General features: G+C 64.5%; 34 protein-coding genes and 2 pseudogenes. 14 read left to right on the top strand and 22 right to left on the bottom strand.

Translation table 11 applies throughout. The annotated features are described in order from the left end of the window. Positions 1-1,134 (bottom strand): beta-N-acetylglucosaminidase domain-containing protein (locus LPN03_RS11905; protein ID WP_262454362.1); only part of this gene is annotated, 1,134 nt, incomplete at its 3' end. Between the two features lie 326 nt (positions 1,135-1,460). Here LPN03_RS11905 and LPN03_RS11900 point away from each other — a divergent pair. Continuing rightward, complete coding sequence (locus LPN03_RS11900) at positions 1,461-2,444, top strand: LssY C-terminal domain-containing protein (protein ID WP_205678015.1); 984 nt, start codon at positions 1,461-1,463, stop codon at positions 2,442-2,444. On the opposite strand, the gene LPN03_RS11895 is transcribed toward LPN03_RS11900, so the two are convergent. From LPN03_RS11895 to LPN03_RS11885, 3 genes are all read right to left on the bottom strand, one after another. Further along, entirely contained in the window at positions 2,428-4,455 is a 2,028-nt protein-coding gene (locus tag LPN03_RS11895; RefSeq protein WP_262454361.1) for a hypothetical protein, read from the bottom strand. The two genes, LPN03_RS11900 and LPN03_RS11895, sit on opposite strands and share 17 nt — an antisense overlap. 101 nt (positions 4,456-4,556) lie before the next feature. Further along, positions 4,557-6,143 carry an ABC-F family ATP-binding cassette domain-containing protein gene (locus LPN03_RS11890; protein ID WP_262454360.1) on the bottom strand — a complete coding sequence of 529 codons (1,587 nt, stop codon included), beginning with the start codon at positions 6,141-6,143 and terminating at the stop codon, positions 4,557-4,559. 146 nt (positions 6,144-6,289) lie between these two features. Beyond that, positions 6,290-6,667 (bottom strand): VOC family protein, encoded by a 378-nt coding sequence (locus tag LPN03_RS11885; RefSeq protein WP_165181027.1) that lies wholly within the window; start codon positions 6,665-6,667, stop codon positions 6,290-6,292. A 125-nt stretch (positions 6,668-6,792) separates the two neighbouring features. Between LPN03_RS11885 and LPN03_RS11880 the strand changes: the two genes are divergently transcribed. Beyond that, entirely contained in the window at positions 6,793-7,449 is a 657-nt protein-coding gene (locus LPN03_RS11880; protein ID WP_262454359.1) for an IclR family transcriptional regulator, read from the top strand. Between the two features lie 15 nt (positions 7,450-7,464). On the opposite strand, the gene LPN03_RS11875 is transcribed toward LPN03_RS11880, so the two are convergent. The 9 genes and pseudogenes from LPN03_RS11875 to LPN03_RS11835 form a co-directional block, all read right to left on the bottom strand. Further along, a complete protein-coding gene (locus LPN03_RS11875; protein WP_262454363.1) occupies positions 7,465-8,565 on the bottom strand; it encodes an MFS transporter in 1,101 nt (366 codons plus the stop codon). A gap of 137 nt (positions 8,566-8,702) precedes the next feature. Beyond that, positions 8,703-9,281, bottom strand: a complete 579-nt coding sequence (locus tag LPN03_RS11870) for an aromatic amino acid ammonia-lyase (RefSeq protein WP_262454358.1) — start codon at positions 9,279-9,281, stop codon at positions 8,703-8,705. Then, positions 9,271-9,747 (bottom strand): annotated as a pseudogene (locus LPN03_RS20950) (aromatic amino acid lyase); the annotation flags it as partial. The gene LPN03_RS11870 and the pseudogene LPN03_RS20950, both read right to left, overlap by 11 nt. Further along, positions 9,681-10,139 (bottom strand): aromatic amino acid lyase, encoded by a 459-nt coding sequence (locus LPN03_RS11860; protein WP_205678019.1) that lies wholly within the window; start codon positions 10,137-10,139, stop codon positions 9,681-9,683. The pseudogene LPN03_RS20950 and the gene LPN03_RS11860, both read right to left, overlap by 67 nt. 133 nt (positions 10,140-10,272) lie before the next feature. After that, positions 10,273-11,736 (bottom strand): aminopeptidase P family protein, encoded by a 1,464-nt coding sequence (locus tag LPN03_RS11855; RefSeq protein ID WP_240901703.1) that lies wholly within the window; start codon positions 11,734-11,736, stop codon positions 10,273-10,275. Beyond that, positions 11,733-13,034: an alpha/beta fold hydrolase gene (locus LPN03_RS11850; protein ID WP_370875208.1), complete on the bottom strand. Its 1,302-nt coding sequence runs from the start codon at positions 13,032-13,034 to the stop codon at positions 11,733-11,735. Before LPN03_RS11850 ends, LPN03_RS11855 begins: the two co-directional genes overlap by 4 nt. Positions 13,035-13,232: 198 nt before the next feature. After that, positions 13,233-14,945 carry an ABC1 kinase family protein gene (locus tag LPN03_RS11845; RefSeq protein WP_165181029.1) on the bottom strand — a complete coding sequence of 571 codons (1,713 nt, stop codon included), beginning with the start codon at positions 14,943-14,945 and terminating at the stop codon, positions 13,233-13,235. Between the two features lie 5 nt (positions 14,946-14,950). After that, positions 14,951-15,490 (bottom strand): PadR family transcriptional regulator, encoded by a 540-nt coding sequence (locus LPN03_RS11840; RefSeq protein ID WP_165181030.1) that lies wholly within the window; start codon positions 15,488-15,490, stop codon positions 14,951-14,953. A gap of 103 nt (positions 15,491-15,593) precedes the next feature. Then, positions 15,594-16,097 carry a MarR family winged helix-turn-helix transcriptional regulator gene (locus tag LPN03_RS11835; protein WP_205678020.1) on the bottom strand — a complete coding sequence of 168 codons (504 nt, stop codon included), beginning with the start codon at positions 16,095-16,097 and terminating at the stop codon, positions 15,594-15,596. 46 nt (positions 16,098-16,143) lie between these two features. On the opposite strand from LPN03_RS11835, the gene LPN03_RS11830 reads away from it, so the two are divergent. From LPN03_RS11830 to LPN03_RS11810, 5 genes are all read left to right on the top strand, one after another. Then, the gene (locus LPN03_RS11830) at positions 16,144-17,610 is read left to right on the top strand and encodes an MFS transporter (RefSeq protein WP_262454357.1); all 1,467 of its coding nucleotides are present in this window, start codon (positions 16,144-16,146) and stop codon (positions 17,608-17,610) included. 40 nt (positions 17,611-17,650) lie between these two features. Continuing rightward, entirely contained in the window at positions 17,651-18,496 is an 846-nt protein-coding gene (gene lgt, locus LPN03_RS11825; protein WP_165181032.1) for a prolipoprotein diacylglyceryl transferase, read from the top strand. A 134-nt stretch (positions 18,497-18,630) separates the two neighbouring features. Continuing rightward, positions 18,631-19,566, top strand: a complete 936-nt coding sequence (locus LPN03_RS11820; protein WP_262454356.1) for a diacylglycerol/lipid kinase family protein — start codon at positions 18,631-18,633, stop codon at positions 19,564-19,566. Between the two features lie 182 nt (positions 19,567-19,748). Next, a complete protein-coding gene (locus LPN03_RS11815; protein ID WP_240901705.1) occupies positions 19,749-20,471 on the top strand; it encodes a phosphatase PAP2 family protein in 723 nt (240 codons plus the stop codon). Continuing rightward, positions 20,468-21,277 carry a DUF1206 domain-containing protein gene (locus LPN03_RS11810; protein ID WP_262454355.1) on the top strand — a complete coding sequence of 270 codons (810 nt, stop codon included), beginning with the start codon at positions 20,468-20,470 and terminating at the stop codon, positions 21,275-21,277. The genes LPN03_RS11815 and LPN03_RS11810 overlap by 4 nt, the downstream gene beginning before the upstream one ends. A 1,128-nt stretch (positions 21,278-22,405) precedes the next feature. Here LPN03_RS11810 and LPN03_RS11800 read toward each other — a convergent pair. From LPN03_RS11800 to glyA, 8 genes and pseudogenes are all read right to left on the bottom strand, one after another. Continuing rightward, positions 22,406-22,741, bottom strand: a pseudogene (locus LPN03_RS11800) (DNA polymerase V subunit UmuC); the annotation flags it as partial. A gap of 479 nt (positions 22,742-23,220) precedes the next feature. Continuing rightward, positions 23,221-24,132 (bottom strand): formyltetrahydrofolate deformylase, encoded by a 912-nt coding sequence (gene purU / locus LPN03_RS11795; protein ID WP_165181036.1) that lies wholly within the window; start codon positions 24,130-24,132, stop codon positions 23,221-23,223. A 1-nt stretch (position 24,133) separates the two neighbouring features. Further along, positions 24,134-25,507 carry an L-serine ammonia-lyase gene (locus LPN03_RS11790; RefSeq protein WP_165181037.1) on the bottom strand — a complete coding sequence of 458 codons (1,374 nt, stop codon included), beginning with the start codon at positions 25,505-25,507 and terminating at the stop codon, positions 24,134-24,136. Next, positions 25,498-26,139 carry a sarcosine oxidase subunit gamma gene (locus tag LPN03_RS11785; protein ID WP_165181038.1) on the bottom strand — a complete coding sequence of 214 codons (642 nt, stop codon included), beginning with the start codon at positions 26,137-26,139 and terminating at the stop codon, positions 25,498-25,500. The genes LPN03_RS11790 and LPN03_RS11785 overlap by 10 nt, the downstream gene beginning before the upstream one ends. Further along, positions 26,132-29,092 (bottom strand): sarcosine oxidase subunit alpha family protein, encoded by a 2,961-nt coding sequence (locus LPN03_RS11780; protein ID WP_165181039.1) that lies wholly within the window; start codon positions 29,090-29,092, stop codon positions 26,132-26,134. Before LPN03_RS11780 ends, LPN03_RS11785 begins: the two co-directional genes overlap by 8 nt. Continuing rightward, positions 29,089-29,427, bottom strand: coding sequence for a sarcosine oxidase subunit delta (locus LPN03_RS11775; RefSeq protein ID WP_165181040.1), 339 nt, complete (start codon positions 29,425-29,427; stop codon positions 29,089-29,091). The genes LPN03_RS11780 and LPN03_RS11775 overlap by 4 nt, the downstream gene beginning before the upstream one ends. A 31-nt stretch (positions 29,428-29,458) precedes the next feature. Further along, positions 29,459-30,679, bottom strand: a complete 1,221-nt coding sequence (locus LPN03_RS11770; RefSeq protein ID WP_165181041.1) for a sarcosine oxidase subunit beta family protein — start codon at positions 30,677-30,679, stop codon at positions 29,459-29,461. Further along, positions 30,676-31,980, bottom strand: coding sequence for a serine hydroxymethyltransferase (gene glyA, locus LPN03_RS11765; protein ID WP_165181042.1), 1,305 nt, complete (start codon positions 31,978-31,980; stop codon positions 30,676-30,678). The genes LPN03_RS11770 and glyA overlap by 4 nt, the downstream gene beginning before the upstream one ends. 178 nt (positions 31,981-32,158) lie before the next feature. Here glyA and LPN03_RS11760 point away from each other — a divergent pair, with 178 nt between their 5' ends. After that, positions 32,159-32,830 carry a GntR family transcriptional regulator gene (locus LPN03_RS11760; RefSeq protein ID WP_165181043.1) on the top strand — a complete coding sequence of 224 codons (672 nt, stop codon included), beginning with the start codon at positions 32,159-32,161 and terminating at the stop codon, positions 32,828-32,830. Here the strand turns inward: LPN03_RS11760 and LPN03_RS11755 are convergent. Then, complete coding sequence (locus LPN03_RS11755) at positions 32,827-34,326, bottom strand: PucR family transcriptional regulator (protein WP_262454354.1); 1,500 nt, start codon at positions 34,324-34,326, stop codon at positions 32,827-32,829. The two genes, LPN03_RS11760 and LPN03_RS11755, sit on opposite strands and share 4 nt — an antisense overlap. Positions 34,327-34,469: 143 nt before the next feature. Here LPN03_RS11755 and LPN03_RS11750 point away from each other — a divergent pair, with 143 nt between their 5' ends. The 6 genes from LPN03_RS11750 to LPN03_RS11725 all read left to right on the top strand — a co-directional run bounded on the left by LPN03_RS11750 (position 34,470) and on the right by LPN03_RS11725 (position 42,011). After that, positions 34,470-36,008, top strand: a complete 1,539-nt coding sequence (locus tag LPN03_RS11750) for a purine-cytosine permease family protein (protein WP_165181045.1) — start codon at positions 34,470-34,472, stop codon at positions 36,006-36,008. Between the two features lie 47 nt (positions 36,009-36,055). Then, positions 36,056-37,312, top strand: a complete 1,257-nt coding sequence (locus LPN03_RS11745) for an aminopeptidase P family protein (protein ID WP_165181046.1) — start codon at positions 36,056-36,058, stop codon at positions 37,310-37,312. Positions 37,313-37,403: 91 nt separating this feature from the next. Continuing rightward, the gene (locus LPN03_RS11740) at positions 37,404-38,201 is read left to right on the top strand and encodes a creatininase (RefSeq protein WP_262454353.1); all 798 of its coding nucleotides are present in this window, start codon (positions 37,404-37,406) and stop codon (positions 38,199-38,201) included. 257 nt (positions 38,202-38,458) lie between these two features. Continuing rightward, positions 38,459-39,769: an MFS transporter gene (locus LPN03_RS11735; RefSeq protein WP_240901718.1), complete on the top strand. Its 1,311-nt coding sequence runs from the start codon at positions 38,459-38,461 to the stop codon at positions 39,767-39,769. Between the two features lie 60 nt (positions 39,770-39,829). Continuing rightward, positions 39,830-41,086, top strand: coding sequence for an aminopeptidase P family protein (locus LPN03_RS11730; protein ID WP_165181049.1), 1,257 nt, complete (start codon positions 39,830-39,832; stop codon positions 41,084-41,086). A 127-nt stretch (positions 41,087-41,213) separates the two neighbouring features. Continuing rightward, entirely contained in the window at positions 41,214-42,011 is a 798-nt protein-coding gene (locus LPN03_RS11725; RefSeq protein WP_370875261.1) for an IclR family transcriptional regulator, read from the top strand. Positions 42,012-42,513: the final 502 nt, after the last annotated feature.

Here is a 42,513-nt window from a genome sequence, read left to right as displayed (position 1 = left end):
GGAGCCGGCATAGTTGGTGGGGACCATCTGCAGGGCGCCGGCGTCGGGGTGTGTCTTGATGAACTGGGCATTGACAGCGTTAAGGTAGTAGGCCTGGGCATCGGCGAGTCCCTTGAAGTTCGTCTTGGGGAACATGGCCTTGTCAGCGGCGCACTGCAGGTACGGGGCAATGTCGTCCAGGGCGATGTAGAAGTCGCGGACGCCCAGCGAGTAGAGGGAGTCAAACTTGGCAACTGTCGAGTCCAGGTCCGCCTTGTTCGAGTAGCAGATGTCGTTGCCCGGTGAGAGCGCATACGTGAATTTCACGTGGTTTGCGGCGGCAGTGTCGATGAGTTCCTTCAGCTGCTGCTGTTCGGTCCCGGTGTACAGCTCACGCCACTGGGCACGGAGGAGGGGATCGTCTTTGGGCGAGTAGATGTAGGTGTTCATCTTCTGCTGGCCGTAAAAGGCGAACTGGTCCAGCCGGGCCTGGTGAGACCACGGGGTGCCGTAAAAGCCTTCCACCGTCCCGCGCACGCTCATGAGCGGCCAGTCCAGGACCCGGACCGGCGCGATCGCCTTTTTGTTGATGACCTGGCGGAGCGTTTGAACGGCGTAGAAGGTGCCGTTGTTGTCCGCACCGGCCAGCACCGCCGTGTCCAGGCCGTCGATGGAGCCGGTGGCCAGGACATAGCCTTCGGCGTGCGCCAGCGTCGGAGCGGCGTCGATGCCAAGCTTGCCCAGTGCGTCCTTCACGGTGGGGTTGTCCTGGGGCGTACCGAGGTAGATGACGCTGCCGTTCTTGATGTCCTGCGCGCCGGTCACGACATTGACGTTGTTGCCCTCGCCGCTTAGCAGCGTGGTTGCGGCCGTCACGGCCGCCTTGTCGGTGGTGCGCCCGACCACCAGAGTGACCCTGCCGTTCAGGGGTACTTCCCGGCCCTGTGCCGCCACGGATTGCGGCACCGGGTAGATGGCCGGCACCGCGGATGAGCCCGCGCTGCCCGCAGCCGTGGTGCCCGCAGCCTGGCCGTCCTCGGCCTGCCCGCCGGCCAGGGCCCCCGGAGCGGCGGTGAGGATGAGGGCGCCGGCCACCAGGGCCGCAGCCCCGGCCCCGGCAATGCGTTTGATGATTGGTGAATTCTCGAGTGTCATTGGATGTCCTTGGCTTTTGATTTCGCGCCAGTCGCGTGACCCGCGCCACTCAACCCAACCATGAGACATCGGATGAATCCAGCTCTATTCTCCGTTACTTGACAGATGTGACAACGCACGGCGCTGCCTGCCATGACTCATTTTCAGGCCCGGACATACCACCGGTGGCAGGTTGCCTTTAAAACGCGTGGCGCGCGGCTGACATCTTTTCACCTTCGTCGCTGCACCGCGCCGGAGACCCGTGCAGAAGTGTGTCACGGCCGGCAGCCGATATTACGCGCGGCTGGAGGGAGGACGAACAGCCGCCACGCGGCCATACTGGAGTGATGGATGCCAATTCCACCAGTGAACCCGACCGCAGAACTGGTGCCCGGGCCGGCGACAACACCGCACCGGTTGGCAGGGGCGCGCCGGGCGTCGGAGGTCCGGGGGCAGGCGCGCCGGGGGCCGGAGTGTCAGCCCCGGTTGTCCGCCGCCGTCGCCTGGAGAGCACGGCCCGTCTCTGGTTTCAAAGGGCCGTGTTCCTGCTCATCATTGTGGGAGCCGGCTGGCTGATCTACTTTCTCGTTGCCACGGAGGTTCGCGACCGGTTGCGCCAGCCGTGGCTTTTCATTGTCGTGTGGGTGTTGGCCGCCTATGTACTCCTGCCGCGCCTGAACCGCGTCCTGTCCGGACTGTATGTCCCCGACTATTTCATTGGCCGCACGCGCACCGTTGACGGCCTGCTCGGCGACCCGGTCAACCTGGCAGTGGTTGGCAGCACCGGGGAGCTTCGCCGGGCCATGCTGGCCGCCGGCTGGACCGAGCCGGATCCCGTCACGCTGCGCAGCAGCTGGCGGATCGCCAGGGATTCCGTGATGCGCCGCAGCTACCCCGCGGCGCCCGTGAGCCCGCTCTTTGTCTTCAGCCGCAAGCAAACCCTCGCCTTCGAGCTGGAAGTCGACGGCAGCCCGGCGCAGCGGCACCATGTCAGGTTCTGGTCCTGCCCCGAGGGCTGGAAGCTGCCCGGCGGCTTCGACGTCGACCTGGTGGGTGCAGCCACCTTTGACCGCCGGGTGGGCCTGTCTCTGTTTACCTTTCAAATCACTCACAAGATTGCCGAAAACACTGACCAGGAACGTGACCTGGTGGTGGCCGCCCTGGCCCGCGGCGGGGCTTCCGTCCACACCATCCGGCACTTCTCCACCGGCTACCACAGCCGCAACGGCGGCGGCGACGCCATTGAGACGGACGGGGACCTGCCCGTTGTCGTCGTCAGCCCCGCTCGCCAGGCTGGTGCGGCCGGCGCGGACGTCAATCTGCCAGGGTGAGTTTCTGCCAATTGCCTGACAAGGCAATGCGCGGACCCCAGTACCCCGTGTACACCGGGTAGTAATAGCGCGTACCGGTCGAGATGTTACGGGCGACCAAGCCCCTGCTGCCGGGTCTTGCGAATCCGAAAACCGGGCTCAGTGCGTCATACCCCTGCCACCCTGAGCCAATCACCCGGCGGGTCTCATAGACGATCTGCCCGGTGCCGTTGCCGCGATAGAGGAGCATCGCGCCGCTCGTTTGACGGACCAGGAGGTCGGGGCGGCCGTCGGCATCAAAGTCGAGCTGCGTGATCTTCAGGCCCGTCCAGCCATTTCCGATCTTCACGGCGGTCTGCACCGTTGTCCCGTGGGGGTTGGCCCAGTAATACAATCCCCCTGCACTGTTGGTGCCCACAAGCCACGGATAGGGTGCTTTCGTGGACCACTTGCCCACGGTGAGTGTTACGCCCTGCCACCCCTGGGAAGCGATGACCGGTCCGTATGCCAGTCCCCCGCCGGCTCCCAGGTAAACGTTCACCCTGCCGCTGTTCCACTGGACAAGCAGGTCGAGGACACCGTCGCTGTTCCAGTCCGTGACGTGCATGTCGCGGATGTTGGTGAAGCCATGGCCGATCTGTCGGGCAGGGCCGGACTTTTCGGCTCCGGCGGCTGGCACGTCAAAGAGCAGGCCGGACGGATTAGCGTAGACGGTGTCCGCAAGCGAGGTAATGGCGTGGACAGGCGGAGACGGCACTGGCGTCGGGGTTGGCGACGGCGTCGGGGTTGGGGTTGGCGTGGGTTGGGCCGCGCCGCCGGCAAACGCCGACACCCCTGCCGGAGTCCCCAGCCCGGTGGGCCCGTCGTATCCGACGGTGCTGGAGCACAGGTAGGCGCCGGAGCAGCTGCCGTTGCTTCCTGTCACAACGTCGTTGAGCTGCCCGGCATGGAGGTACGGGAATTGCGCCGGATTGCTGCCCGACGGCGGCACCCCGGCCATGGCGTACACGGCGGCTATCAAGGGTGCGGATGCACTGGTTCCCCCAACGACAGTCCAACCCGTGGCGGCGCTGTAAACGGCCAGCCCGGTTCCCGGGTCTGCCACGGCCGAAACGTCGGTGACGGTGCGGGTGGTGCAGCCGGCGTCAGCCTGCCACGCCGGCTTGGTGGAAGCATAGGAACAGCCACTGCCGGAGCCGGACCAGGCGCTTTCCGCCCACCCCCGGGCACTCGCATCCCGGCTCAGGCTGGTCCCGCCCACGGCCGTTACGTACGCGGACGCTGCTGGATATTCGGCGCCATAGCCAGTGTCGCCGGCGCTCGCGGTCACGGCGACGCCGGGGTGGTTGTAATAACCGTCAAAAGAGGAATCGAGGCTGCTGGACGGGGTCCCGTAGCTGTTGGAAACGGCCACTGCGCCCTTGGCGACTGCCATGTTCACGGCGGCGCCCAGGTCGGCAATCGAGGTGGTGTCGGCCTCCACCAGCAGGATGTTGCACAGCGGACACGCAGCAGAAACCATGTCCAGGTCCAGGCTGATTTCAGTGGACCAGCCCGCGTCGGCGTGCGGATAGGCCGCGCCGCCGCGCTGGTCAACCTTCGCAAAGCATCCGTTGGATGCCGTGCAACCAGGGAGTCCGAACTTGGCCCGGTAGGCGGCAAGGTCCGATTCCGCCGTTGGGTCATCGTAGGCGTCCACCACCGCCACCGTCACTCCGGCTCCAGCCGTTGCGGCCGGGAGTTTGTAGGCGGCCTGCAGGTCCGAGGGCGCATAGCCGTACGGCACGGTGGAAGCTGATGCGAGGGGGCCTCCGACATCCAGGTCCTTGACGGCGTCGCAGCTGGCATGGCCCCGCGTGGCGGGCGCACATACCGCCTGGTGCCGGTGGCCGGCCAGGGAGCGTGTGACGTTGCGGTGGCTGTCCGGGTGGACTGCCACCGACGGCGCGGAGGGGCCCGGCGGGGCGGGCGTTTGGGCACCGGCTGCAGTCCAGGCATACCCGGACAACACGATGGCAACAAGGGCGGCCATTGCCCTGGTCCGGGGTTTCCAGCGACGCGTTCCCCAGATAGTCACTAATTTGTCCTCTCAACGGGTCGGCAAGGCGGCACTCCTTGGGGCCGAGCTCCAGATTACCCCTGCCGGACCTCAATTTCGCCCTGGGAGTCGGGATTGAACACCAGCCGGCGGTTGGCAATCTTGTCAGTGAAGAAGCGGTCGTGGCTGACCACCACCACGGCCCCGGGGAAGTGCAGCAAGGCGCGCTCCATGACCTGCGTGCTGGACATGTCCAGGTGGTTGGTGGGTTCGTCAAGCACCAGCACCGAGGCGCCCGAGAGCAGGCACTGCGCCATGGCAACACGGGCCCGCTGCCCGCCGGAAAGCGCCCCGATGCGCTGCTTGAGGTCCGCCTCGGAGAACTGGAACATGGCCAGGAAGCGGTTCACGGACTTCTTCGTGGCGGTCAGGGCCAGGCTGTCCGGCATCGCGTTGACGGCGTGCGTGACGGTGTCCTCGGGATCCAGCTCATCCAAAACCTGGTTGTAGGAGACCAGCCCGCCGCCCTTGGCCCACGTGACGTGGCCTGAATCGGCAGGCTCCTCCCCCGTGAGGGCCCGCAAAAGTGTTGACTTGCCGGAACCGTTGGCGCCCAGGACCACAATCCTGTTGCCGCGGCGGATCTCAAAGCTGAGGTCGCTGAACAAGGTCCGGCCGGCATACGCCTTCGACAGCGACTCCACCCGGCAGAGCACATCCTTGACGTGCAGCCCGCCGTAGATCTCGGTGATGATCTTGTCCACGGGCCGCGGCGCACGAGATTTCTTGATCTTGGAGAGCTTGGAATCCAGCCCCTTGGACGCTGCCTTCGCCGCAGCCCGGCGGTCCGAAATCCCTTCCGCCTCAAACGCCAGCAGCTCGGATTCATGCACAAACTGGCTCTCCAGAGTCTTGAGCCGGAACTGCTTGGCCACCACGTACTCGCCAAAATTGCCGGGGTATTCGTGGAGGTGGAAGTTCTCCAGCTCGATGATCCGCGTGACCACCGAGTCCAGGAACCGCCGGTCGTGGGAGACGATGACGGCCGCCCCCTTGAAATTCTTGAACCAGCCTTCCAGCCATTCCACGCCGGCCACGTCCAGGTAGTTGGTGGGCTCGTCCAGCAGCAGCACATCCGGCGCCTCAAGCAGGATTTTCGCGAGGGCGGCCCGGTTGCGCCAGCCGCCGGAGAGCTCGTCGATGGCACAGGAACGGTGGGCCTCAGCGAAGCCCAGCGTGGTGAGGACCTTGTCGGTGGTGCGCTGGTAGTCCCAGCCGTCCAGCCGGTCCATGTCGGCAAACAGCTCCGCCTGGCGGTGGATGAGCCGGTCCAGCTCATCGGCGGGCTGGTCGGCCGCGAGCGCGGCGTCAATGCCGGCCAGCTCAGCTTCGACCTCCACCACGTGGGCAAAGACGTCCTGGAGCACCTCAAGGATGGTGGAGGCGCCGTTGAGCTCGGAGAACTGCGAAAAGTAGCCAATCTTTGTGCCCAGTTCCACAGCCACGGTGCCGGAATCCGGTTCCACCTGGTCCATGACCAGCTTGAGCAGCGTGGACTTTCCCGAGCCGTTGCGGCCGATCAGGCCCACCCGGTCTCCGCCGTCGAGCTTGAAAAACGCTTCCCGCAGCACCTGCATGTTGTCAAAGCGGACGGAGACATCGTTGAGGCGGATCAAGCTCATGGGTGTGGTCCTTGCGAGTGGGTTGGTGGCGGGCCCGGGAAGTTCACCCGCCCCCACTTTACCGGCAGGCAGCGCTGCCCAACGCACGACGGCGGCAGGCGCGTTGGGCGCCCAACCCGCCTGCCGCCGTCGTGCTTGAGGCGGATTTAGCCGTTGGGACGGCTGGGGATGTACTGCAGCGCCCACTTGTTGCCGTCGGGATCGGCAAAGTAGACAAAGTGGCCCCAGGCCTGGACGTCGATGTCGCTGACGTCCACACCGTTTGCCTTGAGTTGGCTGTGGGCGGCCTGGATGTCGCTGACAACGATCTGCATGTTCGGGGCTGTCCCGGCGGGCGCATCAGTGAGACCCTCGCCGATGCAGATGGAACACGCCGAGCCCGGCGGGGTCAGCTGCACAAAGCGGATGCCCTCGGTGGGGCGTTCGTCAAAGTCGGCGTTGAAGCCCACCTTGTTCACGTAGAAATCCTTGGCCCGGTCCACGTCGGAGACAGGCACAAACACCAATTCAAGTTTCCAGTCCATGGGTTTACGTTATTCCAGCTGCGGTCCGCTGGATAGGGCTGGGAACGGATTGCTGGAGGTGCCCGGCATTCGGAACTTCCCATTTACGTCTGTGATCACAGACGATAGGTGGCTAGCATGGTGGAGTGAACTCGCCTTCAGTGCCGCCACAGGTCCCCGCCGCAAAGAACGTGCTGTCCGTGCTGCGCTATGTGGCGTCACAGGGCGGTCCGGTGGGAGCCACGGCCATTTTACGGGACACAGGGCTGCCGCGCTCCACCACCTACCACCTGCTCACGGCCGTGATTGACGACGGCTTTGTAGTGCACCTGCCCGAGGAGCGCAAGTATGCGCTCGGCGTCACGGCCCATGAACTGGGGACCGGATACTCACGCCAGGCGCCCCTGCAACGCATTGCCCGATTCCCGATGGCGCAGCTGGTGGCACGCACCAAGCGCACCGCCCACCTGGCGGTCATGCACCGTCGGGAGGTCATCTACGTCATTGAAGAACAGGCCAAGCGGCAGACCGACCTCGTGACGGACGCCGGTGTCCGCCTGCCTGCGCACCTGACGGCAAGCGGGCGGGCCATGCTGGCGGCCATGTCCGCAGCCCAGCTGGCGGCGCTCTACCCCGGGCCGGAGGCGTTTCCAACACGGTATGAAAACGGCGTGCACTCTGTCGAGGCCCTGAATGAGCTGCTGGCGCGCACCGTGCAGCTGGAGGAACTCGCCGAACGGTGGCTGCCGGAGGTCAGGCGCTGCGCCGATGAAATATCCCGGCGCCTACGCCCCAGCAGCTGAACCGGATGTCCAGGGTCAGAACAGCTGTTCGCGCTGGGTTTCCGGGGCCCACATGACCGTCACAACCAGTCCGAGCAGCAGCACACCGCCCAGCCAGAACATGGTGCCGGGGATGCCCCAGCTGTCGAGGCTGAGAGGCAGCACAAACGTTCCGATGGCCGCCGCGATGCGGCTCAAGGCATTGAGAAGCCCGACGCCGGAGGCACGCAGCTGTGTGGGGAAGAGTTCCGGCGGGTACACCTGGGTGATGTTGGATCCTCCCGACATGACGAAGGTGTAGATGACGAACGGGATCATGACCACCAGGGCGGGGAGATTGCTGACCAGGCCCAGGACCAGCAGGGAGGTGGCAAGGATGCCAAAGGTCCAGATGGTGAACGAGCGCCGGCGCATCTTTTGCAAAAACCACAGCCCGACCACGCCGCCACCCAGCAGGAAAAGGTTGAGGAGCAGGTTCTGGAGGTTGTAGTCGGAGACGTTCAGGCCGGCGAGAATCGTGGGAACGCAGGTGTAGATGGCGAAGTACGGGAGAACCAGCGCACTGTAAAAAATGGCGCCGAATGCTGTCCGCTTCCACATGTTCCTGCTGAACAATTCCCGGTAGCGTGCGGAGTTGGACTCGACCTCGAATTCGCTCGGGTCCAGTTCCACCTGCAGGTACTTCCTCACAATTGTCCGTGCTTCCTCAATCCGTCCGCGGCTGATCAGCCAACCGGGCGATTCGGGGGTGCCGATCCGGACCACCAGCACCACCAGGGCCGGGATGGCGCCGCTTGCCAGCAGCCAGCGCCAGGCATCGGGACCGAAATCGATGTAGGCGCCCATGACATTGGCGACGACGTAACCCACTGTCCACAGGACGGTGAGCGAGGCCAGAATGAAGCCGCGCTGCTTGCGGGGTGCAAACTCGGACAGGAGGGTTGGCCCCACCGCGTAGTCGGCACCGAGGCCAAACCCGATGAGCAGGCGCAGGATGAAAAGGACGTCAACGTTTGGTGCCCAGAATAGCAGGGCGGATGCCACAGCAATCAGCACAAAGTTCAGGACATAAACGCGCTCGCGGCCGATGAGGTCACCGACCCGGCCCAGGATCAGGCTGCCGAAGAACAAGCCGATGAGTGCCGAGGGCGAAGCCGTCCGAGAAATTGGCCCCGAACGTCATGGCCGTGATTTTCAGGTGAAACCGGCCAAAGGGGATTTCATCCAGGGTGGGGCCAGCGGATTGTTGCACTTGCGGATTGGTCATGGCTGCCTTAGAGGTCGAATGAAAGCTGTAGCAAACCGGCGGCGGCAGCGAGGTCGCCGCTGAGCGGACGGTCAATCACGTCAGGATTGAAGCGGTTTTGTGCTTCCAGGAAGTACTGGCCCAAACTCGTGGTGTGGTCCATGGCCGCCCCGGTGAGGGAAACGGCGCGGGTTGCCGAGATCAATTCGCAGGCCAGGGCATCCGTTGCTGCGCGCAGGGCGTCCCGGAGCTGGTCGGCGGACTGCGCGGCAAGGCTGGCGTGGTCCTCGGTTCCCCGGGAAATGACTGTGACGCCCAATGACGCCGGCTGTGCTGCGGTCCGGAGCCTGGCAAGCGCGGCGGCGGAGTTGTACTCCAGGAGCATCACGCCGCTGCTGCCCGGCTCGCCGTCGGCCAGAAAAGAGTTGAGCCCGGTCATGCCGGGGTCGGAAAGGTTGTTCAGCTTGGCGCCGGACAGGTGGGCCACGCTGGCCAGTGCCAGTTTCGTGTGGTCCATGGCCAGGGCAAGCGGGAGGGCCGTGGAAATTTGCGTTGTGGAAGACGTCGCCGCCGTCCACGCTGTACAGCGGGTTCTCCGCCGACGCATTGATCTCAATGCCCAGCACCGAGGCCTGCGCGTCCAGGCTGGCACGGAGGGCCCCGGCCACCTGGGGCAGCGCGCGGAATCCGTAGGAGTCCTGGACCCGGGCAGCGGCCGGCGAGCTGCCCGCCAACAGTTCGCGCATCCGTTGCGCCACTTCGGCCTGGCCCGCCTGCGGGCGCGCCGCGTGGACGGCGGCGGAGAAGGGCTCCGTTGACCCCTTGACGGCAACCAGGGAAAGGGCGCTGGTCAGCAAATAGTGGTCCAACCAATTTTCGGCCTCGGCCAGGCCCAGGCATCCCTGCGCAACAGTCATGGCATTGGACTCGATGAAGGTAAGGGCATCACCGGTCACGGGCGTCCAGTAGCTGCGCACCTGGCCGTTTTCGAAGGGCACCTCCCCCATCAGCGCGAGGGCGATTTCAGCGAGCGCGGACAGGTCCGCCGTCCCAATGGCACCGTAGCCATGCACGCTCGGCACGTTGCCGTCGGCAAGGGCCCCGCAATGGCCGGGATGACATCGGGGTGGATCCCGGAGCCCCCGTTGAGCAGCTGGTTGAGCCTGACGATCATGGTGGCCCGCACCGTGCGCGTGGGGACCCCGGGACCCGAACCCGAAGCGTGGCTGCGCAGCAACCGGCGGTCCTGCTCAGTGGGGTTTCCCAGTGTCACGCTCCTGTTTGAGCCGACACCCGTGGTCCGCCCGTAAACGGGACGGCGCTGCGCGGAGGCCACAGCAAGCTCCCATGAGCGGCGGACCCTCTCCAGGGCGCCGGGAGCAATGGTGCTAGTCCACGGCGCCCCCGACAGGGAAACCAGCTCAAGGGCGCCCAGGCCGCTTCCGTCAAGAATTGCCTGGTTCATCGTCCTGCCCGCCAGTGGGTCCGTTGCGTAGTCATATATTCAATTTCCGGTGAATTCCGGCCCAACAACGGGGGTGAAGTGAATCACGCGTCTGTGATGGCAGACGTTGAGGCACAATCGGGCCGGTGCCGGCTCAGGCCCCCTGGACGCGCGCCATCCACGCCTCAATCCCGGCAGCGTCCAGCGGCAGGGCGTCGGAGATGACGTTGGAGCCCGTTTCAGTGACCACAATGTCGTCCTCCAGGCGCACGCCGATGCCGCGCAGTTCCGGCGGAAGCGTGAGGTCGTGCTCGTGGAAGTACAGGCCGGGCTCCACCGTGAGCACCATGCCGGGCACCATGGGCGAGCCCTGGTAGCTTTCGTAGCTGGACTGGGCGCAATCGTGGCAGTCCAGGCCCAGGTGGTGGCCCACCCCGCACACCAGGTACCGGCGGTGGTGCTGGCCCTTGGGCGAGAGTGCCTCATCCACGGACACCGGCAGCAGGCCCCAGTCGTTGAGGCCGTTGGCGATGACTTCCATGCAGGCATCGTGGAAATCGGCAAAGTACTTCCCGGGCCCCACCTGGGCCAGGCCTGCCCGGTGCGACTTCTCCACCAGGTCGTGGACCTGGCGCTGGATGGGGCTGTACGTCCCGGAGCCCGGGAACGTGCGGGTGACGTCGGCCGTGTAGAAGCTCTTCGCTTCGACTCCCATGTCCAGCAGCAGCACCTTGTCCTCCAGGACGGGACCGTCGCACCGCACCCAGTGCAGCGTCGGGGCGTGCTTGCCGCTGCCCACGATGGTTGCGTAGCCCACGCCGTTGCCGTGCGTGCGCGCGTGCCGGTCAAAGGTGCCCTGCAGCCAGCGCTCCCCTCCCGCCTTGATGGCGGTGGGGATTTCGCGCACGACGGCGGCAAAGCCGTCCACGGTGTGATCGACAGCCTCGCGCAGCTGGGCGATTTCCCAGTCGTCCTTGACCATCCGCAGCGTGGAGAGCACCTGCCCGAGCCGGCCGCCGTCGAGCCCGTGGCGGCTGCGCACATCGGCGGCCAGGGCCCCGGCGGCAAGCGTGCCGGAGCCGGCGCGCATGGCGGAACTGATGCCGGCGTCGAGCTCGGCTAGCGGCTTGACCGGCAGGGACAGCGCCTGCGCCCAGTCGGAAAAGTCGGGGGCGGAGCCGACCCACATCTCGCCATGGGCGGCGTTGGTGAAGAACTGGGGGTCGCCGGCGTAGAAGGGGGCCGGAATGTACACAGTGGCGTCGTGGGCGGCCCCGGAGGGGGTCATGACCAGCACGGCACCTTCGACGGCGGCACCCGTCAGCCAGTAGAAATCCGAATCCGGGCGGAAGTCATAGTAGGTGTCGTTGGCCCGGACGGGGGCGCGGCCGGCGCCAATCACCAGCGCCTGTCCGGGAAATTCCGCGGAAAGACGCGCCCGGTGGTGACCGGCCGCCGCGGCCGCGCCGGCCACCACGGGAGGGGTGCGGTCAGGGGTCCCCCACCCCTGGCCCATGTACTCCGTAAAGGCCTCGACGTTGGCAAGCTTCGGCAGGCGAGGGTCCGGGGTGGCCGGGGCAGGCATGGATCGGGTGGTCACTGCATCACTTGCGGTCATTTCGATATTCCTCCGCCCAACTGGGCAATAGTGTCTTTCAAATAGGCAAAAACTTTGGCATCGCCGATGCCGTCGTGTTCAAATTCATTGGTCACCCAGGCATGCGTGTTGCCGACGACGGCCGCCGTGTCCAGTTGCAGCCCGGCATCCACGTACATGTCGTCAAAGTAGACGGCCGCGGCCACCGGGACCTCGTTGGCGGCCAGCCGTTCCACGTCATACAGCAAACTGTTGCTTTCACGGCGGGCCAGCTCGTTCACGGCAGCTGCGAAGGGGCGCAGCAGGCGGATCTCCTCAAACATCCAGGGAAACATCATCTCACCGGTGAACAGCAGTGGCCGCGCCGTCTCGGCGAAGTCCGGATGCCGCCCCAGTTCGGCCTGTGCCGCCCATCCCGTGGGACCGTTGTCGCCATGGGCGTAAATGCTCTCCTGCATGGCAGCAAACAGCGGGTTGTCGGCAAAGGAGGTGCGTGCCAGCACCTGGGCCAGGAAGCCGTCGCTGAGCCGGTCGCCGTCGTCGTCGGCAAACGCCTCATCCAACAGCCAGTGCATGCGCTCAAAGCCCGGCTTCATGCCAAAGTCGATGCCGAGCGACTGGAAGCGCCGCACGCTCAGCGTGTCGCCGTCGGGGAGCAGCACCCTGCCGGCGGCCAGGCGGTCCGCAATGCGGGACACCAGCGCCAGGTCATCCGGGTAGCGGGCGTAATACTCCCTGTTTTTGCCGCGGGTGCGCGGAAAAGTGCGCCGGTAGACTTCGGCGGCGTCCGGAGCGATGCTGGCCAAGCCGCCCGTGACGTAGCACGCGCTCAGGCCCTCGGGCGCCTGGGACAGGTAAGTCAGGGTCAGGAATCCGCCGTAGCTTTGCCCCAGCGTTGACCAGCGGCGGCCTCCATAGAGGGTTTTGCGCAGGTGTTCGGCGTCGGCCACGATCGAGTCGGCGCGGAAGTGCTGCAAGAAGTCGGCCCCGGCTGAGGCGGTGTCGAAGCGGGAGATGACGGTTCCATCCACCCGGCTGCTGCGCCCGGTGCCGCGCTGGTCCAGCAGCAGCACGCGGTGGGTTTTCAGCGCTTCATCGATCCACCCTTCCCGCCGGGGCGGGCGCGGGCCCTTGCCGCCGGGCCCGCCCTGCAGGAACACCATGACGGGCAGCTGCTCATGCCGGTGCTCGGCGTCCACCAGTTCCCGTGCAAAGACGGAAATGGTTGCGGTGTTGTTGGCATTGAACCAGTCCAAGGGAACGGTCACCCGATGGTCGGTCACCGCCATTCCAGGAATGATGTATTGGCTCACGATCACGTGTGTTGCGCCCCTTCTCGTTGTTCTTTCAGGCACTGCCATGCCTGCCGCCGTAGTCCGCAGCATGGCCGAAATGCAACTCACCAGCAGCCCGAAGTAATATATGACATGTTACACGCGGGCAGCGAGGGACAGGTGAAATTTTTTGCGCCCGCCGGGCGGCTTGGCCGGCTGGCGAACCCTCCAGCCCGCCGCCGCTCACCTGCGGCGGCGCCCCGCAGCCAGGGCGAATAGCAGCGGCACCACCGAGGCGGCCATCAGTACGTTGCCGAACACCAGATCATTGGCGCGCACTATGGAACCGGCGATCAGCAGAGCACCGAATATAAGCGCCGACGCCACTCGCTGCGCCATGCGGATCAGCCGTGCCACCTGCCGTTCCAAGCGCGGGGTGGCCACCGACAGTGACCCGTCTTCGATGCGGGTGACCAGCCCGTCCAGCCGCTTGGGGAGGCGCAGGGCAACGGACGCGGCGTCCAACGCCTGCCCCGCCACGTCCTTGGCAAGGTTCCCGCGTTCGTCGCGCAGCAGCTTGGCCGCGTAAGGCTCCACCGAGTCCCACAGGTTGAAGCCGGGGTCCAGCGAGCTGCACACGCCGGACGTCAGGGACATGGCGCGGATAATGAGCAGGAAATTCTCCGGCAGTTGAAACGGCAGCGAACGGACCACGTCGCCAAACTCCACCGCAAAATCACGGAATTCCCGCTGGTCCACCTCGCGGAGCTCGGCGAAGCCCATCCCGCCAAACCTCGCGAAAAGTTGCGTCATCGCCCGCTCCAGCCCGGCCGTGTCGGCGGACGGCACCAGCACCCCGATGTCGCTGATTGCGGCCACCAGCCCCTTGCCGTCCCGGGCGGCGGCCGCGATCAACAGCTTGCGCAGACCGCTGCGCGTTTTCGGCGGCACCTCCCCCATCATGCCGAAGTCGATGAACGTCAGCTTCCATGGATGCTCCGAGGATGCGTCGCCATTCGGGGTGATGAAGATGTTGCCCGGGTGTGGATCGGCATGGAAAAAGCCGTTGGTGAACAACTGGTCAAACATGACCGAGGCAAATACCGGGGCCACCTCCGCGGGATCGATTCCCGCCGCCCGCAGTCCTTCCGCATCAGTGATCTTGATTGCCGTGACATCTTCCAGCGTGAGTACGCGGCGGGTGGTCCGCTCCCACACCACGCCGGGGACCGCCACCCTGTTGTCGCCGTCGAACTCGGCGGCAAAGCGTTCAGCGTTGGCAGCCTCATGCAGGTAGTCGATTTCCTCGAGGCTGGTCTGCGCAAACTCCTCGACCAGGGCAGGCACATTGGCGCGATTCGCGACAAGGCGGATGCGGCTGAGCCAGCCGCCCACCTTGCGCAGTGCGGCGAGGTCGACGGCGACAATCGCGTCAATGCCCGGCCGCTGGACTTTGACAACCACGCTCTCCAGCCCGGTGTTTGCGGCGTCCCCGGAAAGGAGTTTTGCCCCGTGGGCCTGCCCCAGGGATGCGGCGGCAATGGGGGTTGCCTCCACCGAGGTGAAAACCACGTCCAGCGGTGAGCCCAATTCCTCCTCCGCGAGGGCACGGATTGCCGGGAATGGCACGGGCGGCACCTCATCCTGGAGGCCTTCGAGCTCAGCGGTGATTTCCGGCGGGAGCACATCCAGCCGGGAGGACATGAACTGCCCCACCTTGATCATCAAGCCGCCAAGCTCCACCGCGAGGACGTGGAAGCGGCGCGCGAAACGTTGCATCCTCCTCCCCCGGTTACGTTCTGCAAGGCGGCGCAAGCCGATCCGGGGAAGGAGCAGTTCAAACCACCAGGTCACCGCAAGATGCCACGCGGCAAAGCGCAGGATGCGTCGGTAGCGGGCACGGGTGCCGGCGGCACCGGGAACCGGATCAGCACTGCCGCGTTGAACCGAAGGCACCCCCGTCAGTCCTGGGCGAGAATCGCGTACAGGCGGCGGCGGGCCTCTTCCAGCACTGTCACGGCCTCCTGCACCTGCTTCCGTGTACCGGTGCGGCCCACCTGGGCAGCGGCCTGGGCAAGCTCGACGCCGGCCTTCGGCAGCGCCGCAAAGCCGGGGCCCGACGCCGGTGCAGAGTCCCAGGGCGCGGCCGTTTCGGCACTCGCCACTTCCTCCCGCCCCGCTTCCGTCAGCGAATAAATCTTCCGGCCGTTGGACTCCTCCGAGCTGACCAGCCCTTCATCGGCCAGCAGTTGCAGCGTCGGGTAGACCGAACCGGCGCTGGGCTTCCAGCTGCCGCCGCTGCGCTCCTCGATTTCGTGGATGATCTGGTAGCCGTGCATGGGGCGCTCAGCCAGCAGGGCCAGCACGGCAGAGCGCAATTCGCCCCGCCCGGCACGGGTGCCCGAGCGCTTCTCGAACCGTGACCGGAACTCCTCAACGGCCTGCCACATGCCATCGAGGTTGCCGCCCATAAACCCGCCCGCAGGGAATGAATCATGCATGATGCTCTCCTTGGTCGATTGCGAACGATACTAAACGATAGCTAACGATATACCCGATGGAGGGTGCCAGACAATGGTTTTTGGGAGTGCGGCCGGGCCGGTGTCAGGCGTCGGCCGAATCGTCCGTCTCAAGGAGGGCGGCAAGCTCCGAGAGCGCGGGGATGGCCTCCTCGATGAGTGTTTGGCGGTTGCGCGGCAGCTGGGACAAGGCATTGGCCACGCGGCGTTCATTGGCGTTTTGCCATGACTGCAGCAGTTGGGTCCCGGTCCCCGTCAGCCGCAGGTTTTGGGCACGCCTGTCCCCGGGGCGGGGTGTGCGGCTGACCAAATCAGAAAGCACCATCTGCTGGATCAGGTTGCTGACGGTGTTCGTGGCCAGGCGCTGTCGCGCAGCAAGCTCGCTAACGCCCAGGTCAGGTTCATCCGCGAGCCGCTGGAGGATTTCCACCTGCGCCATGGGCAGGGACTCCCAGGGGAACTCGTGGCGGACGCTCGAACGCAGGACCCGCCGCAACCGGGTGATGACGTCGGTGAGGGACCAGGCATCCCCCACTGCCTGCAGGGGTTCACCGGGAGGCTCAGGAAGCGCTGCTGCCATATTGGTCATGGCCCCATGTTATCTCCCTTGATATTTTCTGACATAGAATAGTTCTATGTCAGAACAACATTTCCGGGAGGTTCCCGGCCCCAGAGCGTGGTGGGAACGGCTGTTTCATGAACCCGCCAGGCCGGACTGGGTGCGGCGCAGGCCCTCGGCGCCCTGGCTGGTGGTCGCGACAGTGTGCATAGGCGCTTTCATGGGCCAGCTGGACGCGAGCATCGTGACGCTCGCGATTCCCAGCATCAAGACGGACATGAACGCCTCCCTGGCCCAGGTTGAATGGGTCGCCCTGATTTACCTGCTGGTCCTGGTGGGAAGCATCTCAGCCATCGGCCGCCTCGCTGACATGCTGGGCCGCAAGCTGCTGTACACCTACGGGTTCGCGCTCTTCACCCTGGCATCGCTGGCATGCGCCCTGGCCCCGGACATCACCTGGCTGCTGGTGGCCCGCGCAGTCCAGGCAGTCGGCGCGGCAATGCTGCAAGCCAACAGCGTCGCGCTGATACGCACCAGCATGCCGGCGGGCAAGCTCGGCCAGGCGATCGGCCTGCAGGGCGCCGCCCAGGCAGTGGGACTGGCCATGGGCCCCTCCGTAGGCGGCCTCCTGGTCGGAGCCGGAGGCTGGCGCTGGGTGTTCTTCGTCAACATCCCGGCCGGCATCATCGGCGTCGTGCTCGGATGGTACCTGCTCCCCCGCACCCGGATCAAAGCTCCCAAGGTACGGCTCGACTGGGCCGGGCTGCTACTGCTCCTGCCGGCGGCAGGCGCGCTCCTGCTGACTCTTTCCGAGACATCACGCATCGGATTCGACAACCCCGTGGCGGTGGGCTTGCTGGCCGCCTCCCTGGTCCTCTTCACAGCATTCATCTTCTGGGAAAAGCGGGCCCCCCACCCCCTGGTCGACCTGGGGCTCTTCCGGACCGGAACCTTCTCCCGCGGCATCTCCACCGGGCTGATGAGCTATTTGGTCCTCTTCGGCGTGCTCTTCGTCACGCCGTTATATCTGGAAGCCGCGCACTCAATGCCGCCCGGGAAGGCCGGACTGTTGCTGACCATCCTGCCCATCGGGCTGGCACTGATAGCGCCGCTGGCCGGAACATTGGCGGACCGGCTCGGGCCCCGGGTCCCCACCTCCGCCGGCATGTGCCTGGCGGCCGCTTCCTTGGCGGTGCTGGCCTTCTCCGGCGGAAACCTCTGGCTCGCCGGCACCGCGTTGGGTGGAATTGGGCTGGGCCTGGGATTGTTCACCCCCGCCAACAATGCCACCGTTGCCGCAGCCGGCCACACGAACCAGGCCGGCATGGTCAGCGGGGTGATGAACATGACCCGCGGCGTCGGCACGTCCCTGGGCGTGGCGTTCGGAGCCGTCCTTTACGTCCTGGCATCCGGCCCCGCATCAGCCGTCGGCCATGCCGCCGCTTCCAGCGCCGGATTCCAACTCGCCGTCGGAGCATTCGCCGCCGTCGCCCTGTTCGGCGCCATCCTGGCCGCCTTCGGGAAACGGCAGGCCGCCCCATGACGGCCAAACGCTGCGTCCTTCCCCTGCCGAACGGAACCCCATGAGCCCGACGAGCTACATCCCGTCCCCGACGGTCAATGCCTTTCACCTTGGCCCGCTGACCATACACTTTTATGCCCTGTGCATCATCGCCGGCATCGTGGTCGCCGTCTGGCTCGGATCACGGCGCTGGATCGCCAGGGGCGGCCTCCCCGGACAGGTGGTGGACATCTGCTTCTGGGCCGTGCCCGGCGGCATCATCGGCGGCCGGCTGTACCATGTCATCACCGATCCCGAACTGTACTTCCTGCCCGGACGCAATCCGTGGAATGCCTTCGCCATCTGGGACGGCGGGCTCGGCATCTGGGGAGCCATCGCCCTGGGCTGTGTGGGTGCCTGGATTGGGTGCCGCCGGGCCGGCGTCTCCCTCATCGCGTTCCTGGATGCCGTCGCCCCAGGCGTGATTTTCGCCCAGGCACTCGGGCGGTGGGGAAATTGGTTCAACAACGAACTCTTCGGCGATCCAACTTCACTGCCCTGGAAACTTCAAATCCACCAGATGGACCTGTCCGCCGGAACCGCGGCCACGGACGCTTCCGGACATGCCATCGTCCTCGGCTACTACCAGCCGACATTCCTCTACGAATCACTCTGGTGCCTGGTGGTTGGGCTGGCGCTGATCGCCCTGGACCGGCGCTTCAAGCTCGGCGCCGGCAGCGTCTTCGCCCTGTACGCTGCCGCCTACACGGCCGGCCGGTTTGTTTTCGAACTCATGCGCTCCGATTACGCAAACCTGATTCTTGGCCTCAGGGTCAACACCTGGGTTGCCGGACTGATCTGCCTGGCCGCCGCCACGGCGTTCCTGGTGCTACGCAAACGTCCACGCTCCAGAGCCTTCAAGTCATAGCCCCGCCGGCGGAGATCGGGTACAACGCCCAAGCAAACTACCAGTGCTCGATCCTGCGCTTCATCGAGGACAACCGGCACTTTCACAGTACTATTCGAGCTGGGAGCGCACACTCGTTGTCAACGGAGGGCACCATGAGCGACATCAATTCCACGCCTCGCATGCGTGCCGCAGTAATCATCAATCCGACGAAGTCCCCGGACGGGGATTTCAAGTCCGCCTTTCACCTCATGTGCGCGGAGGAGGGCTGGGGCGAGCCCCTGTGGTTGGAAACAAGCGAAGATGACCCTGGATCCGGCCAGGCGAGGAAAGCACTCGAGTCGGGGGCCGACGTCGTCATAGCCGCTGGCGGCGACGGCACAGTGCGCTGTGTGGCCGAGACCCTGGCCGGAAAGGGCACCCCCATGGGCCTCGTGCCGTTGGGGACTGGCAACCTGCTCGCCCGCAACCTCGGGATTGGCCTGGAAGACCCGCTGCGCGCCGGCCGGGACATTTTGAATGGCACAACCACCACGATCGACATCGTGATGGCCACTTTGGACCATGCAGATGCGGGGCACGCATTTCTTGTTGCTGCCGGGCTCGGCTACGACGCAACCATCATGGCCGACACGAAAGACGAGTTGAAGGACCGTGTCGGCTGGCTGGCCTATGTCGAAGCGGGAATCCGCAACTTGCCGGGCAAAGGTGTCAAGGCGACCATCAAAGTCGACGGCAGCGAAGTGGTCCGCCGCCGGGTCCGCGGAGTCATGGTGGGCAATTGCGGAAAGTTGATGGGTGGGGTGGAGATATTCCCGGACGCGTCCGTCACTGACGGCCTCCTGGACCTGCTGGTTCTTTCACCGCGCGGCAAGTTCGGATGGATTCGGGTAATGGCAGGAATCTTCCATCGGAAGGGCGCCAAATCCAGTTCAGTCCACTACTTTTCCGGGGAGAGCGCCGAAATCACGCTGGACAGTGAACAGGACTTTGAGCTCGACGGCGACCACCTCGGCCGGGCCAGGCACCTGGAAGTGAAAGTGGTTCATCAGGCTCTGGCAATTATGATGGCGGCGCCCAAATCCACCTGATCCCCGCCGGAGTTCGGGCCTTCCCGTGAGTACCCCGAATGGCATACTGTGCTCATAGCATTCATAATGGGCCTCCGGGTGGCCGACCAGTGCACTGTACATTTTCTGGAAGCGGGGATTGGTCCATGGAACGGGCTAAAGCGCGGACAAGCCGGCCAGATTCTGGCTGGCGCAGGAAGTTCATGGTTGAGGAGCGATCCGTCCCGTTTACCGAACGTAAACGGCTTTACACCACGGCCTGGGTTCTGATCATCACGGGATTGGTTCTATTCCTCGTGGTCCTGATTGGCGTCCTCACCCATTCCGGATTCCAGCGGTTGGACCAACCCGTGGAGACCTGGTTCCTGGCCCACCGATCCACCACGGTGACACCCTTGATGATCGCACTGGCGATCGCTTTCGGACCCGTCACCTTGCCCATTGTGGTCCTCGTTGTCGTGGTGGTCTGGACGATACGGGCCAGGCACGCCTGGCGGCCGCTCCTCCTTGCCGCAGGAATGGTGACCGGATTAGTCTTCGCCCAGGTCTTGGCCCCCCTCGTTCGGCATCCAAGGCCCCCGATAGGGTCCATGCTATTCGGGGCCGACAGCAGTTTTTCCTTCCCGTCAGGACACGTCTTGGGGACAGCGGACTTTCTGCTACTCCTGGCCTTCCTGATCGCCAGCCGGCGGCGAAAACGCGGCTTCACCAGCACCGCGGTCTGCGTCGCGGTCGTCCTCATTCTGGCCCAAGTCGTCTCCCGGCTCTACCTGGGCTACCACTGGATTAGCGACACCACCGCGTCACTGGCCCTCTCCATGGTCATTGTCGGCATTGTCATGGCAGTGGACACGGCCAGAACAGTCAGGGTCCCGGGCGAACGTGTCGAAGGCGGACACTCACAAACACAGGTGGATGAGGCATGAGCCTCGGACACGGCGCGAAGCGGGCCGCCCGGAAGGCAGGCAACAGCCAGGTCCTGACGAACATTGCGCGCATCGGCTTTGCCGCCAGCGGGCTCATGCACCTGCTGATGGGCTACATCGCCGTGCGGATCGCGCTCCACCACGGCGGGGAATCGGACCAGTCGGGAGCATTCGCCCAACTCACAAGGCTGCCCGGCGGCCCCATGGTCTTGTGGGCCGCTGTCCTGGGGATGGGGGCACTGGGACTATGGCTCCTGCTCCAAGCATCCCTGGGCATCGGCTCGTCGTCCAAGAAGCGCTGGGCACGCAGCCTGGTCTCGGCAGGAAAGGCGGCAGCATACTTTGCGCTGGCATGGACAGCACTGACATTCGCGCTTCACCGGCCCAGCAGCTCAACTGCCGCGACACGCAACGCCAGCGGGACGATTCTCTCCCTGCCCGGAGGTCAAGCCCTGCTCGCCATTGTCGGGATGGCCACGGCCGGCATTGGCGGATACTTGGTCTACAAGGGAGTCCGAAAGAAATTCCTCGACGACATCCAACTCCAGGGCAACCGTGCGGACCCAGCCGTCATCGCCCTGGCCATGACCGGTTACATCGCCAAGGGCATCGCCATAATTGCCCTTGGAGTCCTGTTCATTGTCGCAGCCATTAAAATCAGTCCCCAGGACGCGTCCGGCCTTGATGGTGCCCTCAAATCGCTCGCCGGACTCCCATACGGACAAGCCATCCTCATCGCTATCGGACTTGGACTCATGGCCTACGGGTTGTACAGCATCATCCGTGCCCGCCTCGCCCGACTCTGACGCATCGGCCAAAAGAGTGATGTTGCGAGCAATCCCAACTTCCGTTCCAACACCGTCCCCGACAAGGCCGGCCAGGACCGCGAGCTCGCGTTCGTCGGAACCGCCGCCGTTTGACTGCACTAGCGGCAGGCCCGGCCACGGTGGAAGGTTCGCGATCTCATCGAGGATCAGTGAGAGGGGCGGGTCCAGCCGGACGCCGGGATCGACGAACCCATTCCACAGCCGGCGTTGTAGATGTAATCGACCAGAGCGGAATGATACCCCCGGCGGACGCACCGCGCTTGGTCCCGATCAATGACAGGGTGCTGCGTCGCTCGATGCACACTTTGGATTCGCGGGTTTGCCACTCCTTCGGAATGGCGCCCCTACACACAAGGCACCAAAATTTCTGGACACCTTGGGGCCAATTCGATCCAAAGCGTGTGGTTTCCGTCTGGCTAGTCCCATTTTCGGCACAAGCAAAGCCCACCAAACTGCCGTTTTCCGCAGCTCAGGGGGCTTTCGGGGTGGGCAAGGAAGATTCGAACGACTGCCTGCTCTCAGGGGACAGCTTTGGGCCGTTGCTGTCGGTAGTTAATATGATTGATATTCCGCGGATTCTGGGACATTTTCATAACAGCCGCAGGTGTTCCCATGTGGTAATTTTCGATCGTTTCCGCGGGGAAACCGTAGGGTGGACTGTAAGGGGAAGCCAGTGCTCAAACGCAAGGATGACGCCACCCCTCCAGCGGATTTGCCGCCGTTCCGGGCCCAGTCTGGCGGGACCAGGTTGCTTCTGCCCCCACTCGGCCTAGAGTCGTTACACCGGTGAGTGACCCGGTGGAATTTGCCATGCAAGGGGCAGTAGCCCTGCGAAGTGAGCTTGGCAGTCTTCCGGATGGTATGACGAGCTAGGCTCGCGTTATTTACCGGCTGCAATCGACTACTTCCTGCGCAAGCGCGGCGACCTTTCGGATCCAATCCCCACCACGTTGGTGTCACCAGTCGACGGCATCGCTGACCCAAAAAAGTGGCTCCTCATGTGATTGGCTGTGCATGGAGAGAAGTTCCCCGCCCACCTCTAGCCGTTGAAGGTGCCGGGCAATGGTTCGGCGGTCAGACTGCTCCAAAGACTCGTCGCTTTCAGCTACCAGCTTCCCCGCTCCTGACTGGACCAGGTGCGCCCTCGAGGATCCGAGGCACCAGCGCGTACGCGGCCCGGCCCAGCAGCACCGGGTCCGCCGTCGGTATCGGCAAAGGCACCACCACGGACGGGTAGGACGTGTCCGCTGGGTAGTACTGGCACGTCGCGGCAAACGCGGTCAACACCTTTGCCTGCAGGTTGTGTTTGGCCAGGCGGGCACTGGCCTGCTGCGCATACACCCCCATGACCGGGCACATCGCGGCATGCGTGGTGATCGGAGTGGAAAAGGACCGGCCGAAAATCAGCTGGTCCCTCCCAATACGTTCCTCCTCCATCGGAATGCGCGCCGACGGGCTCGATACCGCACCCGTGCTCACCAGCCTCGGCGTCATCCAATGGTGGTAAGGCCACGGCAGCAAAGCCCACCAATGCTTCCAAAAAGCCCTCGAAGCAGACCCTGACTACCGGTTAGCCCAACTCGCCAACAACCTCTTCCGCGACGACATCCTCTCCGACTGGGCCACCAGCCGCCACAACGCCTACCATCCACCCCACACCCGCCAACCCGAAATCGGCGGACTCGGGATGGCGTAGGCCGTCTGCAACTGATCGGCATCCCGGGACTAGCGCAGCGGTCAATCGGAAACGTCGCGGTTGACCCAGTTGTAGCCATAAATTCGACGAGACGGTGACGTTTTTCCGGTGTCGCGACGCCAGCAACACCTTCCGCGAAACGGAAGCTCGTCGCAACTACGCACAGTGCCAAATATCCGGTTTCACTTTGGCACTCGGCAATCCGGACGTGGCAGATTTTGGTCGTTCAGCGAAGCACGATGGTCCGGTTCCCCTGGACAACGACACGTCCCTCGCAATGCCAGCGGACCGCGTTGCTAAGGGCCTTGCACTCGGTGTCCCGACCCGCCGCCACCAGGTCCTCCGGGCCAAAGGTGTGGTCCACCTCAATGACCTGCTGGGAGATGATGGGCCCTTCGTCCAGCTCGCTATTGACGTAGTGGGCAGTGGCGCCCACCGTCTTGACTCCGCGCGCATATGCCTGGTGGTATGGCTTGGCGCCCTTGAACGCTGGCAGGAAAGAGTGGTGGATGTTGATGGCCCGGCCCTCGAGCTTTCGGGTGAGCCCGTCACTGAGCACCTGCATGTAGCGGGCCAGAACGACCAGTTCGACGTCGTACGCGTCCACGAGCTCGAGCAGCCTCGCCTCGGCGGCGGGTTTCGATTCGGGCGTGACAGGTACATGGTGGAACGGGATGCCATGCCATTCGGCCAGCCGCTGGTGGTCAGGGTGGTTGGAGACGACGGCGACCACGTCAACGGGCAGTTCCCCCGTCCGCGTCCTAAACAGCAGGTCGTTCAGGCAGTGTCCAAACTTCGACACCATAATCAGCACGCGGCGCTTGGCGCCATGGGGGCGCAGCTCCCAGCGCATCCCGTGGAGGGCGGCAACTTCATGGATCCCGGCACGCAACGCCCCCAGCGCCGCCTCCCCCGCCGGTGCGGCAAAGTGCAGGCGCATGAAGAAATGGCCGTCCGGCTCCTGCTGCCCCGGAACCGGGCGCAGGTGCAGCCGGTCGCTGAACTGGCGCAGTTCAATGATGTCCGCGCCCTGTCCCAGCAACACGCCCGACAACTGGTTGACAATTCCGGGGCAGTCCGAACAGTCCAGGGTCAAGACGTACTGGGCCGAATCCGGCCCTTGCTCGAAGACACCCATCTCAGCACTCAATCACATTCACTGCCAGGCCCCCGCGGGAGGTTTCCTTGTACTTGCTCATCATGTCTGCTCCTGTCTGGCGCATCGTCTTGATCGCCTTGTCCAATGAAACCTTTTGGCTTCCGTCCCCGTGCCGGGCCAGCCGTGCGGCGTTGATTGCCTTGACGCTGGCAATGGCGTTCCGCTCAATGCAGGGAATCTGCACCAGCCCGCCCACGGGGTCGCAGGTCAGGCCCAGGTTGTGCTCGATGCCGATCTCGGCGGCGTTCTCCGCCTGGATGGGGGTCCCGCCGAGCACCTCGCACAGGGCGCCGGCGGCCATGGAGCAGGCCGACCCTACTTCGCCCTGGCAGCCCACCTCGGCGCCGGATATGGAGGCGTTGAGCTTGAAGAGGATGCCTATGGCCGCGGCGGTCAGCAGGAACCGGACCACTCCGTCGTCGTTGGCGCCCGGCACAAATTTCATGTAATAGTGCAGCACGGCTGGGATGATCCCGGCTGCCCCGTTGGTGGGTGCGGTGACAATCCGCCCACCGGCGGCGTTTTCCTCGTTGACGGCCAGGGCAAAGAGGTTGACCCATTCCATGGCCCGCAATGGGTCGCCGGCATCCTCGGGGGCCTGCAGGTCCCGCAGCAGCCCGGGCGCCCTCCGTGTCACCTTCAGTCCGCCGGGCAGGATGCCCCCGGCATTGCAGCCATTGGTCACGCAGTCCTGCATGACGGACCAGATGTTCAGCAGTTTGGCGCGCAGGTCCTCCTCCGTGTGCCACACCAGTTCGTTGGCGAGCATGACCTCGGAAATGGACAGGCCTTCCCTCTTGCAGGTGGCCAGCAGCTCGTCGGCGGTGGTGAAGGGGTGGGGCAGCACGGTTTCATCCATGATCACCCGATCGGCGCCCACGGCTTCCTGGTCCACGACAAAGCCGCCGCCGACGGAGTAGTAGCTGCGCTCGCGCACCACGGCGCCCAGGTGGTCGATGGCGCGGAACGTCATGCCGTTGGGGTGTGCCGGCAGTGACTTGCGCCGGTGAAGGATGATGTCTTCGTTGAAGTTGAAGTCGACCCTGTGGGTGCCGGCCAGCATCAGGGCCGCGTCCAGGGCGGCCTCGGCCACCAGGTCGTCCGCCCGGTGGGTGTCCACGGTTTCGGGGTCGTGGCCCGCCAGCCCCAGCACGACGGCCTTGTCGGAGCCGTGTCCGCGTCCTGTGGCGCCAAGGGAGCCGAAGAGCTCGGCCTTGACTCGCACGACGCCGGCCAGCTCGCCGTCGCGCGCCAGACCGTCGGCGAAACGCCTGGCCGCGCGCATCGGGCCCACCGTGTGGGAGGAAGAGGGCCCGATGCCAACGGAGAACAGGTCAAGGACGCTCAGTGCCATGTCGGGCTGCCCGCAGCGGCGAATTCGCCCATGCCGTCAAGGAGCCAGCGGCCGAGGTGGTCGGCGAAGGAGGCCCTCGGGAAGATCTGGAAAGTTTCCGGCCCGGTCTTCCACAGAACCACCGGAATCTTGCCGATTTCGGTGGTGATGGCCGTTCCGGGGGCGAAGGCGCGCGGGTGAAGGTCCGCCGCGCAGCTTTTCTCCAATACGTCCCGGGCACTGGGCCCGGCCAGTTCAAGGGTGGTCCGGTTGCTGGACAGATCCACCACCTGGCCGGAGCTCTCGCCCAGTGCTTCGACCAATGCGGCGGCCAGGATGCCGCCGTCGACGCCGCCGTTGTCCGGGGCAATGGCGAGGAACTCGTCCGGCCCAAGCCACAGCACGGCCAGCCCGGAAGGCCCGGACGTGACGTTCCCGCAGGCCAAGGGCAGGCCGCCCGTGACTGTGCCGATACGCCGGCCCGCTTCGGAGGACGGATCGACGCGGATGCCGACCATGGTCTGGAACGGGATTTCACGCAGGGTGACCCCGCGCTCCCCCGCCACGGACCCGACTGCAAAGTCGGTCCACAGGTGGGCTGCGGGGCTCCGGCGGAGCCCCCGAACCTCAGTGTTTGCTGTTGTGTTAACCATCTCGGCGTTTCCCTTCGGCATCAAAAAGTACTGTTTCCCCAACAACCACGTCCACGAGCTTGGAGCCGACGGCGGCGACAAGGCGTTCGCCGATCCGGTTTCGCCCGTTCTTGATCAGGGCCAGCCCGAAGGACCGTCCCAGGGCGGCACTGTGGTAGCTGGAGGTGACGAATCCCTCCATGGGGACGGGCCCGTAGGCGGGGTTCACACTCACGCCGGTTTCTACCAGTTGCGTGCCCTCCGGCAGGCGGATGGAGTGGTCCACAGGCAGCACGCTGACCAGGTGCTTGCGGCCTTCGCGGACCGCATCGGTGCGCTGGTAGGAACGCCGCCCGATGAAGTCCTTGGCCTTGGAGACCACCCATTCCATGCCCGCATCCTGGGGGGTGACAGTGCCGTCCGTGTCCTGGCCGACGATCGGGTAGCCCTTCTCGGCTCGGAGCACGTGCATGGTCTCGGTGCCGTACGGAGTGATGTTGAATTCCGCTCCCGCCTCCGTCACGGCCTCCCACGTGGAGAGCCCGTACCAGGCCGGGACATTGATCTCGTAGGCGAGTTCGCCGGAGAAGGAGATGCGGCACACCCTGGCCGCAATGCCGGAGGCCAGCACCGTCTCCTTGAACGTCATGAACTTGAATGCCTCATTGGAGAGGTCCAGCTTCGGAGCCACCTTGGCCAACACGGCACGCGACTTGGGTCCCACGACGGCGATGGTGGTCCATTGCTCCGTCACGGAGGTGAAGGTGGCATCCAGTTCGGGCCATTCGGTCTGCTGCCATTCCTCCAGCCAGTCCAGCACCTTGGCTGCGCCGCCGGTGGTGGTGGTCATGAAGTACCTGTCCTCGTCCAGGCGCAGGGTAACGCCGTCGTCGAAGATCATGCCGTCAGGGGTGCACATGACCCCGTAGCGGGCGGAGCCGGGGGCGAGCTTTTTGAACGCATTGGTGTAGATCCGGTTCAGGAATTCCCCGGCGTCCTTGCCGCGGATCTCGATCTTGCCCAGCGTGGTGGCGTCCATGTAGCCCACGGAGTCGCGGACGGCGGCGCATTCGCGCAGCACGGCGGCGTCCATGTCCTCGCCCGGCAGCGGGTAGTACCAGGGGCGCTTCCACTGTCCCACGTCTTCGAACAGGGCGCCGCGGTCCTCGTGCCAGGTGTGGATGGAGGTGCGGCGGGCTGCGTCGAAAAGCTCGCCGCGCTGGCGCCCGGCCAGTGCAACAAAGGGCACCGGCGTGAACGGCGCCCGGTAGGTGGTGGTGCCGATGGCGCCGATGTCGGGATCCACCTCCGTGCCCTGTTGGCGGAACGCGGCCGCGATGACGCCGATCGCGTTCACGCCGGAGGTCTTGCCCTGGTCGTTGGCCGTGCTGATGGAGGTGTAGCGCTTGATGTGCTCCACGCTGCGCAGCCCGGCCCCGGTGGACCGCCAGACGTCGGCCACGCTCTGGTCGCGCTGGAAATCCACGAAGTGGTGGTGCCAGTCCGACGCCGTCCCTTCCGTCCCGCCGACCAGCCACAGGGCGCGGGTGGGGCCCATGGGCTGCGCCGGGCGGGCCGGACGGGCCGCAGCGGCAGTCGCGGCGGCAACGGCACCGGCCGTGGCAAATCCGGCGTTGACGGCGGCTACGGAACCGGCGGTGGCGCCCTCAGCCACACAGTCAGCCAGGGCGTAGCTGCCGCGGCCGGCCCCCACCACCTGCTGGTTCTTCACGGTGGTGGACGGCACAAAACCGGCCAGCTCCACATCCCAGCGGACCTTCCCCTGCGCCTGGCTGTGCAGGTGCACCACGGGGCTCCAGCCGCCGGAGACCGCCAGGAGGTCGGCCTCAATTTCCTCCATCCGGCCGACGGGGGCGCCGTCGTCGTCTATCGCCGAAACCGTGACGCCGTGGACGCGGGAAACGCCTGAGGTGTTGACCACGGCGCTGCCGTTGATGACGCGCACGTGCTCGCTCTCGGCGGCCGCGGCGGCCAGCGGGGAAAGCTGCGGGCGGGCGTCAACGATGGCGGCTACCTCCACCCCGGCTGCCAGCAGGTCCATGGCGAGCTGGTAGGCGCTGTCGTTGGTGGTGCCAATGACCACCCGTGAACCGGCCGCGACGCCATAGCGGTTGAGGTAGCTGCGGGCTGCGGAGGCGAGCATGATGCCTGGCCGGTCGTTGTTTTCAAAGACGATCGGGCGTTCGTGCGCGCCGGTGGCCAGGACCACCTGTTTGGCGCGGATGTGCCAGATGCGCTGACGGGATACGGCGCCGCCCGGATCTTCCGCCAGGTGGTCGGTACGGTTCTCCAAGGCGAGAAGGAAGTTGCTGTCGTAGGAGCCAAACACGGTGGTGCGGTGCAGCACCGTGCATTCCGTGTTGGCAAGCAGCTCGGCCTCGATGCCGGACACCCAGTCCAAGGCGGGGGTGCCGTTGACGTGCTCGTCGCGGCCGGAGAGCAGGGCACCGCCCAATTCCGGCTGGTCGTCAATGAGAATGACGCGAGCCCCGGTGTTGGCGGCGGCCTGGGCAGCGGCAAGCCCGGCGGGTCCGCCGCCGACCACCAGGACGTCCGTGTGGACGTACTTTTTGTCGTACAGTGCTTCGTCATCGACGGGGTCAAGCTTGCCGAGGCCGGAGAGGAATTCGACGTCGAGCCCGTCAACGAGGGACACGGCCGTGGCGGGGAGCATGGATTCGGCGGCGTGTCCGGGGAAGCGGCCGGTGACCTTGATGAGGGCGTTGGATTCCTCAACGCCGGCGGAAAGGATGCCGCGGGGGCGGTCCTCATAGAGCGAGTTCCCGGCGGCCAGGCGGCCATTGGCAATCAGCGCGGAGGCCACGGTGTCGCCCGGGTGGCCAGAATAGCCGACACCGTCCACGGTGAAGTCCAAGGTGATGCTGCGGTCAATCCGGCCGCCCCCGGCGAGCCTGTTGGGCTGGTTCTGCCGGGCTTGGTTCTGTTCGGTCATGGCTTTGCTCCTTCCGGTGCATGCTGGGTGGGGGAGGTGCTTCCCGTGCCGGCGGGGATCAGGCCAGCCGGCGGCTGTTCGCCCATGCGGTACACGGCCTTGATGTCATAGCTGACGGTGTCGCGGACCATGTTGAACCACTTGCGGCAGCCGGTGCTGTGCACCCAGCGCTCGGCAAAGAGTCCCTTGGTGTTCTGGCGGTAAAAGAGGTACTCAGCCCATTGGCGGTCGGAAAGTTCCTCCGGGTGTTCGGGGTAGGCCACGTGGGCCTGCCCCCCATAATGGAATTCGGTTTCGTTGCGCGGCCCGCAGTTGGGGCATGAAAACAACAACATTGTGTGTTCCTTATCTACTCTCGGGGCCGGACTAGTGGGCCACGGCGGCGGCGCCGTGTTCATCGATGAGCGCGCCCGTTTCAAACCGTTCCAGCGAGAAGGGCTTGTTCAGCGTGTGCGGGGCGCCCGTGGCGATGGTGTGCGCAAACGTCAGCCCGGCGGCCGGGGTGCCCTTGAACCCGCCGGTCCCCCAGCCACAGTTCACAAACATGTTCTCCACCGGGGTCGTGCCCACGATGGGCGAGGCATCCATGGTGGTGTCCACTATCCCGCCCCAGGTGCGCAGCACGTGGGCCCGGGCGAAGATGGGAAAAAGCTCGACGGCGGCGGCCATCTGTTCCTCGATCACGTGGAAGGAACCGCGCTGGCCGTAGCCGTTGTAGGAGTCGACGCCGGCCCCCATCACCAATTCGCCCTTGTGGGCCTGGGAGACGTAGACGTGAACGTGGTTGGACATGACCACCGTGGGGTGCACCGGCTCGTGCAGTTCGGAGACCAAGGCCTGCAGGGGGTGTGACTGGATGGGAAGCCGAAAGCCGGCCATCTCGGCCAGGACCGAGCTGTGCCCGGCCGCGCAGAGACCCACCTTTTCGGTGTTGATGGTGCCGCGGCTGGTCCGGACGCCAGTGACCTTGTTGCCTTCCTTGATGAAGCCGGTGACCTCGCAGTTCTGAATGATGTCCACACCGAGTTCGTCGCACTTGCGGGCGAAGGCCCAGGCGACGTGGTCATGCTTGGCGATGCCGGCCCGCGGCTGGTAGGTGGCCCCCATGACGGGGTAGCGGATGTTGTCGCTGATGTTCAGAATCGGACACAGTTCCTTGACCTGCTTCGGGTCCAGCCATTCCGCGTCGACCCCGTTAAGCTGGTTGGCGCCCACCCGCCGTACGCTTTCGCGCACGTCGCCCAGGGTGTGGGCCAGGTTCATGACCCCGCGCTGGCTGAACAAGAAGTCGTACTCGAGCTCCTCGGGGAGGATCTCCCACAATTTCAGGGAGTGCTCATAGATGGCGGCGCTTTCATCCCACAGGTAGTTGGAGCGGATGATGGTGGTGTTCCGGGCCATGTTCCCACCGGCCAGCCAGCCCTTTTCCAGAATGGCAATGTTTGTCATTCCGTGGTTCTTGGCCAGGAAGTAGGCGGTCGCCAGGCCGTGGCCGCCGCCGCCAACGATAACCGCATCGTAGGATTTTTTGGGGTCCGGGTTGCGCCACAGGAATTCCGGGTGTTCCGGCAGGTGTTCGGTAGTCACGGGGCAACTCCGTTCGGGGTGGACTCGGTCGAGAGGAGCGGGTACAGCGGGAATTTTTCGGCCAGTACACTGACACGGTCGCGCAGCAGGACAGCAGACTCTTCGCTGAGCTCACCCTTGAGGGCTTCTGCGATGATGTCGGCAACCTCGGTGAATTCGGCCGGGCCGAATCCGCGGGTGGCCAGGGCCGGGGTGCCGATGCGCAACCCCGAGGAGACCATCGGCGGACGGGGGTCAAAGGGGACGGCATTGCGGTTGACGGTGATGCCGATGCGGTGCAAGCGGTCCTCTCCCTGCTGGCCGTCCAGTTCGGAATTGCGAAGGTCCACCAGGACCAGGTGGACGTCGGTGCCGCCGCCCACCACGGAGATCCCAAATTCGGCGACGTCCGATGCCAGCAGCCTTTGGGCCAGGATCTTGGCCCCGGCCAGGGTGCGTTCCTGGCGGTCCTTGAAGGACTCGGAAGCGGCGATCTTGAAGGACACGGCCTTTGCCGCGATCACGTGCTCCAGCGGCCCGCCCTGCTGGCCGGGGAACACGGCCGAGTTGATCTTGCGGGCCAGGGACTCGCGGCTGAGGATGACGCCGCCGCGCGGGCCGCCCAGGGTTTTGTGCGTGGTGGTGGTGACAACGTCGGCGAAGGGCACCGGGTTCGGGTGCAGGCCTGCCGCGACCAGGCCTGCAAAGTGGGCCATGTCCACCATGAGATAGGCGCCCACCAGGTCTGCGATGCGCCGGAACTCAGCAAAGTCGAGCTGGCGCGTGTAAGCGGACCAACCGGCCACGATCAACCTGGGCCGGTGTTCAAGCGCCAGCGCCTCCACCTCGGCCATGTCCACCATCATGTCGGATTCATTCACATGGTACGGAACCACGTTGTAGAGCTTGCCGGAGAAATTGATCCGCATGCCATGGGTGAGGTGTCCCCCGTGTGCCAGGTCCAGGCCCATGATGGTGTCGCCCGGATCTAGCAGCGCGAACATGGCAGCGGCGTTGGCCTGGGCACCGGAATGCGGCTGGACGTTGGCGGCTTCGGCCCCGAACAGGGCCTTGACACGGTCGATGGCCAACTGCTCGATCACGTCAACGTGCTCGCACCCGCCGTAGTAGCGCTTGCCGGGAAGGCCCTCCGCGTACTTGTTTGTCAGCACGGAGCCCTGCGCCTCCATGACGGCGGTCGGGGCAAAGTTCTCGGACGCGATCATTTCCAGCGTTGACTGCTGGCGCACAAGTTCCGCCGCAATGGCCGCGTCGACCTCGGCGTCCACGCCGGCCAGGGTGCCGGTGAGCACATCTACCATGGGTTGCTCCTTTGCAAATTAGATGTAATGCACAACTAAAAGTGAACTAATACTTAACTGATATATTAGATTGAGTGCAACAATATGTTGTAGATCACCCATCGTCAAGCGGTTCGTGGAAATAACTGCCGCGGGACATCCTGGACGATGCGGACGACAGAGATGAAAAGGGGACACGATGAGCCTTGCCGTGGCACAAGAGGTGGCCGGGGACTCCACCCTGCCGCTCTCCGAACAGGCCTACCGCCACCTGCGCGACCAGCTGATCATGCTGGAAATCCGCCCGGGCGACGCCATTAACGACCAGGCACTCGCCGGGCAACTGGGCATAGGGCGCACCCCCGTCCGAGAGGCCCTCAAGAGGCTCGAAAGCGACCACCTGGTCGTTTCCTACCCGCGCCGGGGCACCTTCGCGACGCGCGTGGACATCACGGAACTGGCCGACATCTCCGAAATCCGCGAACTCCTGGAACCACTGGCGGCCCGACGGGCATCCCGAAGCGCGACAGCCGGCATGAAGGCTAGATTGCGGACGTTGGCGGCAGACATTGCGGCCTCGGATCCGGCCGGCGCTGACCAGTTGGCGCTCATGCGCTACGACATCATGGTCCACCGGCAAATCTATGCGGCCGCCGCGAACCCGCATCTGGAGGATGTACTCATCCGTTACGACAACCTGGCGACACGCATCTGGTGCCTCGTGCTGGACAAGATCCCGTCCGTGGCCGGGCACATTGCCGAACACGTCAACCTCTTGGAGGCCATCGCCGACGGCGACTCCGAGCTAGCCGGGAGCCTGGCACTGGAGCACGTCACCAGCTTTGAAAAGACCGTCCGCAGCGTCCTTTAGAAAGCACCCCTGGCAGCTACCGGCAATCCTGCGGCTGCCGCCCTGGCAGCAATGTGGATGTCAAACAACCTGCCGGAAGTCCGCGGGTTCCCGCCAAGCAGCTCCTGGATCTTGCTCAGGCGTTTGTGCATGGTTTGCCGCTCAATGTTCAGCGTTTGTGCCGAGCCTGTCGTGTTGCAGCCTGAATCCAGCCAGCAAACCAGCGTGGCCAGCAGGGCCGTGCCATGCTTTCTGTCCCATTCCTGCAGTTCCCCGACATTTGAGTAAACGTAAGGGCCCATAAACGCCGGATCGGGCACTGCCGCGAGGATCCGCCGTCCCAAAAAGTCCATCGCGTCAAGCACCCGCCCGCTGGCGGGCCTGCCGAGGGTCAATACGGCCTGGGCCTCCACGTGGGAGGCATGCGCGCCGAAGCCATCTGCCACAGTCGGACCGAAAGCCCCGCAGATTTCGGATCCCCGTATAGCGTCTTGAGCGGCGGCTAGCAACCTCCCCCGCGCGTCACGGGCATCCTCGTGCGCCATGACAAACAGCACAGCCAGCTCCCCGTCCCTCAAGTGGGACCGGGTGCCCACTCCCCTGGCGCGCAAGGCACGTCCGACGGCGGGGAAGTCCGCTTCCCTTCCGGCCGATCGGAAGATGGCCACGGCGGCGGCCTGGCCCGGCGGCAGCCCAGCCTGCAGCCAAAGGCCCTCGACCATTGCAGCATCGCTACCGTCGACCACCGCCTCCAGTAGGCGCGCCTCGGCCACCTGAGCCGCCGTGGGCCTGAAGGACTGCGCCAGCGCCAGCCCCAAGATGCCCGAGAGCCGGTCTGCCGCCAGTTCCATCAGGAACGGGTCCGGGGAGGGGGACCGCAAGGTCAACTGCGCGGCCAGCTGTCCGCCGACGACAATACGAGCCTCCGCCGTCGAACATTTCCCCTCCACGGGACCGCCGGCATGGCCGAGCGGAAAGCCGTCCGCAGCTGCCAACGAGACCTCCGCTGACAAGGCCGTGGCCACCATCTCAAGGATGCCCGGCAAGTGCGGTCCGCGGTCGGTGATCTGGCGGGCAATGCGTCGCGAGACTGCGTCAACGACTTGGTGGGCGTCCGCCTGCTCGTTGACCACCCGGCGGTTTACGGCCTCAGCAATGTCGACGAACGGCGCAACGGTGCGCAGCTCGATCAGCGGCAACCCGTGGTCATTGGCTGCGTCAATGAGCCCGTCCGGCAAGGTGGCCGTCTGACCGGCCGTCTGCACGGCCAGCGCCGCGATGTTCCGTCCCGCCAGGCTGCGGACATAATCACGCTGCTCCTTTGCTGGCAGGGCCAGCAACGCCTCGCCGCCCGACAGCAGCAGCTCCCCGCCGCGCAGAAGCGGGGCAATTTCGAGGACTTCACTGGAATGAACCCACCGAACAACGCGCTGCAGTGTGCCGGGCACGTTACTGCAGAGCCAGGGGTCTGCTGCTGACATGGCTTGGGAGGCGAGAACTTCGGCAAGCGTAATCATTGATATCTCCCAAATGATGGATGACATTTAGTCGCTTAGTTTCACCTTAGTCTATCCATAATGTCTCTATGTTGTGGGCCAAGTCACCCATAAACTAGTTCAAGCTCGCACTCCCCATCACAACGCAGTGAATCGAGACCCGCATGAACCGCACCAGATTTCGGTCGCATGAATCCGCGACCGTCGAGGTTGAAGATGTGCTGCAACCGATCCCCGAATCGGCACGCACCACGAAGCTTTCCGGCCAGTTTTGGATTTGGGCAGGTGCCAACGTCGCCCCCATCAACTGGATACTCGGAGCACTCGGGATCCAGCTTGGCCTTGGACTGCGCGACACCCTGATCGTGCTGATTGTCGGAAACGCAATCGGCATGGCCGGGTTTGGCTTCTTCGTCATCCTTGGCCAACGAACAGGTGCAACAGGCATGCTGCTGGCGCGCGGCGCCTTTGGGCGGCGCGGCGCCTACCTGCCGGCCGCCATCCAAGCCACCATCGCCATCGGCTGGTCCGCCGTGAACACCTGGGTCATCCTGGACCTGGTTATGGCACTGTTCGGCATGATCGGCTGGGTCGACCCCCATCAGCAAAACATTCCGGTGCGCATCCTCGTCGCTGCCGCAATCATGTCCATTCAGGTGGCGATTTGCTACCGCGGATACCGCGCCATCGCCAAGTTTGAACGCATCACGATGCCGCCCACGATCATCGTCCTGGTGGCAATGTCCATCATCGCGTGGACCCACCTTGACATCAACTGGGGCTACGCCGGACCCGCCGGCCACGTTCTGGAGGGCATGCCGCGCATCGCGGCCATGTCCGCGATCATGACTGTCATCGGCATCGGATGGGGGATCGGCTGGTTCACATACGCCCCCGATTACTCCCGCTTCGTCAGCCGCAAGGTCAAGCCGGCCAAGCTGTTCCTGGTCAGCGTTCTAGGCCAGTTTCTGCCAGTCGTCTGGCTCGGCATCCTCGGTGCCAGCCTCGCCACCAAGAATGGTTCAGCCGATCCCGGGGAGCTGATTGTTTCGAATTTCGGCACCATGGCCATCCCCGTAATCCTCCTGGTGATCCACGGCCCGATTGCCACCAACATCATCAACCTCTACACCTTCGGCGTCGCGTTCCAGGCGCTCGATGTGAAGATCTCCCGCCGCAAGCTCTCCATCCTGGTGGGCATCCTGTCAATGATTGCAGTCATCGCCTTCATGTTCGCTCAGGATTTTGCGATGATCCTCGACACCTGGCTTGGCACCATAGTCGCCTGGGTGGCCACCTGGGGCGGCATCATGGCCGTCCACTACTTCATCTTTGAACGTCACCACAAGGACTACTCCTACCTGTTCCTGGATTCGAAGTCCACGTCCCTGAAGTCCATCAACCCGATAGCCTTCATCGCCTTCTTCGCCGGAATCGTCATGACCTGGCTGTTCATGTACGGCGGAATTCCAGCGCTCCAGGGCCCCATCGCCACGGCCATGGGCGGAGTCGACCTTTCCTGGCTGGCTGGCACGCTCACTTCCTCGGCGATCTACTTCGCCCTCGGATACCCGCGCTTTCGCAAGCGCATCAAGGCCGGAGTGCCCCTGGGCATCCGCGTCGGCCTGAATGAGGATGACGTGCTGGCAGAGCACGGCGACGCCTGCGCGGAAAACATCCCGGAGCCGGCGCAGCTGGCCTGAAATCCCCTATTTCCCTCACTCATTTCAACCCCCGACTAGGAGTCACCATGACTGTCACCGCTTCCTCCGCCGCCACGTCCGTTTCCGAACTGGAGCGCCTGAAGACCCTGCACAACGGCACCAAGGCGCCCCTGACGTTCACTGACGCAGAATTCGAACGCCGCCTCGGCGGCCTGCGCCGGATCATGGCAGAAAAGGACCTCGACGCCGTCGTCCTGACCAGCTACCACAACATCAAGTACTACTCCGACTACCTCTTCACCTACTTCGGCCGCTCCTACGCCCTCGTCGTCACCCCCGAAGACTCCGTCTCCATCACCGCCAACATCGACGCCGGCATGCCCTGGCGCACCAGCTACGGCGACAACATCGTCTACACCGACTGGCGCCGGGACAACTTCTACTTCGGCATCCAAGAAGCCCTGAACCGCCGCGGCATCAAGGCCACCCGCCTCGGCGTCGAAGACGACACCCTCCCCGTCCTCCTGCGCGACAAGCTCCAGGCCGCCTTCCCCGGAACCACCCTCACCGACGTCTCCCAGGCCGCCATGCGCCAGCGCATGATCAAGTCCGCCGAGGAAATCGAAGTCATCAAGCACGGCGCCCGCATTGGGGACCTCGGCGGGGAAGCCATCAAGGCAGCCATCCGCGAAGGCATCACCGAATACGAAGTCGCCCTGATCGGCACCGAAGCCATGGTCCACGAAATCGCCCGCACCTTCCCCGACCAGGAAGTCCGCGACACCTGGGTCTGGTTCCAATCCGGCATCAACACCGACGGAGCCCACAACTGGGCCACCACCCGCAAACTCCAGCAAGGGGACATCCTCTCCCTAAACTGCTTCCCCATGACCAGCGGCTACTACACCGCCCTGGAACGCACCCTTTTCCTCGGCGAACCCGACGCCCGCTCCCTGGAACTATGGAACATCAACGTCGAAGTCCACGAACGCGGACTCGAACTCATCAAGCCCGGCGCCATCTGCAAGGACATCGCCGCCGAACTCAACGAGATCTACATCAGCCACGGACTCCTCTCCAACCGCACCTTCGGCTACGGCCACTCCTTCGGCGTCCTCTCCCACTACTACGGCCGCGAAGCCGGACTGGAACTCCGCGAAGACATCGACACAGTCCTGGAACCCGGCATGGTCGTCTCCATGGAACCCATGATCACCATGGCCAACAACCAGCCAGGCGCCGGCGGCTACCGCGAACACGACATCCTCGTCGTGGGCGAAAACGACGCCGAAAACATCACCAAATTCGGCTACGGCCCCACCAACAACATCATCAACCCCTAACCACACAAACACCCACCGGATGCGGCTGCCGCGGCCCCCGCCAGCAGCAACCAGGCCTTGCACGCCCCACTCAAAGAGGAGCATCACCAGCATGGACAGGTCAGTATTTCTCGAAGACTTGGACGCCTTCACCTACCGTCAAGCCTTGGCATCCCGCGACGCAGTTGTTCTCATCCCCGTTGGTTCGCTGGAGCAGCATGGCCCCCACCTTCCGCTGGGGACGGACACCATCCTGTCCACGGAATTCGCCGCGGCAGTTGCGCAGCGTTTGGGTGCATTCGTTGCCCAGCCCATCAGTTACGGATATAAGTCACAGCAGAAATCCGGCGGCGGCAATCACCTCTCCGGGACCACCAGCCTCGACGGCGCTTCCCTCATTGCCATGGCAAGGAACCTGGTCAAGTCCTTCCTCAGCCAGGGCGTCCGGCACGTGGTCTTCATCAACGGGCACTTCGAAAACTACCAGTTCCTCTACGAAGGAATCGACCTTGCCCTGGAGGATATGCGGATCGGTCCCGGAGCGGAGGAGAGCGTATTGCTCCTGTCCTACTGGGACTTTGTCACTCAGGAGACGCTGGCCCAGGTCTACCCCGACGGCTTCCCCGGCTGGGAAATCGAACATGGCGGCGTGCTGGAGACATCGCTCATGCTCCACCTTGATCCCTCCAGGGTTGCCATGGACCGCCTGGTAGACGGCCCGGCTGCGATCCTGCCGCGCTTTGACCGGCTTCCCGTGATGCCGGAACGCACGCCGGCCACCGGCTGCCTGTCCTCGGCAGCCGGGTCCAGCGCCAGCAAGGGCGCGCTGCTCCACGGCCAAGTCGTCGACGACCTGGTTGCCGACCTGGCCGCGGAACTGGCCTGCGAACGTGCGGGCGTGCCCGCCTAGCGAAGGAACACAACTCAATTTCATTCATTGCACCAAATGCGTCGCAGCGAGTATTTTCTCGCCGCGGCGCATTTGCGTCGTCCCTTGCAAATTGCATCCCACAAGACCCTTGACAGTGACCCGGGCCACACATAGTCTAATGCAACAGCGTTGCATTGAATGCAACCCCAACATTTTTGGTGGAACCCATGACACATCACAAATCCCCCAGCACGGACCGGACGGCAACGATGCCGGCCGCCGGCGGGCAGTTGAGCATGAGCGGGCAGCCCCGGCCTGGCGGCGGCACCGGCCTCGACAAGAGCACCCGGCGAAGGGTTATTGGCGCCAGCTTCATCGGCAACTTCGTAGAATGGTTTGACTACGCCGTGTATGGCTATCTGGCAGCGACCATTGCGGGCGCATTCTTCCCGGAAGCGAACAAGCAAACGGGCCTGTTGCTGACATTTGGCCTGTTTGCCGTTTCCTTCTTTGTCCGCCCCCTCGGCGGCTTCGTCTGGGGCCACATCGGTGACAAGGTGGGCCGGAAGAACGCACTCTCGCTGTCCATCCTGATCATGTCGGCCGCGACGTTCGCCATCGCCTTGATCCCGGGCTACAACACGATCGGCCTCTGGGCCCCGATCCTGCTGCTGGTAGTCCGCGTGGTCCAGGGATTCTCGGCGGCCGGCGAGTACGCCGGGGCTTCAGCGTTCCTGGTTGAGTACGCCCCGCCGAACCGCCGAGGCATCTACGCCGCCGTGGTCCCGGCCAGCACGGCTGCCGGGCTGCTGCTCGGATCCCTCATCGCTGCCGTCCTGTCCGTCACCCTGAGCGCCGGACAAATGAACGAATGGGGCTGGCGGCTGCCGTTCCTGCTCGCCGCCCCGATGGGCTTGATCGGGCGTTACATCCGCGTCAAGCTGGAGGACACGCCGGCATTCCGCGCACTGGAGAAAGAGGACGACGTCATCAAGGCGCCAGTCACAGCGCTTTTCCGCAATCACTGGAGGGCCCTGCTGCTGGCCGTGGGTGCCGTGCTGCTGAACGCCGTCGGCTTCTACGTGATCCTCAGCTACATGCCGACCTACCTCAGTGAGGAGTTGGGATTCGGTGCGACCGAGTCCTTCGTTGCCACGACCATTGCGCTCATCACCTATATTGGATTCATCTTCCTGACCGGCCTCGCCTCCGACAGGTTCGGCCGCAAGAAGGTGCTCATCACGGCATCGGTTCTCTTCGTCTTCCTGACGGTTCCCGCCTTCATGCTGCTGGACACCCGCAACTTTGTTGTCATCCTGCTCGTCCAAGTCCTCCTCGGCGCCATGTTGACATTGAACGACGGCACGCTGCCCAGCTTCCTTGCGGAGCTGTTCCCCACCAAGGTCCGGTACAGCGGCTTTGCTGTCAGTTTCAACCTCTCCAACGCGATCTTCGGAGGGACGGCGCCATTCGTGGCAACGCTGTTGATTGCCAGCTCCGGGTCCAAACTGGCACCGGGCTTCTACCTGATGGCCGCCGCCGTCGTTTCCCTGATCGCGGTGGCCTGCGCCAAGGAAACCTCCAAGGACCCCCTCCAGTCGCACTAGTGCGGCCACTCCCTAGTCTCCCCCCTCACTATGCACATGCAACACCAACAAGGAGCAACAATGACCATCAACACCCCGGCCATCGCGACAAACGTTTCCGAACTGGAGCGCCTGAAGACCCTGCACAACGGCACCAAGGCGCCCCTGACGTTCACTGACGCAGAATTCGAACGCCGCCTCGGCGGCCTGCGCCGGATCATGGCAGAAAAGGACCTCGACGCCGTCGTCCTGACCAGCTACCACAACATCAAGTACTACTCCGACTACCTCTTCACCTACTTCGGCCGCTCCTACGCCCTCGTCGTCACCCCCGAAGACTCCGTCTCCATCACCGCCAACATCGACGCCGGCATGCCCTGGCGCACCAGCTACGGCGACAACATCGTCTACACCGACTGGCGCCGGGACAACTTCTACTTCGGCATCCAAGAAGCCCTGAACCGCCGCGGCATCAAGGCCACCCGCCTCGGCGTCGAAGACGACACCCTCCCCGTCCTCCTGCGCGACAAGCTCCAGGCCGCCTTCCCCGGAACCACCCTCACCGACGTCTCCCAGGCCGCCATGCGCCAGCGCATGATCAAGTCCGCCGAGGAAATCGAAGTCATCAAGCACGGCGCCCGCATTGGGGACCTCGGCGGGGAAGCCATCAAGGCAGCCATCCGCGAAGGCATCACCGAATACGAAGTCGCCCTGATCGGCACCGAAGCCATGGTCCACGAAATCGCCCGCACCTTCCCCGACCAGGAAGTCCGCGACACCTGGGTCTGGTTCCAATCCGGCATCAACACCGACGGAGCCCACAACTGGGCCACCACCCGCAAACTCCAGCAAGGGGACATCCTCTCCCTAAACTGCTTCCCCATGACCAGCGGCTACTACACCGCCCTGGAACGCACCCTTTTCCTCGGCGAACCCGACGCCCGCTCCCTGGAACTATGGAACATCAACGTCGAAGTCCACGAACGCGGACTCGAACTCATCAAGCCCGGCGCCATCTGCAAGGACATCGCCGCCGAACTCAACGAGATCTACATCAGCCACGGACTCCTCTCCAACCGCACCTTCGGCTACGGCCACTCCTTCGGCGTCCTCTCCCACTACTACGGCCGCGAAGCCGGACTGGAACTCCGCGAAGACATCGACACAGTCCTGGAACCCGGCATGGTCGTCTCCATGGAACCCATGATCACCATGGCCAACAACCAGCCAGGCGCCGGCGGCTACCGCGAACACGACATCCTCGTCGTGGGCGAAAACGACGCCGAAAACATCACCAAATTCGGCTACGGCCCCACCAACAACATCATCAACCCCTAACCACACAAACACCCACCGGCGGGGATTGAATCCCCAGCCCTCCAGCGGTTATACGCGGCGCCACGAATCTAAGGTGGCGCCGCGGACGCATTTAAATTGCAGCGGAATAGGGAAGGATGGAGACATGATGACATCCGCAGCCAAGGCGCGCAACGACACCGTCACTCCCGAATCTCGCGGCACTTCGGTGATAGTCAATGCCATTGCCGTTTTGCGCTGCTTCTCGGCCGAGGATCCACTGCTTGGCGTCACCGAAATCGCCCAGCGCGTGGGCATGCACAAGAGCAGCGTTTCCCGGATCCTTGCCACGCTGGAACAAGAGGACCTGGTGGAAAGGGATCCGGATTCCCGACGGTTCAAGCTGGGCCTGGGACTGATCGCCGTGGCCGGCCCTCTTCTGGCCGAGATGGAGGAGCGGCGGGTTGCCTATCCCCTGCTGCGCCGGCTGACGGAGCAGACAGGTGAAACCAGCGCCTTGATGGTGTGGAACGGTTCCGAATCCATGTGCGTGGAACAAATCGCCAGTCCCCAGCAGGTCAAGCACACCGCCCCTTTGGGTGCCCGATACCATGACGCCATGAGTGCCTCAGTGCAGGTGTTCCTTTCCAAGGAGCCCGAAGATCGCGTGCGCGCCCTGCTCCGCAACGGCACCGTTTCCTACCCCGGACTGGACGAAGCGAGTCTCGACGCGTACGTTCTCCGGCTCAAGGACGCCGCTACCCGCGGGTATGCAACCAACTACGGCGAATCCTCACTGGACGAGGTGGGAGTGGCCGCCGTGGTATATGACCACCGCGGCGACCCGGTGGCCGCGGTCCTGATCCCTGCCCCACGATTTCGGGTATCACAGGAGCGGCTGCAAACCCTCGGCGAGGCCTGTGCACAAACGGCACGCCTGATCACCACCCGGCTTGGTGGCGCATAGCATTGCAGTCGCGTTCGATGAAAAAGATGGTGCCTGAGGGGCCAGAGGTTGCTGTCATCCTCAGGGCCAACCAAGCCTAGGAAACCCTCTCAGAGGAGGACATTTTTGGGCAATCGCGGTCGGTTGTTAATTCCTTGATATTCCGCGGATTTTGGGTCTTTATCACACCAGCCGTAGGTTCTCATATGTGGTCTTTTTCGATCGTTTCCGTGGGGTAAAGGTGGGGTGATCCGCCTCCATGTCGAGCCGAGCTGCAGTAGGCCGGCTGCGTCAATTCGAGCCGATCGAGCAACACCGCGCTCATGTGCGGCTCTTCAGCGACTACAGTCGCCACGTACAGGATTACCGACACTCTGCTAGCTCACGTCTCACGGGGAACCCACCTGGAATTCCTGCCAGTTCGAGCAGATGAACCACGCTAGCAGATCAGGTGTCGATACAAACCTGCAAAGAGGTCACTTTGAGCTGTTTCCGCAATGAATACTTGCAAGAATGCAAGATA

This window comes from Arthrobacter sp. A2-55, from assembly GCF_025548615.1.
In the GTDB taxonomy this organism is placed as follows: Bacteria; Actinomycetota; Actinomycetes; order Actinomycetales; family Micrococcaceae; genus Specibacter; species Specibacter silviterrae.
Note: the sequence above shows the minus strand (reverse complement) of the source record. Positions and strands in the feature narration are given on the sequence as shown.

What these genes read in the sequence shown, in the direction of transcription:
- LPN03_RS11900 (WP_205678015.1), top strand. Translation starts at nt 1,461, where the DNA reads ATGGATGCCAATTCCACCAGTGAACCCGACCGCAGAACTGGTGCCCGG.
- LPN03_RS11895 (WP_262454361.1), bottom strand. Translation starts at nt 4,455, where the DNA reads ATGGCCGCCCTTGTTGCCATCGTGTTGTCCGGGTATGCCTGGACTGCA.
- LPN03_RS11890 (WP_262454360.1), bottom strand. Translation starts at nt 6,143, where the DNA reads ATGAGCTTGATCCGCCTCAACGATGTCTCCGTCCGCTTTGACAACATG.
- LPN03_RS11885 (WP_165181027.1), bottom strand. Translation starts at nt 6,667, where the DNA reads ATGGACTGGAAACTTGAATTGGTGTTTGTGCCTGTCTCCGACGTGGAC.
- LPN03_RS11870 (WP_262454358.1), bottom strand. Translation starts at nt 9,281, where the DNA reads ATGCGTCGGCGGAGAACCCGCTGTACAGCGTGGACGGCGGCGACGTCT.
- LPN03_RS11860 (WP_205678019.1), bottom strand. Translation starts at nt 10,139, where the DNA reads ATGAACCAGGCAATTCTTGACGGAAGCGGCCTGGGCGCCCTTGAGCTG.
- LPN03_RS11855 (WP_240901703.1), bottom strand. Translation starts at nt 11,736, where the DNA reads ATGACCGCAAGTGATGCAGTGACCACCCGATCCATGCCTGCCCCGGCC.
- LPN03_RS11840 (WP_165181030.1), bottom strand. Translation starts at nt 15,490, where the DNA reads ATGCATGATTCATTCCCTGCGGGCGGGTTTATGGGCGGCAACCTCGAT.
- LPN03_RS11835 (WP_205678020.1), bottom strand. Translation starts at nt 16,097, where the DNA reads ATGACCAATATGGCAGCAGCGCTTCCTGAGCCTCCCGGTGAACCCCTG.
- LPN03_RS11830 (WP_262454357.1), top strand. Translation starts at nt 16,144, where the DNA reads ATGTCAGAACAACATTTCCGGGAGGTTCCCGGCCCCAGAGCGTGGTGG.
- lgt (WP_165181032.1), top strand. Translation starts at nt 17,651, where the DNA reads ATGAGCCCGACGAGCTACATCCCGTCCCCGACGGTCAATGCCTTTCAC.
- LPN03_RS11820 (WP_262454356.1), top strand. Translation starts at nt 18,631, where the DNA reads ATGAGCGACATCAATTCCACGCCTCGCATGCGTGCCGCAGTAATCATC.
- LPN03_RS11815 (WP_240901705.1), top strand. Translation starts at nt 19,749, where the DNA reads ATGGTTGAGGAGCGATCCGTCCCGTTTACCGAACGTAAACGGCTTTAC.
- LPN03_RS11810 (WP_262454355.1), top strand. Translation starts at nt 20,468, where the DNA reads ATGAGCCTCGGACACGGCGCGAAGCGGGCCGCCCGGAAGGCAGGCAAC.
- purU (WP_165181036.1), bottom strand. Translation starts at nt 24,132, where the DNA reads ATGGGTGTCTTCGAGCAAGGGCCGGATTCGGCCCAGTACGTCTTGACC.
- LPN03_RS11790 (WP_165181037.1), bottom strand. Translation starts at nt 25,507, where the DNA reads ATGGCACTGAGCGTCCTTGACCTGTTCTCCGTTGGCATCGGGCCCTCT.
- LPN03_RS11785 (WP_165181038.1), bottom strand. Translation starts at nt 26,139, where the DNA reads ATGGTTAACACAACAGCAAACACTGAGGTTCGGGGGCTCCGCCGGAGC.
- LPN03_RS11780 (WP_165181039.1), bottom strand. Translation starts at nt 29,092, where the DNA reads ATGACCGAACAGAACCAAGCCCGGCAGAACCAGCCCAACAGGCTCGCC.
- LPN03_RS11775 (WP_165181040.1), bottom strand. Translation starts at nt 29,427, where the DNA reads ATGTTGTTGTTTTCATGCCCCAACTGCGGGCCGCGCAACGAAACCGAA.
- glyA (WP_165181042.1), bottom strand. Translation starts at nt 31,980, where the DNA reads ATGGTAGATGTGCTCACCGGCACCCTGGCCGGCGTGGACGCCGAGGTC.
- LPN03_RS11760 (WP_165181043.1), top strand. Translation starts at nt 32,159, where the DNA reads ATGAGCCTTGCCGTGGCACAAGAGGTGGCCGGGGACTCCACCCTGCCG.
- LPN03_RS11755 (WP_262454354.1), bottom strand. Translation starts at nt 34,326, where the DNA reads ATGATTACGCTTGCCGAAGTTCTCGCCTCCCAAGCCATGTCAGCAGCA.
- LPN03_RS11750 (WP_165181045.1), top strand. Translation starts at nt 34,470, where the DNA reads ATGAACCGCACCAGATTTCGGTCGCATGAATCCGCGACCGTCGAGGTT.
- LPN03_RS11745 (WP_165181046.1), top strand. Translation starts at nt 36,056, where the DNA reads ATGACTGTCACCGCTTCCTCCGCCGCCACGTCCGTTTCCGAACTGGAG.
- LPN03_RS11740 (WP_262454353.1), top strand. Translation starts at nt 37,404, where the DNA reads ATGGACAGGTCAGTATTTCTCGAAGACTTGGACGCCTTCACCTACCGT.
- LPN03_RS11735 (WP_240901718.1), top strand. Translation starts at nt 38,459, where the DNA reads ATGAGCGGGCAGCCCCGGCCTGGCGGCGGCACCGGCCTCGACAAGAGC.
- LPN03_RS11730 (WP_165181049.1), top strand. Translation starts at nt 39,830, where the DNA reads ATGACCATCAACACCCCGGCCATCGCGACAAACGTTTCCGAACTGGAG.
- LPN03_RS11725 (WP_370875261.1), top strand. Translation starts at nt 41,214, where the DNA reads ATGACATCCGCAGCCAAGGCGCGCAACGACACCGTCACTCCCGAATCT.